At 55.1% G+C, this 57,671-nt stretch carries 50 protein-coding genes (2 of these 50 only partly in view); 33 read left to right on the plus strand and 17 right to left on the minus strand.

Annotation, left to right across the window (positions count from 1 at the left end; genetic code table 11):
- Together QMG90_RS18490 and QMG90_RS18495 are read left to right on the plus strand one after the other, a co-directional pair.
- Positions 1 to 2,538, plus strand: partial view of a hypothetical protein gene (locus tag QMG90_RS18490; RefSeq protein WP_283281114.1) — the 3' portion only. 1,341 nt of this gene lie to the left of the window's left edge; the window shows 2,538 of its 3,879 coding nt (coding positions 1,342-3,879); its start codon lies beyond the left edge, outside the window; the stop codon is at positions 2,536 to 2,538.
- 560 nt (positions 2,539 to 3,098) lie between these two features.
- Complete coding sequence (locus tag QMG90_RS18495; protein WP_283281115.1) at positions 3,099 to 3,374, plus strand: hypothetical protein; 276 nt, start codon at positions 3,099 to 3,101, stop codon at positions 3,372 to 3,374.
- A gap of 14 nt (positions 3,375 to 3,388) precedes the next feature.
- Here the strand turns inward: QMG90_RS18495 and QMG90_RS18500 are convergent, their stop codons facing one another.
- A complete protein-coding gene (locus QMG90_RS18500) occupies positions 3,389 to 4,240 on the minus strand; it encodes a LysR family transcriptional regulator (protein WP_283281116.1) in 852 nt (283 codons plus the stop codon).
- A gap of 375 nt (positions 4,241 to 4,615) precedes the next feature.
- Between QMG90_RS18500 and QMG90_RS18505 the strand changes: the two genes are divergently transcribed.
- The 7 genes from QMG90_RS18505 to mdtM all read left to right on the plus strand — a co-directional run bounded on the left by QMG90_RS18505 (position 4,616) and on the right by mdtM (position 12,159).
- The gene (locus tag QMG90_RS18505; protein WP_283281118.1) at positions 4,616 to 6,769 is read left to right on the plus strand and encodes a carbon starvation CstA family protein; all 2,154 of its coding nucleotides are present in this window, start codon (positions 4,616 to 4,618) and stop codon (positions 6,767 to 6,769) included.
- Positions 6,770 to 6,841: 72 nt separating this feature from the next.
- On the plus strand, positions 6,842 to 7,045 hold the full coding sequence (locus tag QMG90_RS18510) for a YbdD/YjiX family protein (protein WP_283281120.1): 204 nt from the start codon (positions 6,842 to 6,844) through the stop codon (positions 7,043 to 7,045).
- 10 nt (positions 7,046 to 7,055) lie between these two features.
- Positions 7,056 to 8,012 carry a GTPase gene (gene yjiA, locus QMG90_RS18515; protein WP_283281121.1) on the plus strand — a complete coding sequence of 319 codons (957 nt, stop codon included), beginning with the start codon at positions 7,056 to 7,058 and terminating at the stop codon, positions 8,010 to 8,012.
- Between the two features lie 9 nt (positions 8,013 to 8,021).
- Positions 8,022 to 8,831 carry an AraC family transcriptional regulator gene (locus tag QMG90_RS18520; protein ID WP_283281124.1) on the plus strand — a complete coding sequence of 270 codons (810 nt, stop codon included), beginning with the start codon at positions 8,022 to 8,024 and terminating at the stop codon, positions 8,829 to 8,831.
- A gap of 58 nt (positions 8,832 to 8,889) precedes the next feature.
- A complete protein-coding gene (locus tag QMG90_RS18525) occupies positions 8,890 to 9,519 on the plus strand; it encodes a LysE family translocator (protein WP_283284002.1) in 630 nt (209 codons plus the stop codon).
- Between the two features lie 51 nt (positions 9,520 to 9,570).
- Positions 9,571 to 10,851 (plus strand): DUF445 domain-containing protein, encoded by a 1,281-nt coding sequence (locus tag QMG90_RS18530; RefSeq protein ID WP_283281126.1) that lies wholly within the window; start codon positions 9,571 to 9,573, stop codon positions 10,849 to 10,851.
- 66 nt (positions 10,852 to 10,917) lie between these two features.
- Positions 10,918 to 12,159 (plus strand): multidrug efflux MFS transporter MdtM, encoded by a 1,242-nt coding sequence (gene mdtM, locus QMG90_RS18535; protein ID WP_283284003.1) that lies wholly within the window; start codon positions 10,918 to 10,920, stop codon positions 12,157 to 12,159.
- A gap of 636 nt (positions 12,160 to 12,795) precedes the next feature.
- Here mdtM and metC read toward each other — a convergent pair.
- Both metC and QMG90_RS18545 read right to left on the minus strand, forming a co-directional pair.
- Positions 12,796 to 13,986 carry a cystathionine beta-lyase gene (metC, locus tag QMG90_RS18540; protein ID WP_283281127.1) on the minus strand — a complete coding sequence of 397 codons (1,191 nt, stop codon included), beginning with the start codon at positions 13,984 to 13,986 and terminating at the stop codon, positions 12,796 to 12,798.
- 39 nt (positions 13,987 to 14,025) lie between these two features.
- Positions 14,026 to 15,258 carry a dicarboxylate/amino acid:cation symporter gene (locus tag QMG90_RS18545; protein WP_283281128.1) on the minus strand — a complete coding sequence of 411 codons (1,233 nt, stop codon included), beginning with the start codon at positions 15,256 to 15,258 and terminating at the stop codon, positions 14,026 to 14,028.
- Between the two features lie 225 nt (positions 15,259 to 15,483).
- Here QMG90_RS18545 and QMG90_RS18550 point away from each other — a divergent pair, with 225 nt between their 5' ends.
- Positions 15,484 to 16,410, plus strand: coding sequence for a LysR family transcriptional regulator (locus QMG90_RS18550; protein ID WP_283281129.1), 927 nt, complete (start codon positions 15,484 to 15,486; stop codon positions 16,408 to 16,410).
- A gap of 63 nt (positions 16,411 to 16,473) precedes the next feature.
- Here QMG90_RS18550 and QMG90_RS18555 read toward each other — a convergent pair whose 3' ends face one another.
- On the minus strand, positions 16,474 to 16,632 hold the full coding sequence (locus QMG90_RS18555; RefSeq protein WP_283281130.1) for a hypothetical protein: 159 nt from the start codon (positions 16,630 to 16,632) through the stop codon (positions 16,474 to 16,476).
- A gap of 569 nt (positions 16,633 to 17,201) precedes the next feature.
- Between QMG90_RS18555 and QMG90_RS18560 the strand changes: the two genes are divergently transcribed.
- The 3 genes from QMG90_RS18560 to QMG90_RS18570 are packed head-to-tail and all read left to right on the plus strand — an operon-like array spanning position 17,202 to position 19,372.
- Positions 17,202 to 18,353, plus strand: a complete 1,152-nt coding sequence (locus tag QMG90_RS18560) for a double-cubane-cluster-containing anaerobic reductase (protein WP_283281132.1) — start codon at positions 17,202 to 17,204, stop codon at positions 18,351 to 18,353.
- Positions 18,354 to 18,362: 9 nt separating this feature from the next.
- A complete protein-coding gene (gene yjiL, locus QMG90_RS18565; RefSeq protein WP_283281133.1) occupies positions 18,363 to 19,127 on the plus strand; it encodes a putative 2-hydroxyacyl-CoA dehydratase activator YjiL in 765 nt (254 codons plus the stop codon).
- Positions 19,127 to 19,372, plus strand: a complete 246-nt coding sequence (locus QMG90_RS18570) for a putative Se/S carrier protein (protein ID WP_283281134.1) — start codon at positions 19,127 to 19,129, stop codon at positions 19,370 to 19,372. The genes yjiL and QMG90_RS18570 overlap by 1 nt, the downstream gene beginning before the upstream one ends.
- 3 nt (positions 19,373 to 19,375) lie before the next feature.
- On the opposite strand, the gene hpaR is transcribed toward QMG90_RS18570, so the two are convergent.
- On the minus strand, positions 19,376 to 19,819 hold the full coding sequence (gene hpaR, locus QMG90_RS18575) for a homoprotocatechuate degradation operon regulator HpaR (RefSeq protein ID WP_283281136.1): 444 nt from the start codon (positions 19,817 to 19,819) through the stop codon (positions 19,376 to 19,378).
- 272 nt (positions 19,820 to 20,091) lie between these two features.
- Between hpaR and hpaG the strand changes: the two genes are divergently transcribed.
- From hpaG to ygjK, 14 genes are all read left to right on the plus strand, one after another.
- A complete protein-coding gene (hpaG, locus tag QMG90_RS18580; protein WP_283281138.1) occupies positions 20,092 to 21,393 on the plus strand; it encodes a 4-hydroxyphenylacetate degradation bifunctional isomerase/decarboxylase in 1,302 nt (433 codons plus the stop codon).
- Positions 21,390 to 22,856 carry a 5-carboxymethyl-2-hydroxymuconate semialdehyde dehydrogenase gene (gene hpaE / locus QMG90_RS18585; RefSeq protein WP_283281139.1) on the plus strand — a complete coding sequence of 489 codons (1,467 nt, stop codon included), beginning with the start codon at positions 21,390 to 21,392 and terminating at the stop codon, positions 22,854 to 22,856. Before hpaG ends, hpaE begins: the two co-directional genes overlap by 4 nt.
- 1 nt (position 22,857) lies before the next feature.
- Entirely contained in the window at positions 22,858 to 23,709 is an 852-nt protein-coding gene (gene hpaD / locus QMG90_RS18590; protein WP_283281142.1) for a 3,4-dihydroxyphenylacetate 2,3-dioxygenase, read from the plus strand.
- A gap of 9 nt (positions 23,710 to 23,718) precedes the next feature.
- Positions 23,719 to 24,099, plus strand: coding sequence for a 5-carboxymethyl-2-hydroxymuconate Delta-isomerase (locus tag QMG90_RS18595; RefSeq protein WP_283281143.1), 381 nt, complete (start codon positions 23,719 to 23,721; stop codon positions 24,097 to 24,099).
- Positions 24,100 to 24,200: 101 nt separating this feature from the next.
- Positions 24,201 to 25,004 (plus strand): 2-oxo-hept-4-ene-1,7-dioate hydratase, encoded by an 804-nt coding sequence (hpaH, locus tag QMG90_RS18600; protein WP_283281146.1) that lies wholly within the window; start codon positions 24,201 to 24,203, stop codon positions 25,002 to 25,004.
- A 10-nt stretch (positions 25,005 to 25,014) separates the two neighbouring features.
- On the plus strand, positions 25,015 to 25,812 hold the full coding sequence (gene hpaI / locus QMG90_RS18605) for a 4-hydroxy-2-oxoheptanedioate aldolase (protein ID WP_283281148.1): 798 nt from the start codon (positions 25,015 to 25,017) through the stop codon (positions 25,810 to 25,812).
- Positions 25,813 to 25,833: 21 nt separating this feature from the next.
- Complete coding sequence (gene hpaX, locus QMG90_RS18610; protein WP_283281149.1) at positions 25,834 to 27,186, plus strand: 4-hydroxyphenylacetate permease; 1,353 nt, start codon at positions 25,834 to 25,836, stop codon at positions 27,184 to 27,186.
- A 9-nt stretch (positions 27,187 to 27,195) separates the two neighbouring features.
- Positions 27,196 to 28,086, plus strand: a complete 891-nt coding sequence (gene hpaA / locus QMG90_RS18615; protein ID WP_283281150.1) for a 4-hydroxyphenylacetate catabolism regulatory protein HpaA — start codon at positions 27,196 to 27,198, stop codon at positions 28,084 to 28,086.
- Between the two features lie 160 nt (positions 28,087 to 28,246).
- Positions 28,247 to 29,230, plus strand: a complete 984-nt coding sequence (gene ebgR, locus QMG90_RS18620; RefSeq protein ID WP_283281152.1) for a transcriptional regulator EbgR — start codon at positions 28,247 to 28,249, stop codon at positions 29,228 to 29,230.
- A gap of 196 nt (positions 29,231 to 29,426) precedes the next feature.
- Entirely contained in the window at positions 29,427 to 32,519 is a 3,093-nt protein-coding gene (gene ebgA, locus QMG90_RS18625; RefSeq protein WP_283281153.1) for a beta-galactosidase subunit alpha, read from the plus strand.
- A complete protein-coding gene (locus QMG90_RS18630; protein WP_283281154.1) occupies positions 32,516 to 32,965 on the plus strand; it encodes a beta-galactosidase subunit beta in 450 nt (149 codons plus the stop codon). Before ebgA ends, QMG90_RS18630 begins: the two co-directional genes overlap by 4 nt.
- A 60-nt stretch (positions 32,966 to 33,025) precedes the next feature.
- A complete protein-coding gene (locus tag QMG90_RS18635) occupies positions 33,026 to 34,459 on the plus strand; it encodes an amino acid permease (RefSeq protein ID WP_283281155.1) in 1,434 nt (477 codons plus the stop codon).
- A gap of 12 nt (positions 34,460 to 34,471) precedes the next feature.
- Positions 34,472 to 35,533 (plus strand): protein YgjJ, encoded by a 1,062-nt coding sequence (ygjJ, locus tag QMG90_RS18640; protein ID WP_283281156.1) that lies wholly within the window; start codon positions 34,472 to 34,474, stop codon positions 35,531 to 35,533.
- A 17-nt stretch (positions 35,534 to 35,550) separates the two neighbouring features.
- A complete protein-coding gene (ygjK, locus tag QMG90_RS18645; RefSeq protein ID WP_283281157.1) occupies positions 35,551 to 37,794 on the plus strand; it encodes an alpha-glucosidase in 2,244 nt (747 codons plus the stop codon).
- 40 nt (positions 37,795 to 37,834) lie between these two features.
- Here ygjK and lsrG read toward each other — a convergent pair whose 3' ends face one another.
- From lsrG to lsrA, 6 genes are read right to left on the minus strand one after another with little or no spacing between them, the layout of a single operon-like run.
- Positions 37,835 to 38,131 (minus strand): (4S)-4-hydroxy-5-phosphonooxypentane-2,3-dione isomerase, encoded by a 297-nt coding sequence (gene lsrG / locus QMG90_RS18650; protein WP_283281158.1) that lies wholly within the window; start codon positions 38,129 to 38,131, stop codon positions 37,835 to 37,837.
- On the minus strand, positions 38,128 to 39,015 hold the full coding sequence (gene lsrF, locus QMG90_RS18655; RefSeq protein WP_283281159.1) for a 3-hydroxy-5-phosphonooxypentane-2,4-dione thiolase: 888 nt from the start codon (positions 39,013 to 39,015) through the stop codon (positions 38,128 to 38,130). The genes lsrG and lsrF overlap by 4 nt, the downstream gene beginning before the upstream one ends.
- Positions 39,016 to 39,026: 11 nt before the next feature.
- Entirely contained in the window at positions 39,027 to 40,040 is a 1,014-nt protein-coding gene (gene lsrB / locus QMG90_RS18660) for an autoinducer 2 ABC transporter substrate-binding protein LsrB (RefSeq protein WP_283281160.1), read from the minus strand.
- A 1-nt stretch (position 40,041) separates the two neighbouring features.
- Positions 40,042 to 41,034: an autoinducer 2 ABC transporter permease LsrD gene (lsrD, locus tag QMG90_RS18665; protein ID WP_283281161.1), complete on the minus strand. Its 993-nt coding sequence runs from the start codon at positions 41,032 to 41,034 to the stop codon at positions 40,042 to 40,044.
- Complete coding sequence (gene lsrC / locus QMG90_RS18670) at positions 41,035 to 42,069, minus strand: autoinducer 2 ABC transporter permease LsrC (protein ID WP_283281162.1); 1,035 nt, start codon at positions 42,067 to 42,069, stop codon at positions 41,035 to 41,037. It lies immediately after the preceding gene.
- Positions 42,066 to 43,553 carry an autoinducer 2 ABC transporter ATP-binding protein LsrA gene (gene lsrA, locus QMG90_RS18675; RefSeq protein WP_283284004.1) on the minus strand — a complete coding sequence of 496 codons (1,488 nt, stop codon included), beginning with the start codon at positions 43,551 to 43,553 and terminating at the stop codon, positions 42,066 to 42,068. Before lsrA ends, lsrC begins: the two co-directional genes overlap by 4 nt.
- Positions 43,554 to 43,770: 217 nt before the next feature.
- On the opposite strand from lsrA, the gene lsrR reads away from it, so the two are divergent.
- Together lsrR and lsrK are read left to right on the plus strand one after the other, a co-directional pair.
- Positions 43,771 to 44,742 (plus strand): transcriptional regulator LsrR, encoded by a 972-nt coding sequence (lsrR, locus tag QMG90_RS18680; RefSeq protein WP_283281164.1) that lies wholly within the window; start codon positions 43,771 to 43,773, stop codon positions 44,740 to 44,742.
- Between the two features lie 35 nt (positions 44,743 to 44,777).
- A complete protein-coding gene (lsrK, locus tag QMG90_RS18685) occupies positions 44,778 to 46,361 on the plus strand; it encodes an autoinducer-2 kinase (RefSeq protein WP_283281165.1) in 1,584 nt (527 codons plus the stop codon).
- 97 nt (positions 46,362 to 46,458) lie between these two features.
- Here the strand turns inward: lsrK and QMG90_RS18690 are convergent, their stop codons facing one another.
- From QMG90_RS18690 to QMG90_RS18705, 4 genes are all read right to left on the minus strand, one after another.
- Positions 46,459 to 46,947, minus strand: a complete 489-nt coding sequence (locus QMG90_RS18690; RefSeq protein WP_346733125.1) for a DUF943 family protein — start codon at positions 46,945 to 46,947, stop codon at positions 46,459 to 46,461.
- Positions 46,947 to 47,813 carry a YPO3983 family protein gene (locus QMG90_RS18695; protein ID WP_283281166.1) on the minus strand — a complete coding sequence of 289 codons (867 nt, stop codon included), beginning with the start codon at positions 47,811 to 47,813 and terminating at the stop codon, positions 46,947 to 46,949. The genes QMG90_RS18690 and QMG90_RS18695 overlap by 1 nt, the downstream gene beginning before the upstream one ends.
- Before the next feature lie 272 nt (positions 47,814 to 48,085).
- Positions 48,086 to 48,562: a DUF943 family protein gene (locus QMG90_RS18700; RefSeq protein ID WP_283281167.1), complete on the minus strand. Its 477-nt coding sequence runs from the start codon at positions 48,560 to 48,562 to the stop codon at positions 48,086 to 48,088.
- Entirely contained in the window at positions 48,562 to 49,407 is an 846-nt protein-coding gene (locus QMG90_RS18705; RefSeq protein WP_430381665.1) for a YPO3983 family protein, read from the minus strand. The genes QMG90_RS18700 and QMG90_RS18705 overlap by 1 nt, the downstream gene beginning before the upstream one ends.
- Positions 49,408 to 49,642: 235 nt before the next feature.
- On the opposite strand from QMG90_RS18705, the gene QMG90_RS18710 reads away from it, so the two are divergent.
- Positions 49,643 to 51,664, plus strand: a complete 2,022-nt coding sequence (locus QMG90_RS18710; RefSeq protein WP_283281170.1) for an NADPH-dependent 2,4-dienoyl-CoA reductase — start codon at positions 49,643 to 49,645, stop codon at positions 51,662 to 51,664.
- Positions 51,665 to 51,716: 52 nt separating this feature from the next.
- Here the strand turns inward: QMG90_RS18710 and rlmG are convergent, their stop codons facing one another.
- The gene (gene rlmG / locus QMG90_RS18715; RefSeq protein WP_283281171.1) at positions 51,717 to 52,847 is read right to left on the minus strand and encodes a 23S rRNA (guanine(1835)-N(2))-methyltransferase RlmG; all 1,131 of its coding nucleotides are present in this window, start codon (positions 52,845 to 52,847) and stop codon (positions 51,717 to 51,719) included.
- Positions 52,848 to 53,056: 209 nt separating this feature from the next.
- Here rlmG and QMG90_RS18720 point away from each other — a divergent pair, with 209 nt between their 5' ends.
- The 3 genes from QMG90_RS18720 to sstT all read left to right on the plus strand — a co-directional run bounded on the left by QMG90_RS18720 (position 53,057) and on the right by sstT (position 56,795).
- Positions 53,057 to 54,055: a Gfo/Idh/MocA family protein gene (locus tag QMG90_RS18720; RefSeq protein ID WP_283281173.1), complete on the plus strand. Its 999-nt coding sequence runs from the start codon at positions 53,057 to 53,059 to the stop codon at positions 54,053 to 54,055.
- Positions 54,056 to 54,338: 283 nt separating this feature from the next.
- Complete coding sequence (locus QMG90_RS18725; protein ID WP_283281174.1) at positions 54,339 to 55,307, plus strand: TerC family protein; 969 nt, start codon at positions 54,339 to 54,341, stop codon at positions 55,305 to 55,307.
- Between the two features lie 243 nt (positions 55,308 to 55,550).
- Positions 55,551 to 56,795, plus strand: a complete 1,245-nt coding sequence (gene sstT / locus QMG90_RS18730) for a serine/threonine transporter SstT (protein WP_283281175.1) — start codon at positions 55,551 to 55,553, stop codon at positions 56,793 to 56,795.
- 57 nt (positions 56,796 to 56,852) lie between these two features.
- Here the strand turns inward: sstT and QMG90_RS18735 are convergent, their stop codons facing one another.
- Positions 56,853 to 57,671: the 3' portion of a UxaA family hydrolase gene (locus QMG90_RS18735; protein WP_283281176.1), read on the minus strand. 669 nt of this gene lie beyond the right edge of the window; 819 of the gene's 1,488 nt are visible here — the last part of the coding sequence; its start codon lies off the right edge, out of view; its stop codon occupies positions 56,853 to 56,855.

A 57,671-nucleotide genomic window follows, 5' to 3' on the forward strand; every position in this document is an offset into this window, starting at 1 on the left:
TACAGTACCGTGACCACCAGCGAGTACTACAGCGCTCTTGGCGAAAGCACCAGTAGCGATCAGACCACCGGCTGCCCGGCAGATCCTAACGGTTTTGTTCACTGGATGAAACGCCAGGTCGTGAAGCCCCCCGTGATTAACGGCTATTCCGTACCAACGCGTACGACACTGTATCGCTATAAATCAGTCGCTACCCGCAGCGGCATGCCGGTCTCGACGGCAGTGCTGCCAGCACAGGAGACGCATACAGCGTCCGATGTCGCCTCATCATCTCAAAATCTGCTAACCCGCGTGGTGTCGTATGACGAAAACACCGGTTCGGCAAACTTTGGCCGCCCGTTGCAGCAGAAAGCGACGATTTTTGATAATAGTGGCAATGGCTACACGCAGTTGCTTGATTACTCATGGGTATGGGACACCGCCTCAATTACCGAGACACAAAAACTGACCACCCATGACAACCATACTTCCGTCACATCAGAAAGCCGTTCCCGTTTCACCGATCAACTGCTCAGCACTACGGACGAGCTGGGGAATGTGATGAAAATGACCTACGATCGACTCGGTCGTCCGCTGACTCAAACGGCAAATCCGGGAACAGAGTATGAGTCAAAAGAGACATGGCAATACGAACTGGCACTGTCAGGAAGCAGTGTCACCGCCATTGCCACCACTCACACCGATCCCAAAGGTAATTGCCTGAAAACGATGTATGACGGGATGGGCCGACCGTTCCAGCAATGGCGTAACCTGCTGGCCGCCGGAAAACCGACCGACTGGCGTACTGTAGCGCAACTCTTCTGGGATGCCTGGGGCCGTCAGAAAGAGGTCATCGAAAACGATTTCGCCGATCCGAACAAAACGACCGCCAGCTACAGCGTCACGACTCAGGGACAGTTTGATGACTGGGGGCAGAACATTAAGGATAAACTCTCCACCGGTCAGAGCATTTCTGCCGTCTGGGATCCGGTAAAACGTCACAAAATAACTCAGTTGCTCTCATCTGATGGCCGGGTTCAGTTAGGGGCGGCGCGGGTGGATGTTGACAACCGTAACCTGCCGGTGAAAGAAACCCTGCTGGATAAAAACGGCAACGCTTATGCCGCAACCCAGAAGGAATATGACGGTCTGGGGCGCGTACGTAAAGAGATCGATCCGCTTAACCGGGTCACCACCTATACGTACGATCCGTTCGATCGCGTCAGCAGTAAAACCCTGCCGGGTGGTGCGGTACAAGCGTGGACCTTCGCGCCATTCAGTCATGAAGCACTACAGACCACCGTCTCGCTAAATGGTCGCGTCATGGGCTCGCAAACCTTTGACGGTCTGGGCCGTAGAACACAGTTCTCCTGCGGTGGCCGTACGGAAAAAGCGACCTATTCTGGCGTGAACACCGTACCGGATACCACAACCAGCGCGGCAAATCAGCAGCAGCACTACAGCTACATCAAGCAGCTTGGCAACGCGATGAAAACCCTGTCGGGGAGCAAGATCACACAGAACTTCACCTATGAAAACAGCACAGGCCGTCTGTTAACCGCCAGCGAAAACGGTAGTCAGCGCAGCAGCTATACCTGGCTGCCATCGGGTGAACTGCAGCAGGAATCGATGAGCAATGAGGGGACATCCCGTCAGGCGGAATACACCTGGTCGTTACAGGGTAAACCGCTGAGTTACACCGATGTCGCCGGGAATACCACCACGATGGTGTATGACCAGTTTGGCCGAATGACCTCGATTACCGACCCGCAGGTGAGTGTGCATTTCGAACGCGACACCGCAGGCCGTGTGACGAAACAGACGGTCAAGTCACTGCACAGCGCCGATTCGATGACCACCACGTTGACGCTGGATGAGTTTGGCCGCGAAACATCACGCGAGATCGCGCCGAATAGTGGCGACAAAATGACTATTGCGCAGACGTACTACATCAATAACCAGTTGCAAAGCAGAACGGTTCATCTGGGCGCTAAAACGCTGCGGACGGAAAACTTCTACTATGACGAGCGTAACCGACTGGTCAAGCAAACCTGCAGCGGCAGCGAACTCCCGGTAGATGGTTATGAGCAGTTCTATACGCAGCTTGATTTTGTGCTGGATGTCTACAGCAATATCACCTCCTGTGTCACGGTGCTGAGCAACGGTAAGAAGGATACCTGCACTTATCACTATAACAATGCTAACGATCCGTGTCAGTTGACCTCCGTCACGCATACACTGACCGGTGTTTACCCGGCAACAGTCTCGCTGGCGTATGACGCGAATGGCCGAATGACCAAAGACGAGGCGGATCGTACGCTCTCCTACGACGAATCAGGACGTCTGGTGAGCATCAGTGGCAGTGGTGGCAGCAGCACCTACGGTTATGACGCGTTCGATAAGCTGGTGTGGCAAAAGCTTAACAACAACGAAACCCGTCAACTGTACTACCTCAGCAATCGCCTGATGAACGAAGTGTGCCCGGAGAATAACAAGAATACCCGTTATATTCCTGGCGCATGGGGGACATCAGCGGTCAGCGATGAAAAACTGAATTAATGGAATGAACGTAGGCTCCGGTTTCGTACCGGGGCCTTTTTTAAGGAATGGACTGACCCCACAACCTCATTACCCGGTTTTAATGGTAAATTGCTCAGTTTTATCAAATCGAGATAATTAGAATTTTTTAGAAACAAATCGTACTTCCAGCCGGGAATGAATACCTTTACGTATTCATTCCGGCAAAATTTCCTGCTGAGTTTTTATATCCCTTAGTATCTTTTCTTGCAACAATAATCCTTAACAACAACCCTTAATCCTGCACAGATGAGCCGTTGTCAAACCTCTAACCCTGGACTTCAATAAATTATCATTCTCTTCATAGAGTTATGCAAAACGACCATTCCATCGTTTCTCCTTTTTCATGAAGTCACTCACAAACGCATCATTAAGTATTGCTGTTAAATAAAGCACCCATAATACTTAAGTTAATCTAAATAATTTGATCTTTTTCAATGAGTTACACAACCGGAAGTGATAAACACTCAAAAATCGATCATAATCAACAGCTTATGCTACAATTTACCTGCCGTCTCAATAATAATTACTGGATATAAAAGATGATGCTTTCAATTTCAGAATATTATGAAACAAGCGCAATTGCTCTCGCTATAAACAAGAAAACCTTTATTAACAATCGATATTTTGGTCTGTTTCTGGACATTTCTGGCCACGATCTGGACAGGGACGATCTGGCATTTATTTTCAAATCAGAAAATAACCAGATCATCTCCATCCCGGCCTATGACCACAGTATTAACTTTGTCTATGAGTTTGAAAACGGGCAGAAGAGTTATCTGAATCCTCTTCTGCACTGTTTGTTTGTGGGCGAATAACAGGAATTAGTGTATTAAATGAAGGTATTGAGTATGCCTTTGATTTTCTCTTTATCACTGGCATACTCAGGTTTGAGACAGTGATAAGCTCTGATTTTTAAATTCACATTTTTTAGCGGTATAACGTCAACACCATCCACTTTAAATAAGGTCGCGAACTTTTCTGTCATAATGCAGCATCCTTTACCCGAATGGATATTATACAGCATGCTCAGAAATTCCCAGTTATGTTCGATGAATTCAATATGGCTAAATTTATCCGTAAGTAAGTTTTTGAAGATTTCTTTTGAATAGTGCACATTGGCATCTTTCCAGACAAACAACTTCATTGCGCTTTGCGGATCACGCCCTTTTGGCGCCAGCAGTACTAAATTCCCACTGAACCACTCATCCCGCTGCACCGCATAGGATAATGAAATATCGCGCAGCGAGAAAATAATGCAATTCGCATTATAACGAAGATTATCAATGTCCGCCGGGTCAATCACCCCTCTTTCACACCGCGCCTTCAGGCCTGAAGACTCAATGACCATCACGATATGTTTAAAAACCAGTTCCGGAAAGGTGACGTCGAATAAAATCACCAGTTCTTTCGCGGTTTCTTTATTCTGGATCTCACTTTCCAGATCCATTAACTGCGTGTAAACTGAACGAAACTTATTATAATATTCCCACGCCAGCTCAGTTGGTTCTAACTCGTTGTATTTTCTCTTAAACAGAATACCACCGAGGTAATCTTCCAGCTCACAAATCACTTTACTCAGCGGCGACCGCGTAATGCAAAGTGCTTCTGCTGCTTTCGCGAAATTCCTTAACTCCATTGTTACCATAAAGTAGCGCATTTTTTTCGACAGCAGATATCCCATAGGTCGCTCTTTAATTCATGTTTGTATTCTTAATACAATATAAGACACTGATTCACTTTCAACAATGTGCTAAAAAAGAGACAATCTTGTTCACTTTATGAAAAGTTGCGTAATTGATATAAATCAAACATCGAATTTCCTGGCCCTGCCCACATATTCTAAATGCGTGATACTCATCACAAAATAAGCCCATGTTCAGATTTTACTCAACCGCTTATCCATAAACACAACCGCTTAAGCCGCCATACGACCACTGACGCTTTTCCCCACCAGTAACGGCGTTTCTTTCTGGCAAGATCGCCCCTGTATTACCGTCACTACCTCCCCAACAACAAGTACTGATCCAATTTTCATTTATAAAAACCAGGTCTCACTATGGATACGAAAAAATTTCTTAAGCACGTACCCTGGGCCATCCTCGGGATCATCGGCGCTTTCTGTCTGTCCGTCGTGGCGCTGCGCCGCGGTGAGCACGTCAGCGCACTGTGGATAGTCGTTGCCTCGGTATCGGTTTATCTGGTGGCTTACCGCTACTACAGTCTGTACATCGCTCAAAAAGTGATGAAGCTCGACCCTACCCGCTCAACGCCGGCGGTGATTAACAACGACGGCCTGAACTATGTGCCGACTAACCGTTACGTGCTGTTTGGTCACCACTTCGCGGCTATTGCCGGTGCAGGCCCGCTGGTGGGTCCGGTGCTGGCGGCGCAAATGGGCTACCTGCCTGGCACGCTGTGGCTGCTGGCGGGCGTCGTGCTCGCGGGTGCGGTGCAGGACTTTATGGTGCTGTTTATCTCCTCGCGCCGTAACGGTTCGTCCCTCGGCGAAATGGTCAAAGAAGAGATGGGTCGCATCCCGGGCTCGATTGCCCTGTTCGGCTGCTTCCTGATCATGATAATCATCCTCGCGGTGCTGGCGCTGATTGTCGTAAAAGCACTGGCGGAAAGCCCGTGGGGCGTCTTTACCGTCTGCTCGACTGTGCCGATTGCGCTGTTTATGGGCATCTACATGCGCTTTATCCGCCCGGGTCGCGTGGGTGAAGTGTCGGTGATTGGTATTGTGCTGCTGGTCGCGTCCATCTGGTTTGGTGGTGTAATTGCGCACGACCCGTACTGGGGCCCGGCGCTGACCTTTAAAGACACCACCATTACCTTCGCGCTGGTGGGTTATGCTTTTGTCTCCGCGCTGCTGCCGGTATGGCTGATTCTGGCGCCGCGCGACTACCTCGCGACTTTCCTGAAAATCGGCGTGATCGTCGGTCTGGCGCTCGGCATCGTGATCCTCAACCCGGATCTGAAAATGCCCGCGGTAACCCAGTACATCGACGGTACCGGTCCGCTGTGGAAAGGGGCGCTGTTCCCGTTCCTGTTTATCACCATCGCCTGTGGCGCCGTCTCTGGTTTCCACGCGCTGATCGCCTCCGGCACTACGCCGAAACTGCTGGCAAACGAAACCGACGCTCGCTTTATCGGTTACGGTGCCATGCTGATGGAATCTTTCGTGGCGATCATGGCGCTGGTGGCGGCATCGATCATCGAACCGGGTCTCTATTTCGCGATGAACACCCCGCCTGCGGGCCTTGGCATCACCATGCCGAACCTGCATGAAATGGGTGGCGACAACGCCGCGATGATCCTGGCGCAGTTGAAAGACGCCAGTACGCATGCGGCAGCGACCGTCAGTTCATGGGGCTTCGTGATCTCACCTGAGCAGATCATGCAGACCGCGAAGGACATCGGCGAGCCGTCCGTTCTGAACCGTGCGGGTGGTGCACCGACGCTGGCCGTAGGTATCGCTCACGTGTTCCACAAAGTGCTGCCGATGGCGGACATGGGCTTCTGGTACCACTTCGGTATTCTGTTTGAAGCGCTGTTCATCCTGACCGCGCTGGACGCCGGTACCCGTGCGGGCCGCTTTATGTTGCAGGACTTGCTCGGCAACTTCGTACCGTTCCTGAAAAAAACCGACTCACTGGTGGCTGGCGTGCTGGGTACCGCGGGTTGTGTTGGACTGTGGGGTTACCTGTTGTATCAGGGCGTGGTCGATCCGTTGGGCGGCGTGAAGAGCCTGTGGCCGCTGTTCGGTATCTCTAACCAGATGCTGGCCGCCGTCGCGCTGGTGCTCGGCACCGTCGTCCTCGTGAAGATGAAACGCACCAAATACATCTGGGTCACCGTGGTACCGGCGCTGTGGCTGCTGCTCTGCACCTCCTGGGCGTTGGGTCTGAAACTGTTCAGCACCAACCCGTCGCTGGAAGGCTTCTTCTTCATGGCCAACCAGTACAAAGAGAAGATTGCTGCGGGCGGCGCGAACCTCACCGCGCAGGAAGTTGCTAACATGAACCACATTGTGGTGAATAACTACACCAACGCGGGTCTGAGTATTCTGTTCCTGGTGGTGGTGTACAGCATCATCTTCTACGGTATCAAAACCTGGCTGAAGGCACGCGCCATCGACGCACGTACCGACAAAGAAACGCCATACATTGCGGTACCGGAAGGCGGCGTGAAGACCTCTTCACACCATTAATACGGTAATCATCAGTCTCTGTAGGCCCGGTAAGCGTAGCGCCACCGGGCTTTTTCTTATCAGGATGGCAAAATGTTTGGTAACTTAGGTGAAGCCAAAAAATATCTCGGTCAGGCGGCAAAGATGCTGATTGGCATCCCGGATTACGACAACTATGTCGAGCACATGAAGGCCAACCATCCGGACAAGCCGTACATGACCTACACCGAATTTTTCCGCGAGCGTCAGGAAGCGCGCTACGGCGGGAATGGAGAAGGCGGCGTACGCTGTTGCTAAAGGAGAGAACATGACACCTGTTGCAGTTACCCTGCTCACCGGCTTTCTCGGCGCGGGCAAAACCACGCTGTTGCGCCATATCCTCAACGAACAGCACGGCTACAAAATCGCTGTTATCGAAAACGAATTTGGCGAAGTGTCGGTGGATGATCAGCTCATCGGCGATCGCGCCACGCAGATCAAAACCCTGACCAACGGCTGCATCTGTTGCAGTCGCTCTAACGAACTGGAAGACGCGCTGCTGGATCTGCTCGACAGCCTCGATCGCGGCGACATCCACTTCGACAGGCTGGTGATTGAGTGCACCGGCATGGCCGATCCCGGCCCGATCATTCAGACCTTTTTCTCCCATGAAATTCTTTGCCAGCGCTACCTGCTGGACGGCGTGATCGCGCTGGTGGATGCCGTCCACGCGGACGACCAAATGAATCAGTTCACGCTTGCTCAGTCGCAAATCGGCTATGCGGATCGCATTCTGCTGACCAAAACCGACGTCGCCGGCGACAGTGAAAAACTGCGCGAGCGCATTGCACGCATCAATGCCCGTGCGCCGGTCTACACCGTGACGCATGGCGATATCGATCTCGCGCTGCTGTTCGATACCAACGGTTTCATGCTGGAAGAGAATGTGGTGCAGCCGACACCGCGCTTCCACTTTATCGCGGACAAGCAAAACGACATCGCCTCCATCGTGGTCGAACTGGATTACCCGGTCGACATCAGCGACGTATCGCGGGTGATGGAAAATCTGCTGCTGTCGTTTGCCGATAAACTGCTACGTTACAAAGGTATGCTGTGGATTGACGGCGAGCCGAATCGCCTGCTGTTTCAGGGCGTTCAGCGCCTGTACAGCGCCGACTGGGACCGCCCATGGGGTGACGAAACGCCGCACAGCACGCTGGTGTTTATCGGCGTCCAGTTGCCGGAAGCGGAAATTCGCGCCGCCTTTGCCGGGCTAAAAAAATAGGGTGTGGTCATGACCTCCCCTCGTGATATCAACCAGCGTTTTTTGCGCCCCACCCATCTTCCGTGGGTGGAGCTGCGCAGCACTTACCTGAGTCGACAGGCGTACAAACGCCATCAGCACACAGAGCTCTCCATCGGGGCCATCGTCGAAGGAGAAACCTGTTGCGTCTGCGACGGGCATGAATACCGGCTGCAACCTGGCGATATCATCGTCATCCCGCCGCACGTGGCGCATAGCTGTAACCCAGTGGCGTCGCAGCCCCGCAGCTACCACATGCTTTATCTTGATGTGTCGTGGTGCCTGGCGCTGTTCACTCCCACGACCACGCTGCTCACCATCGCTCAACCGGTGATCCGTGATCCCGCGCTGTTCGCGCGTTATCAGGAGATTGTCGCGATGATGGCAACCCCACCGTCTCCGTTGCTGGCATCCCGCTTAGTATCGTTGTTCCAGGCGCTGCCATTGATTCCTGCAATGCCGTCACACACGCACCACGCATCGCAGCAGCTTGGCGATCATCTTTTGTCGAATCTTCAAAGACCGCTGGCACTTGACGCGCTGGCGAACACCTTCGCCCTGCGCAAAGAGACGTTGATCCGCCTGTTCCGCCAGGATACCGGCCTCACACCCGGCGCATTCCTCAATATGGCCCGCATCGAATACGCCAAATCACGTCTGCGCGCGGGTGAGGATATCGCCGACGTCGGCTACCAGAGCGGGTTCGCCGACCAGAGCCATTTTCACAAAACCTTTGTCAGTTACACCGCCGCCACTCCCCGCCAGTACGCCCGCGGCAGATCAATATCAGACAATAATTAATTCACGTCTCGCCTTAAGGTGAACGCAGCTTTTTCGTGCTGAGGTCACCATGGAATCGTTGTCTGTTCTCTTTCCTTCCGCGTTTCTCGCGCTGGCGCTGTCGCATTTTGTCGCCCTGCTCAGTCCTGGTCCGGATTTTTTCCTGCTGACGGGGTATGCCATCCGCTACCGGCTTCGCGGCAGCTTCGGGCTTTGTCTCGGTATCGCCGCCGGAAATGGCCTCTATATTCTGCTCGCCATTATTGGCTGGAGCGCCCTGCGACAGTTCACGCTACTGTTCACTGTTATCGAACTGGCAGGCGCGGCGTATCTGCTGTGGATTGGCATGCAGTTGATTCGTTATGCCACCACTTCGCTGGCGCTGGAGAAGGTGCAGGGAAATTGCCCGTCGTTGCCGCAACAGTTGCTGCTCGGGCTTGGCTCCGCAATGCTGAACCCGAAAAATGCATTGTTCTATCTGTCGCTCATGACCGCCCTGCTCGGCCCGCAGGTGACGCTGTTGCAACAAACCACCTGCGGCGTATGGATGGTCACGGTGGTACTAGGGTGGGATCTGCTGGTCGTTAAGCTCATCTCGCTACCGCATATCCAGCGCTCTTTACAGCATTATATCGGCTGGATTGAGCGTACCGCAGGCATAGTGCTGATGGGGTTTGGCGGCTGGATTTTATGGCGTTTTCTGGTGTAAGCACCGAAGCCGTTACTACAAAAATCCCCTGCGGCGCTCTATGCTTAGCGGATGGATAAATTAGCTGAACTCAAACGCGCCCGACGGCTGGCGCTGTCGCTGCTGTTAGTGGCGGTGGCGATTTTTGTCACGACGTTGTTTCTGCCACCACGCTGGTGGGTGGGTGCGCTCAAGGCGATGTCGGAAGCGGCAATGGTCGGCGCGCTGGCTGACTGGTTCGCGGTAGTGGCGCTGTTTCGCCACATTCCCATCCCGCTTATTTCCCGCCATACGGCGATCATTCCCCGCAATAAAGACCGGATTGGCGACAATCTCGGCCGTTTCGTGCAGGAGGAATTTCTCGATACCCAATCGCTGGTGACGCTGATCCAGCGTCATGAACCGGCGATGATGATCGGCACCTGGTTCAGCCAGCCGCAGAACGCGCAGAAGGTCGGGCATCATCTGATGACCGTGATGGGCGGTTTCCTTGAACTGACCGATGATGCGCGCATTCAGGGGTTACTGAAACGCGCGGTGCATAAGGCGATCGACAAAGTGGATCTCACCGGCACCAGCGCGCTGATGCTCGAAAGCATGACTAAAGACAACCGCCACCAGACGCTGCTGGACGCGCTGATCGCCCAGTTGATGGTGCTGATCCATCGCGACAGCACCCGGCGCTTTATCGCGAAACAGATTGTCCACTGGCTGGAAACCGAGCACCCGCTGAAGGCCAAAGTGTTGCCCACCGAATGGCTTGGCGAGCACAGTGCCGAACTGGTCTCCGAGGCGGTAGACACGCTGTTGGACGACGTCACCGTCGACAGCACGCACCAGATCCGTCAGGCGTTTGACCGCGCGGTACTGAGGCTTATCGAGTCACTGAAAAGCGACCCACAACTGGCGCAGCGCGCCGATGACATCAAACGCTACCTGAAAAACGATGCAGCGTTTAACGGCTATCTCGGCGAATTGTGGGCTGATCTGCGTCGCTGGTTGAAGGATGATCTTAACGCCGAAGATTCCCGCGTCCGGCAGCGCGTCGCCGAAGCCGGGCAGTGGTTTGGCGAAACGCTGGTAGCGGATGGCGCATTGCGCGCCTCGTTGAATGAGCACCTCGAGGAGGCCGCCCGCCGTGCGGCGCCGGATTTCGCCGCCTTCCTCACCCGCCACATCAGCGACACGGTCAAAAGCTGGGACGCGCGTGAAATGTCGCAACAGATCGAGCTCAACATCGGCAAAGATTTGCAGTTTATTCGCATTAACGGGACACTGGTCGGCGGTAGTATCGGGTTGATTCTCTGGCTGGTATCCCAACTTCCGGCACTGTTCGCCACGCCGGTAGGGTAAAAAGCCGCGACGGATTTCGCCCTGGCTGTTTTTCCCCGCACACGGAGTACGTTTTTTATGCAACGGATGTTGTCTTTTTTTCGTCGCCATGCCGCCACGCTGTTCTTTCCGATGGCGTTGATTATTTACGATTTTGCCGCCTACCTGACGACGGATTTAATCCAGCCGGGCATTATCAACGTGGTCCGCGATTTTAACGCCGATGTCAGTCTCGCCCCGGCCTCCGTCAGCCTCTATCTGGCAGGTGGAATGGCGCTGCAATGGCTGCTCGGACCGCTCTCGGACAGGATTGGTCGTCGTCCGGTGCTCATCACTGGCGCACTGATTTTTACCCTCGCCTGCACCGCTACGCTGTTTACCACCTCCATGGAACAGTTTCTGGTGGCGCGGTTCGTGCAGGGTACCAGCATCTGCTTTATCGCTACCGTCGGCTACGTGACCATTCAGGAAGCATTCGGTCAGACGAAGGGCATCAAGCTGATGGCGATCATCACCTCGATCGTGCTGATTGCACCGGTCATCGGCCCGCTCTCCGGCGCGGCGCTGATGCATTTTATGCACTGGAAAGCGCTGTTCGGCATTATCGCTTTCCTCGGCTTTCTCGGCTGGCTCGGCCTGCTGCTGGCGATGCCGGAAACCGTACAACGGGGCGTCGTGCCGTTAAGCGTGACCGGCGTTCTGCGCGATTTCCGCAATGTCTTTCGCAACCGGGTGTTTCAACTTGGCGCGGCGGCGATCACCCTGAGTTACATTCCGATGATGACCTGGGTGGCCGTGTCGCCGGTGATCCTGATCGACGCAGGCGGCATGACGACTGCGGAGTTCGCCTGGGCGCAGGTACCGGTGTTTGGCGCGGTGATTGTCGCCAACATGGTGGTGGCGCGGTTCGTGAAAGATCCCACCGAACCGCGGTTCATCTGGCGGGCGATCCCCATCCAGCTGTTCGGGCTTATGTTGCTCATCGTCGGCAATCTGCTGTGGCCGCATGTCTGGCTGTGGTCAGTCACCGGTACCAGCCTGTACGCGTTCGGCATCGGGCTGATTTTCCCGACGCTGTTCCGCTTTACGCTCTTCTCGAATGCTCTGCCGAAAGGCACGGTGTCGGCCTCGCTGAACATGATTATTCTGACCGGGATGGCAGTGGCTGTTGAGGGCGCACGCTGGCTGTGGTTTAACGGCGGGCGGATCCCGTTCCATCTGCTGGCAGTAGTCGCGGGGATTGCCGTGGTGTTTGCGCTGGCGGGTTTGCTGCGACGCGTCCGGCAGCATAATGCTTCGCTTCCGGCGACGGAGAAAGAGACTATTTGAGTATGTCAAAGGGTTCCGTTCACCTCAATTTTCCTGCCTCTTTGGGGCCATGGCACCTGTGAACGTGTTAAGGATGCTCGTCGCCGCACCCTTAACAATCCCGGCTCCCGGCAGGAAAATTGCCGCTTCGCGGTGCCCTCCGCTTATTCCTCCAGGCGGCCGGGTCGGGCGTGAGCCTGCGTCCCTGCAGGCCACACCCTAAGTCCGCATCCTTGCGGACTTTCCCTGCCCTACGGAAACACGTCGGCAATTTTCGGCCGGACCAGCCACACTTCAGCATCAGTGCGCTCTGTTGTTTTTCTTTCAGCGAAACCTGTCTGCCTGAAATGCAGAACGCGGAAGCGATACTCCGGTCCGGCTTTAAAATCGATGAGATGTTGACGGCTGACCGGGTCTGCCCGCAGGGAGGCGGGCAGAGGGGACGGCCTGCCGGGACGCAGGCTCGGCCCCGACCCGAAAGGCAGACGGAATAAGTCGAATGCACCGCGAAGCGGCGATTTTTCCGCCGGGAGCCTGGGTTGCAAGGGAGGTGGCGACGAGCCTCCCTTGCACGTTCACGGGCGTTACGGTTTCAGAGTAGCACCACACTGGAAGTGAACGGAACCCTGTGCCGTAGTGACATATTCTTACTATCCCCTAACGAATGCGCCCGAACCCGGCATCCAGATCGGCAATCAAATCCTCCACCGCTTCCAGTCCGATATGCACCCGAACCAGCGTGCCGGTGAAATCTACCGCCCCCGCCGGGCGGATCTCGTTCAGTTCTTCCGGCTGGTTTGCCAGAATCAGCGACTCGAAACCACCCCAGGAATAGGCCATGTGGAACAGCGTGAAGTTGTCGAGGAAATGCGCCAGTTGCTCGTCACTCAGACGCTTTTTCAGCACAAAGGAGAACAACCCGGAACTGCCGGAAAAATCACGCTGGAAATACTCATGCCCCGGACACTGCGCCACCGCCGGGTGGTTGACCCGCTCTACTTCCGGTCGGTTCATCAGCCACTGCGCGATTTTGATGCTGCTCTCCTCGTGCTGCCTGAGGCGAATTCCCAGCGTACGCAGACCGCGGCTGCCATTGTAGGCGGTGTCGGCGTCCAGCGTCTGGCCCATCAGGTAAGAGTTTTCCCGCAGACGATCCCAACAGCGGGCATTGGACACCGCCGTACCCAGCATCCCGTCCGAGTGGCCGATGGTGTATTTGGTACCTGCCTGAATCGAAATATCGACACCGAAATCCAGTGCCTTAAAGAGCACGCCCGCCGCCCAGGTATTGTCGATCATAATGACGATCTCCGGGTTAACCGCACGGATCGCTTTTACCATCCCCGGTACATCCTGGACTTCCATGGTGATGGAGCTGGGAGATTCCAGAAACACCACTTTGGTATTGGGGCGGATAAGATCGACAATACCGGTGCCGATCATCGGATCATAATAGGTCGTTTCCACGTTGAACTTGCTGAGGATCTTCGTGCAAAAATCCTGCGTAGGTTCGTACGCTGCACCGGTCACCAGGATATGATCGCCGCTCTCAACGAACGCCAGAATCGCATTGGTTACCGCTGCCGCACCGCACGGATACAGCGCGCATCCGACACCCCCTTCCAGTTCACTCATCGCTTTCTGGAAAGCAAAGTGGGTATAGGTTCCGCGTCGACCGTAAAACAACTCACCGTTCGCCCGGTTGGCGGTGGCAAATTTCTTCTCTTTCACCGAATCGAACACCAGCGAAGAGGCGCGCTGGATCACCGGGTTAACCGCGCCCTGAGTGTAGCGTTTGTCGCGCCCGGCAATCACCAACTGCGTTTCGAGTCTGATGGAATCTTTCATAACGTCTCCTGTGACATCCTTTTAATCCGTTTGGGAAATTTATAACGCTGCGGCCGTCTGAGAGGCTTCAGAAACAGGCTGTTTTTTGCCAGTGAAGCGTTCGATGATTTGCGCCGCATTCAAATCGTGAATGACGTTAATCAGCGTGGCGGGCGCATCAGTAATGGTACCGAGCACTACCAGCATCGGGATGGTCTCCATCGGTAACCCCAACGTGGTGACGATGAAAATCTCACCGAGGAACGCGCCGCCTGGCACGCCGCCAACGATAATCGCGGAGAGGACGGCAATCAGCATGGTGAGGAAGAAGGTCTCCGTGGTGAACTCCATCCCCAGCACCGAGTAGATAAAGACGATTTTCAGTGCCGCAATCATCGCTACGCCGCCCTTGTTCAGGTTCACCAGTAACGGCAGGGAGACATCGACGATTTCCGGGTTGATCCCCATCGCTTTACCGGCGTGAATGGTGACTGGCAACGTTCCGAGCGAAGAACAGGTGCCCAGCGCGGTCACTGAGGGCGGGATCGCATTGCGCCAGAAGGCTTTCACCGCCGGCATGCCGCCGCCAATCCAGGAATAAACAATGGAGCCGAGCACGTAGTAGATCACTGTCGCCGCCATAAACAGAATGATGGCGCGGGCAAAGGTGAGCAGAATACCGGAGTCCTGGCTGGCCATCGTCGCGGCGAAGTAGCAACCCAGACCGATGGGCGCGACCGTCATGATGATAGAGACCACTTTCATAATCACCGTGTTGGCATCTTCCAGTAACGAGGCGATACGTCTGCCAGCGCTGTCAGATTGACCAATGGCGATCCCGGCGATAATCGCCATCACAATCAGCGCCAGAATGTTGGATTTTGAAAACAGCCCCACGAAATCATGCGTGGTGATCATGCTGACAAAATCCATCTTGCCGCTGCCCGCTTCCACAGTTTTCGACAGGTCAATCGTCACGCCCTGCGCCGGGTTGTACCACAATGCAAGTGCGACAATCCCTGCCGCCGGAATAAGCGCCATGGCGATCGAGACAATAAAAATAATCGCCATAATACGACCCAGACGTTTCAGGTCGGTCATTCTGGCGATGGATGACATCACGCTGATACCCACCAGCGGGACGATGATCATAAATAACAGGTTAAGGAAAATTTGCCCCAGGGGTTGTAGTTTTGCGGCAAACGTTGGCGCGTAAATTCCCAGAACGCCGCCAGCAATCAAAGCAAGTAATAAAATAATAGACGATCTGTAGGGTTCGAGTCGTGACCACATAACAGGCACCTTTTTAATTTAAATATTATGAACTGAGATAACATTCACACTTTTATTATCTCTGATGCGACTTCCTTTTATTTTGTGACGCACTTCACTTAAGTTGTCATCTTTTCATTTTGTCAGGAACTCATTTCCTGTGATTCAATAGTTGCATGTTTCAAATGGGATTGTAACGGGCTATTCGTACCGTTTTCGCAAATCACTTGTGAATGGAAGGAAACAATGAGCACCCCCATTTCGCTAAAGCATCTGGAATTTTTCGTCAGGATTGTCGAATGTGGCGGATTATCTGAAGCGGCATCACAATTAAATGTTTCCCCCTCAGCAGTCAGTAAAAGCCTGACCGCAATGGAAGATATTCTCGGTACAACGCTAATTAAACGCACAACAAGAAGCATTACCCTGACCGATGCCGGGCAATATCTTTTTAATCGCGCCAATAAATTACTAAAAGAATTTGATGAAGCGCTAAATACCACCACGGGTTATTATCAGAATCCGCAGGGAGAATTACGAATTACCTGCTCGATTGCCTTCGGTTATGCGCGACTGGTCAATCTGGTGGATAAATTCCGCAACCTGTGTCCGGACGTCAATTTATATATTGATCTGAATGACAATTTTGTGAACCTGAATGAAGCGGATTACGATATCGCCCTGCGAATTTCCATGGCGCCGCCACAAAATTATGCCATGCGCAAACTCGCGCCCATCCGCTGGGCATATTGCGCATCGCCGGGGTATCTGCGAAAAAAAGGCATCCCGCAGCGGCGTGTTGATCTCGTCGAGCACGACTGTCTGGTTTATCCGGGTCTGACGCCAGTACTCAAAGTGCCGGACGATCAGGAGCGGCTGCACCAGTTGAAAGTACGAATGCCCATTCAGGCCAACAGCAGTCTGGTATTGTTGAAGTCAGTACTCGAAGATCAGGGCGTCGCGTATCTGCCCACGTATCTGATTGGCGATCACATTCAGAAAGAGGAGATCACCCCGCTGATGCTTGACGGCAACATCACCTGCGAAACCCATGCGCTCTATGCGCTCTATTTCCCCAGCAAATACAGCAACCCAAAAGTGCGCGCGTTTATCGATTTCCTGGTGGAAGAACTGGCGCCGATCCCCGCCTGGGACAGTTGGATACCGGGGTGAGAAGGGAAGCAAAAACAACGGTAAATATTTCTGATGACGGGGCCTTTCAGCCCCGTCGGTACTTTACTGCTGAGCGCGTGGCACCACACCGTTAACCTGTAACTCGATATGCTGAGCCTCGAAGCAGTCAAACTTAAGGCTGTCAGCCTTAAGCGTAACGCCACCGAGCAGGAGAAGCGCGATAACAACGATAATGACCACATCACGACGTGATATTTTCACTACCCTGCCTCCATGCATCGCCACACTCTACCGCCGTTAATCCGGGCGTTCATGACGGGTGCAATCAAAGATGTGGCTTAGATTGCAAGAGCGGGCGGGGTTATTTGGCTTTCATACCCAGTGGGAGCTACCCCAATGAAAGACCCAAGGCGAGTGCTATCCCGCCAGCCGGGGACTCTCATAGAAAGTACCCGACTGGCAAGATGCGCACCGTTAACCGTACTCGGTACTGTCATCTAATCCACGCACTTATTTTGCCTGCAAACCTTTCGATGAGAACGGATATTTCCAGAATCGACCTCTCAGTTCTTAATGTAAATGGGTTGAAAAACCATCACAGAAGGGTACACTTCACATGTGGCTTAGATTGCAAGAGTAAACGCAACGTCAGGCGCTTGCTACGCCGGGCGGACGGGCCGCTAACCCGTTATGCACACCCTAAAAAGTCGCTGTTTTCAGCGGCTTTTTTGTTTTCTGAATCCCGTCGCAGATCAACATAACCACAAATAATTTACGGTTATAATGCTTGCTCTTTTCATCATCTCCCGTGTTACGGGGAAGGAAAAAGCATGTCACTCATCACCGAATTACCCGCCCTGTTTGATCAATTCTCAGAAGCTCGCCAGAAAGGCTTTCTCACCGTCATGGAACTGAAAGATCGCGGTATTCCGCTGGTCGGCACCTATTGTACGTTTATGCCGCAGGAGATCCCGATGGCGGCGGGCGCCGTGGTGGTTTCACTGTGCTCCACTTCCGATGAAACCATCGAAGAAGCGGAGAAGGATCTGCCGCGCAACCTCTGCCCGTTGATTAAAAGCAGCTACGGCTTTGGCAAAACCGACAAATGCCCCTACTTCTACTTTTCCGATCTGGTGGTCGGCGAAACCACCTGCGACGGTAAGAAAAAAATGTACGAGTACATGGCGGACTTCAAACCGGTTCACGTCATGCAGTTGCCCAACAGTGCCGACGATGCCGCCTCACGCGCCCTGTGGAAAGCGGAAATGCGCCGCCTGCAACAGGCCGTTGAAGCGCGTTTCGGCAAAACGATTGACGAGTCCGCGCTGCGTGACGCCATCGTGCTGAAAAACCGCGAGCGCCGCGCGCTGGCTGATTTCTATCGCCTCGGCCAGCTCAATCCGCCTGCGCTGAGCGGCGTCGATCTGCTGAAAGTGGTCTACGGCGCCACCTTCCGTTTTGACAAGGAAGCACTGATTGCCGAACTGGACGCAATGACCGCCCGGGTGAAAGCCGACTGGCAGGCCGGGAAACGGCTCGACGCCCGTCCGCGCATTCTTATCACCGGTTGCCCGATTGGCGGCGCAGCGGAGAAAGTGGTGCGCGCCATTGAGGACAACGGCGGCTGGGTGGTCGGTTATGAAAACTGCACCGGCGCCAAAGCCACTGAGCGTAACGTGGCGGAAACCGGCGATGTCTGGGAAGCGCTGGCGGATAAATATCTGGCGATCGGCTGCTCGTGCCTGTCGCCCAATACCCAGCGATTAACCCTGCTGAGCCAGATGGTTGAGGAGTATCAGGCAGACGGGGTGATCGACGTGATCCTTCAGGCCTGCCATACCTATGCCGTGGAATCGCTGGCGATCAAACGCCACGTTCGTCAGCAACACAACATTCCCTACATGGCGATCGAGACGGATTACTCCACCGCCGATATCGGCCAGCTCAGCACGCGTGTCGCCGCATTCATTGAAATGTTGTAAGGAGCGGGAATGTCACTGACGGTAGGCATAGATTCCGGTTCCACCGCCACCAAGGGCGTGCTGCTGGAGGGGAATACCCTGCTGCGGCGCTTCCTCTGCCCGACGCCCTTTCGTCCGGCGCAGGCGATAGAACAGGCGTGGCGTGAACTGAGCGACGATCTCGCGGAACGGCCATTTCTGACGCTCACAGGATACGGTCGCCAGCTGGTCGATTTTGCTGACAAGCAGGTGACCGAAATCTCCTGTCACGGTCTCGGCGCCCGTCTGCTGATGGCGAAAACCCGCACGGTGATTGACATCGGCGGCCAGGACAGCAAAGTCATTCAACTGGATGAGGACGGCAATCTCACCGATTTCCTGATGAACGACAAATGCGCCGCCGGTACCGGGCGTTTTCTTGACGTCATTTCCCGCACGCTGGGCGCCAGTGTAGAGGAGCTGGATGCGCTGGTCGCGGGCGTTGAGCCTCACGCCATCACCAGCATGTGCACGGTGTTTGCTGAGTCAGAAGTAATCAGTCTGCGCTCGGCAGGGATTGCACCCGACGCGATTCTGGCGGGCGTCATTAATGCCATGGCACGCCGCAGCGCTAACTTCATCTCCCGCCTGACGTCGCAGGGGCCAGTGCTGTTTACCGGCGGCGTCAGCCATTGTCATGCTTTTACGCGGATGCTTTCCGCGCATCTGGGAGCGGAAGTCAACACCCACCCCGACGCGCAGTTTGCCGGGGCGATAGGGGCGGCATTGATCGGTCAGCGACAGCGGGGGCGATAATGGCGCATTACATTTTGCTGTTTCACTCCACGCTCGGCGTGGTCCAGACTCGCAAAAAACTGCAGGCGGCTGGTGAACCGTTTACGGTGAAGGATATTCCGCGTGGTCTGCGTGGCGGCTGTGGCTTGTGCATTCATCTGCACGGTGAGGATCCCGCACGCTGGGTGATCCCCGGCCTGACGGAGAGTATTTACCGTTGCGACGAGGAGCATTTCCACCCCGTCGCACAGTTCCCGGCATCGTAAGCGTTATTCGTCTTCGTCGCGTTCGGCAGCCTGCGGGTTGCCCAGCGCGATAAACTCTTCCAGCAGCGCAGTCAGTTGCTGCATTTTCTCCGGCGTAAACTCCATTTCTATCTGCCGGTACGCCTCTTCCACTTGCGATTGCGCATGTTCGTATAACGCGTAGCCCGCTTTGGTCAGCGACACGTACAGCTTGCGCTGGTCGGTCACCGGCTTGAGCCGCAACACCAGGCCATCGCGTTCCATGCGCGTCAGAATGCCGGTCAGACTCGGGCGCAAAATACAGGTGCGAAACGCCAGGTCGTGAAAATCTATCGACGGATTTTCCGCCAGCACGCGAACAATGCGCCACTGCTGCTCGGTGAGGTTATGTCGTTTGACGATCGGGCGAAAATAGCCCATCGCCGCTTCCCGCGCCTGTAACAACGCAATGGTTAACGAGTCATGCATTGCTGCCACCCTGTAGATCCCAACAATCATTAATAAATAAATAATTTAGCAACGGCGCTTTTTCCAGCAGCCCGCTTCAGTCCCGGAAGTGTACCAGATTTACGAAAAAAATATTAATCCATTGAAAAATAACGACTACCATTTTCATATGTAAATTTATCGTTAAACAGATCACAAATAATTCACCTTTAGTTGCCAAAAAGATGGCATCGGCATAAAAGATGATCATTAACATATTAATGAATTCACAGAACGGATCTGAGGAGTGGTGAATGAAAGGCACTGTTTTTGCCGTTGCGCTCAACCATCGCAGCCAAATTGACGCCTGGCAGCAGGCATTCCGGCAAGCCCCCTATAACGCGCCGCCGAAAACGGCGGTGTGGTTTATCAAACCGCACAACACGGTGATCCGCGGTGGCGAGGCGATCCCGCATCCCGCGGGTGAAACGGTGCTGAGCGGTGCGACGGTGGCACTGATCGTCGGTAAAACCGCAAGCCAGGTGAGCGTCGCCGAGGCGCCGGACTACATCGCGGGTTATGCGCTGGCTAACGAGGTCAGCCTGCCGGAAGAGAGCTTTTACCGCCCGGCCATCAAAGCGAAATGCCGCGACGGCTTCTGCCCGTTAGGCGAAATGACAGCGCTTAATAATGTCAACAACCTGACCATCATCACCGACATTAACGGCCGCGAAGCTGACCGCTGGAACACCGCCGATTTACAACGCAATGCCGCGGAACTGCTCTGCGCATTGAGCGAGTTCGCCACCCTGCAACCTGGCGACGCCATTCTGCTCGGCACGCCGCAACAGCGTGTTCCATTACAACCAGGCGATCACGTACGCATTCTCGCCGAAGGCTTTCCGCCGCTGGAAAACCACGTAGTGGACGAACGCGACATTATTGACGTTCGCTCTGTGGAGCCGCATCCACACCCTGGCGGCACTCTGTTTGCGCTCGGCCTGAATTATGCCGATCATGCCAGCGAGCTGGATTTTAAGCCGCCGGAAGAGCCGCTGATTTTTATCAAAGCCGCCAACTCGTTTACCAGCGACAAGCAGGTCTCTGTGCGTCCGGACAACGTCGATTACATGCACTACGAAGCCGAACTGGTGGTCGTCATCGGCAAAACCGCCCGCCACGTCAGCCGCGAGACAGCGATGGAGTACGTTGCCGGTTACACCCTTTGCAACGACTATGCCATCCGTGACTACCTGGAAAACTATTACCGTCCGAACCTGCGGGTGAAAAGCCGCGACACACTGACGCCCATCGCCCCGTGGATTGTCGATAAATCCGCGATTCCTGATCCGCATAACCTGACCCTGCGCACCTGGGTTAACGGCGAACTGCGTCAGCAGGGCACCACCGCCGATCTGATTTTCGACATCCCCTTTCTGATTGCTTACCTGAGCGATTTTATGACCCTGCAACCAGGCGACATGATCGCCACCGGCACGCCGAAAGGGCTGTCTGACGTGGTACCGGGCGATGAAGTGGTGGTGGAAGTGGAAGGCGTGGGCCGCCTGGTCAACCGCATTATCAGCCAGCAGACGTATGAGGAGACGCTGAAATGAAAAAGATAAATCACTGGATTAACGGCAAAAACGTCGCCGGGAATGACTATTTCCACTCGACCAACCCGGCCACGGGCGAGGTGCTGGCTGAAGTGGCGTCCGGCGGAGAAGTGGAAATCAACGAGGCGGTGGCAGCAGCAAAAGCGGCGTTCCCGAAATGGGCCAATCTGCCGATGAAAGAGCGCGCACGCCTGATGCGTCGCCTCGGCGAGCTGATCGACGAAAACGTGCCGGACATCGCGGCGATGGAAACTGCCGACACCGGTCTGCCCATCCACCAGACCAAAAACGTACTGATCCCACGCGCGTCGCATAACTTTGAGTTCTTCGCCGAAGTGTGCCAGCAGATGAACGGCAAAACCTACCCGGTCGACGACAAGATGCTGAACTACACGCTGGTGCAACCGGTGGGCGTCTGCGCGCTGGTCTCGCCATGGAACGTGCCGTTTATGACCGCCACCTGGAAAGTCGCGCCGTGCCTGGCACTCGGTAATACCGCGGTGCTGAAAATGTCCGAACTGTCGCCGCTGACCGCCGATCGTCTGGGCGAGCTGGCGCTGGAAGCGGGCATTCCGGCGGGCGTGCTGAATGTGGTGCAGGGCTATGGCGCCACGGCGGGCGATGCGCTGGTACGCCACCACGATGTACGCGCCGTATCGTTCACCGGTGGGACCGCAACGGGTCGCCGCATCATGCAGAACGCCGGGCTGAAAAAATATTCGATGGAGCTGGGCGGTAAATCGCCGGTGCTGGTGTTTGAAGACGCCGACATCGAGCGTGCGCTGGATGCCGCACTGTTCACCATTTTCTCGCTCAATGGCGAACGTTGCACCGCCGGGTCACGCATCTTCATTCAGCAAAGCATCTACCCGGAATTTGTGAAGCGCTTTGCCGAACGCGCCAACCGCCTGCGGGTGGGTGATCCGACCGATCCGAACACCCAGGTTGGGGCGCTTATCAGCCAGCAGCACTGGGATAAAGTCTCCGGCTACATCCGCCTCGGCATCGAAGAAGGTGCGACGCTACTGGCGGGCGGGCCGGACAAACCCACTGATCTGCCTGCGCATCTTAAAGGCGGCAATTTCCTGCGCCCGACGGTACTGGCCGATGTCGACAATCGCATGCGCGTGGCACAGGAAGAGATTTTCGGCCCGGTGGCCTGCCTGCTGCCGTTCAAAGACGAAGCCGAAGGGCTACGGCTGGCGAACGACGTGGAGTACGGCCTCGCCTCTTACATCTGGACCCAGGATGTCAGCAAAGTGCTGCGTCTGGCGCGCGGTATTGAAGCCGGAATGGTGTTCGTCAATACACAAAACGTACGCGACCTGCGCCAGCCGTTCGGTGGCGTGAAAGCGTCCGGTACCGGTCGCGAAGGGGGTGAATACAGCTTTGAAGTGTTCGCTGAAATGAAAAATGTCTGCATTTCCATGGGCGATCACCCGATCCCAAAATGGGGAGTCTGAGATGGGAAAGTTAGCGTTAGCTGCCAAAGTCACTCACGTTCCGTCGATGTATCTTTCTGAGTTGCCGGGGAAAAATCACGGTTGCCGCCAGTCGGCTATCGACGGGCATAAAGAGATCAGCAAGCGTTGCCGCGAAATGGGCGTTGATACCATCATCGTGTTCGACACTCACTGGCTGGTCAACAGCGCCTATCACATCAACTGCGCGGATCATTTCGCCGGGGTCTACACCAGCAACGAGTTACCCCACTTCATCCGCGATCTGACCTATGAATACGACGGCAACCCGGCGCTCGGTCAGCTTATCGCCGACGAAGCCATTGCGCGTGGTGTGCGTGCCAAAGCGCACAACATCCCGAGCCTGAAGCTGGAGTACGGCACGCTGGTGCCGATGCGCTACATGAACAGCGACCGGCATTTCAAGGTGATCTCGATTTCGGCGTTCTGCACGGTTCACGATTTTGCCGACAGCCGTAAGCTCGGCGAGGCCATTCTCAGCGCCATCGAAAAATACGACGGTACCGTGGCGGTGCTCGCCAGCGGTTCGCTGTCGCACCGTTTCATTGACGACCAGCGCGCGGAAGAAGGAATGAACAACTACACCCGTGAATTCGATCGTCAGATGGACGAACGCGTCGTGAAGCTGTGGCGCGAGGGCAAATTCAAGGAGTTCTGCAGCATGCTGCCGGAATACGCCGATTACTGCTACGGCGAAGGCAACATGCACGACACCGTGATGCTGCTTGGCCTGTTGGGCTGGGACAACTACAACGGCAAGGTGGAGTTCATCACCGACCTGTTCCCCAGCTCCGGTACTGGTCAGGTCAATGCCGTTTTCCCGCTGCCTGCGTAAGGATCCCTGATGCCACATTTTATCGCCGAATGTACTGACAACCTCCGTGAGCAGGCCGACTTACCGGGCCTGTTCGCCAAAGTGAACGACGCGCTCGCCGCCACTGGCATCTTCCCGACAGGCGGGATCCGTAGCCGCGCCCACTGGCTGGACACGTGGCAGATGGCCGACGGCAAGCATGACTACGCCTTTGTTCACATGACGCTGAAAATTGGTGCCGGACGCAGCCTGGAGAGCCGCCAGCAGGTTGGTGAACAACTATTCGCGCTGATTAAAGCCCATTTCGCCGCGCTGATGGAGAGCCGCTATCTGGCACTCTCTTTCGAAATCGACGAGTTGCACCCGACGCTGAATTACAAGCAGAACAACGTGCACGCCTTATTTAAGTAGCGCGTGATTTGCCCGGTGGCGCTTCGCTTACCGGGCCTACAACGGCTTCGAACGTAGACCGGGTAAGCAACGCGCCATCCGGCACTGCCACAGGAATCACTATGCTCGATAAACAGACCCGAACCCTGATCGCCCAACGGTTGAATCAGGCCGAAAAACAGCGTGAGCAAATCCGAGCGATCTCGCTCGATTACCCGACCATCACCATTGACGATGCCTACGCCGTACAGCGTGAATGGGTTGACCTCAAAATTGCCGAAGGCCGCGTGTTGAAAGGCCATAAAATCGGCCTGACCTCGAAAGCGATGCAGGCCAGCTCGCAGATCAGCGAACCGGATTACGGCGCGCTGCTCGACGACATGTTTTTTCATGACGGCAGCGACATCCCGACTGATCGTTTTATCGTGCCACGCATCGAAGTCGAACTGGCGTTTGTGCTGGCGAAACCACTGCGCGGCCCAAACTGCACGCTGTTCGACGTTTACAACGCCACCGACTACGTGATCCCCGCGCTGGAACTGATCGACGCCCGCTGTCACAACGTCGATCCCGAAACCCAGCGCCCGCGCAAAGTGTTCGACACCATCTCCGATAACGCCGCTAACGCCGGGGTGATCCTCGGCGGTCGTCCGGTTAAGCCTGACGAACTGGATCTGCGCTGGATCTCCGCCCTGCTCTATCGCAACGGCGTCATTGAAGAGACCGGCGTCGCGGCAGGCGTGCTGAATCACCCGGCCAACGGCGTGGCGTGGCTGGCGAACAAACTGGCGCCGCACGACGTACAGCTGGAAGCCGGGCAGATCATTCTCGGCGGTTCGTTTACCCGCCCGGTACCGGCGCGTAAGGGCGACACCTTCCACGTCGATTACGGCAACATGGGCGCCATCAGTTGCCGTTTTGTGTAAGGAGATGAACATGAATAACGCCTTTAAAGACGCACTGAAAGCGGGTCGCCCGCAAATCGGCCTGTGGCTGGGATTGTGCAGCAGTTACAGCGCCGAACTGTTAGCCGGTAGCGGCTTCGACTGGCTGCTGATCGACGCCGAGCACGCGCCCAACAACGTGCAGACGGTGTTAGGCCAGTTGCAGGCGGTCGCGCCATACCGCAGCCAGCCGGTGGTGCGCCCGTCGTGGAATGATCCGGTGCAGATCAAACAACTGCTGGATGTCGGCGCACAGACACTGCTGGTGCCGATGGTTCAAAACGCTGACGAAGCCCGGCTGGCGGTTCGCGCCACCCGCTATCCACCCGCTGGCATTCGCGGCGTGGGCAGCGCGCTGGCGCGGGCGTCGCGCTGGAACCGCATCCCGGATTATCTGCAACACGCCAACGACGCCATGTGCGTGCTGGTGCAAATCGAAACCCGGGAAGCGCTGAAAAACCTGCCGCAAATTCTGGATGTTGACGGTGTGGATGGGGTGTTTATCGGTCCGGCGGATCTCAGCGCCGACATGGGCTTTGCGGGTAATCCGCAGCATCCGGAAGTGCAGGCCGCCATTGAAACCGCCATCGCACAGATCCGTACGGCAGGCAAAGCGCCGGGCATTTTGATGGCCAACGAAGCGCTTGCTAAACGCTACCTTGAACTCGGCGCGCTGTTTGTCGCCGTCGGTGTGGATACCACACTACTCGCCCGCGCCGCCGAAGCGTTAGCGGCGCGTTTTATCGATACACCGGTTATGTCAGGCAATAACAATAAATCCGTCTACTAACCGTACGATGTGGAGCGCATCATGACGACCTCTACCCTGCAACCTAATGATAATAAAGCTATTGAGCATCGCGTTATTAATAAGCTGTTCCGTCGTTTGATCGTTTTTCTTTTTATTCTGTTTGTTTTTTCGTTTCTCGATCGCATTAACATCGGCTTCGCCGGGCTGACGATGGGCAAAGATCTGGGTCTGACGTCAACCATGTTTGGTCTGGCGGCGACGCTGTTTTACGTCACCTACGTGCTGTGTGGGATCCCGAGCAACATCATGCTGGCCAAAGTCGGCGCACGCCGCTGGATAGCCGGGATCATGGTGGTGTGGGGCATCGCGTCTACCTGCACCATGTTCGCCACCAGCCCGCATACGCTGTACATCCTGCGCATGCTGGTGGGCATTGCGGAAGCCGGTTTTTTACCAGGGATCCTGGTCTACCTGACATGGTGGTTCCCGGCGTATCACCGCGCCCGCGCCAACGCGCTGTTTATGATCGCCATGCCGGTGACGATGATGCTCGGCTCGATCCTCTCCGGCTATATTCTGGCACTCGATGGACTGTGGGATCTGAAAGGCTGGCAGTGGCTGTTCCTGCTGGAAGGATTGCCGTCTGTCGTGCTCGGCGTGGTGACATGGTTCTTTCTCAACGATACGCCGGATCAGGCCACCTGGCTCGATGAGAAGGAAAAACAGACACTCAAAGCAATGATCGCCCGCGAACAGGAAGTGGCGGTTTCGCCAACGTTCGCGTCGCGCTCCACTCTGCGTGAAGTGCTGACCCCCGCCGTGCTGCTCTACACGCTGGCCTATTTTTGCCTGACCAACACGCTCAGCGCCATCAACATCTGGACGCCACAGATCCTGCAAAGCTTTAACACCGGCAGCAGCAATATTGTGATTGGCCTGCTGGCGGCGATCCCACAGTTTTGCACTATCCTCGGCATGATCTGGTGGAGCCGTCGTTCAGACAGGTTAAAAGAGCGAAAAAAGCACACCATCCTGCCCTATCTGTTCGCCGCGGCGGGATGGCTGCTGGCCTCGGCCACCGATCACAGCCTGATCCAGTTGCTGGGTATCATTATGGCCTCAACCGGATCGTTTACCGCCATGGCGATATTCTGGACCACGCCAGACCAGGTGATTAGCCTGTCGTCCCGCGCGGTAGCGCTGGCGGTGATCAACGCCATCGGTAATGTGGGATCCGCCGTCAGTCCGTTGCTGATCGGTATTCTGCGTGATGCTACCGGCAGCTTTAGTTCAGGGTTGTGGTTTGTTGCCGGATTGCTGATTGTGGGAGCGCTGGTGCTGACACGCATTCCGATGACCCGGCGGGAAAGTCGTCAACGCGCAGCAGGCATGGCGCCGCAGAAGATCCACTAAGGAGCCGCCATGTGCCAGCCGACTATCGCCAACATTGATATCAGCAAAGATTACGATGAAAGTCTGGGCAGTGAAGATGTGCATTATCAGTCATTTGCACGCATGGCGGCCTTTTTTGGCCGCGACATGCAGGCACATCGCCACGACCAGTTTTTTCAGATGCACTTTCTGGATACCGGGCAGATCGAGCTGCAACTCGACGACCATCGTTACTCAGTGCAGGCACCGCTGTTTGTGCTGACGCCGCCGTCGGTGCCGCACGCATTTATCACCGAATCGGACAGCGATGGTCATGTGCTGACGGTGCGTGAAGATCTGGTCTGGCCGCTGTTAGAAGTGCTCTACCCCGGCACGCGGGAAACGTTCGGTTTGCCGGGGATCTGCCTGTCGCTCGCGGATAAGCCCGAAGAACTGACGGCGCTGGCACATTACTGGCAACTGATTAAACGGGAATCCACCGCCGGATTGCCGGGGCGTGAGCACACACTGGTGCTGCTGGCGCAGGCGGTGTTCACCCTGCTGCTGCGTAACGCAAAGCTCGACGACCACGCCGCCAGCGGCATGCGTGGTGAATTAAAGCTGTTCCAGCGATTCACCCAGATGATTGATGTGCACTACCATCAGCACTGGACGCTGCCGGATTACGCCCGCGAACTGCATATCACCGAATCGCGGCTGACGGATATCTGCCGCCGTTTCGCCAACCGCCCGCCCAAACGGCTGATTTTCGACCGGCAAATGCGTGAAGCCAAACGACTACTGCTCTTCTCCGACAGCGCGGTGAATGAAATCGCCTGGCAACTGGGGTTTAAAGATCCGGCCTATTTCGCCCGCTTTTTTAATCGCCTGACAGGCTGCTCGCCGAGCGCGTATCGCGCGAAACAGGTGCCGGTGTCGTAGATCGTCCATATCGATGCAGATGGGGTAAATTTTTACTAAAATTAAGCCTAATAGTTGTCCCTGAAAAACCCTCGCTTATTTACTAAAAACAGATGCATGTCCTCCGGCTTCCTTTACAATACACAAGCGCAGACAGTGGTAAGGCAGAACAAGGACAACCATGGCAACACTTAAAGATATCGCCGCTGAGGCGAAGGTTTCCCAGGCGACCGTTTCCCGGGTGCTGAATGACGATCCGACACTGAACGTCAAAGAAGAGACCAAACACCGCATTCTGGAGATCGCCGAAAAGCTGGAATACAAGAGCAGCAGTTCTCGTAAGACGCAGGTCAGTACGGCGGGGCAGCAGCATATTCTGGCGCTCTACAGTTATCATCAAGAACTGGAGATCAACGATCCCTACTATCTTGCTATTCGCCATGGTATCGAGACACAGTGCGATAAGCTCGGCATCGAACTGACCAACTGCTACGCCAGCGCGGCGCTGCCGGAACTTAAACGTATCACCGGCATTTTGATTGTCGGCAAGCCCGGCGCCAGCGTGCGTCAGGCTGCCGCCGCACTGACTGACAATATCTGTTTTATCGACTTTCACGAGGCCGGTAGCGACTATGACGCAGTCGACATCGATCTGGCGCGCATCAGTAAAGAGATCATTGATTTCTTTATCGCGCAGGGAGCGAAGCGCATTGGTTTTATCGGCGGCGAAGACGAGCCCGGCAAAGCGGACATTCGCGAAGCGGCGTTTGTCGACTATGGCCGTCTGAAGGGCGTGGTCTCGGAAAAAGATATCTGGCGAGGCGGTTTTTCCAGCTCATCAGGTTATGCACAGGCAAAAAAAATGCTGAGCGGCGAGACATGGCCGGCGGCGCTGTTTGTGGCGTCGGATTCCATTGCCATCGGCGTGCTGCGCGCCATTCATGAAAAAGGGCTACGCATTCCCGACGACATTTCGCTCATCAGCGTGAACGATATTCCGACAGCCCGTTTCACCTTCCCGCCGCTCTCGACGGTGCGCATCCATTCAGAAATGATGGGCAGCCAGGGCGTTAACCTGTTGATCGAGAAAGCCCGCGACGGCCGCGCCCTGCCGTTGCAGGTGTTTGTCCCCAGCAAACTCAAGCTACGCGGTACTACACGTTAATTCCAGCCGCCAATGCCCGGTAAGCGCCGCGCCGCCGGGTATTGCCGGGCGGATCTTCGTTTGCCCGGCCTACATAATTCCCGCACCTGTTTTTCTTTTTCGTGATCAAGTTAAAGATAATCATTTTTACTGATTTTATTTAGTAAAATATTTACTAAAATCCCGGCAATGATGTTTTACCCCACAGGGAGATGACATGAATCGCTGGGAAAATATTCAACTGACGCACGAAAACCGGCTCCCCCCGCGAGCTTACTTTTTCTCATACCCTTCCGTTGCGCAGGCGCGCACCTTCGTCCGCGAAGCCAGTACGCTTTTTCAGTTACTCAGCGGTCAGTGGAACTTTCGCCTTTTCGACAACCCGTTGCGGGTGCCAGAAACCTTTACTACCGAAATGATGGCCGACTGGAGCACCATCACCGTTCCCGGCATGTGGCAGATGGAAGGTCACGGTAAGTTGCAATACACCGATGAAGGTTTTCCCTTCCCGATCGACGTGCCTTACGTCCCTACGGACAACCCGACCGGCGCCTATCAGCGCACGTTTACCCTTGCTGACGGCTGGCAGGGCAAGCAGACGATCATTAAATTCGACGGTGTTGAGACCTATTTTGAAGTCTACGTGAACGGCCGCTACATCGGTTTCAGCAAGGGCAGTCGCCTGACGGCTGAGTTCGACATTACCGATGCCGTCACAACAGGCGAAAACCTGCTTTGCGTTCGCGTGATGCAATGGGCGGACTCTACCTACATTGAAGATCAGGACATGTGGTGGTCGGCGGGCATTTTCCGTGACGTTTATCTGGTGGGGAAAACGCAAGCGCACGTGCAGGATTTCACCGTCAGAACCGATTTCAGCGACGACTACCAGAGCGCCACGCTCTCCTGCCAACTGGAGCTGGAAAACCTGGCGGCGACGTGCGCAGACCTGACACTGGAATATGCCTTGTTCGATGGCAATGACATTCTGCATCAGGGCATACTGGATACGCTTCGCGTCATACAGCAACACAGCGCGCAATTCGCTATTCCGGTTAAGCACCCGCGTCAGTGGTCAGCGGAAGATCCGTACCTTTACCATCTGGTGATGACACTAAAAGATCATCGCGGTGAGATCCTCGAAGTCATCCCACAGCGTGTCGGCTTTCGCGACATCAAAGTGCGTGATGGCCTGTTCTACGTCAACAATCGCTACCTGATGCTGCATGGCGTCAACCGCCACGATAACGATCATCTGAAGGGCCGTGCGGTGGGGATGGATCGCGTGGAGCGGGATCTTATCCTGATGAAGCAGCACAACATCAACTCGGTACGTACTGCGCATTACCCGAACGATCCGCGCTTTTATGAGCTGTGCGATATCTACGGCCTGTTCGTGATGGCGGAAACCGACGTCGAGTCTCACGGCTTCGCCAACGTTGGCGATCTCAGCCGCATCACCGACGATCCTGAATGGGAACCGGTCTACGTTGAACGTATTGTGCGTCACGTGCAGGCCCAGAAAAACCATCCGTCAATCATCATCTGGTCGCTTGGTAATGAATCCGGCTACGGCTGCAACATTCGCGCAATGGCCCGTGCCACCAAAACGCTCGACGACACTCGGCTGATCCACTACGAAGAAGACCGGGACGCAGAAGTGGTGGACATTATCTCCACCATGTATACCCGCGTACCGTTGATGAACGAATTCGGCGAATACCCGCACGCTAAGCCACGCATTATCTGCGAATACGCCCACGCGATGGGCAACGGCCCCGGCGGTCTTAGCGAGTACCAGAATGTTTTCTATCGTCACGACTGCCTGCAGGGTCATTTCGTCTGGGAGTGGTGCGATCACGGTATTCAGGCGCGGGACGCCAGCGGCGAGGTGTTCTATAAATTCGGCGGCGACTACGGCGACTATCCCAATAACTACAACTTCTGCCTTGATGGACTGATCTATTCCGATCAAACCCCGGGCCCGGGCCTGAAAGAGTACAAACAGGTGATCGCCCCGGTGAAGATCGCGGCGGGAGATCTGTCACGCGGCGAGCTGCGGGTCGAAAACAAATTGTGGTTCACCACACTCGCCGATTACACCCTGCATGTAGAAGTGCGGGCAGAAGGTGAAACGCTGTCCAGCCAGCAGTTGAAAGCCGCTGATCTGGCGCCGAACAGCGGCCGCACAATCACCTTCACCTTGCCCGCGCTCGATGAACGTGAAGCCTTTGTCAATATTCGCGTCACCCGCGACTCGCGCACCCGCTACAGCGAAGCGGGCCATGAAATCGCCATCTACCAGTTCCCACTGAAGGCACGTACCGCCTGTGACGCACCGTGGGTACATCCTGCCGCAACGCCGCTGAAGCTGGACGATCAGCGGCTGGAATGCGTGATTACTGGCCATAATTTCCGCCTCGTTTTTTCGCGCGTGACCGGCAAGCTCATTTCCTGGCAGGTTAACGGCGAGGAACGCATCACCCGCGAACCGAAGATCACTTTCTTCAAGCCAATGATCGATAACCACAAGCAGGAGTACGAAGGGCTGTGGCAGCCAAATCACCTGCAAATTATGCAGGAGCACTTGCGCGATTTTGTAGTGGAAACCCGCGATGACGCGGTGTTCATCACCACCCGCAGCATCATTGCGCCACCGGTATTTGATTTTGGCATGCGTTGTACTTATCGCTGGCGAGTAACTGCCGACGGGCAGTTGAACATTGAACTCTCCGGCGAACGCTACGGTGATTACCCGCACATCATTCCGTGCATCGGCTTCACCCTTGGCATCAACGGCGATTTTGACCAGGTGGCGTATTACGGACGCGGCCCTGGCGAGAATTACCCCGACAGCCAGCAGGCTAACATTATCGACGTCTGGCGCAGTACCGTGGACGACATGTTCGAGAACTACCCGTTCCCGCAGAACAACGGCAACCGTCAGCACGTCCGCTGGGCATCGTTGACCAACCGCCACGGCTGCGGACTGTTGGTGGTGCCACAGGCCCCCATTCACTTCAGCGCCTGGCATTATCACGCCGAAGACCTTCACGCCGCACAGCATTGCAACGAACTGATTCGACGCGACGACATCACGCTCAATCTGGATCACCAGTTGCTGGGGCTTGGCTCCAACTCCTGGGGCAGCGAAGTGCTCGACAGCTGGCGTGTATGGTTCACCCCTTTCCGCTACGGCTTTACCCTGCTGCCGCTGGACGGCGGTACCGCCACCTCGCAGGCATTAGCCAGTCAGGCCTTTGGCGACAGTTTCTTTTCCACGGTTCCGCACAGCGAGGCAGAAAAATGAGAATTCTCGACAACCTTGACCAGTTCCGCGCCCTTTACCCTTCAGGGCGCAAGTGGCAGCGCTGCCTTGAGGCGATTGAAAACATCGACAACATTCAGCCCGGCGTGGCGCATTCCATTGGCGACTCGCTGGCCTATCGCGTGACCACCGACACCACCACCGATGCGCTGTTCGTCGGTCATCGTCGCTATTTCGACGTGCATTACTACCTGCAGGGATCGCAAAAAATCGAAGTGGCGGCGAAAAGCCAGTTGCAGGAGGTGGCGTGCTATCGCGATGAAACCGATCGCGAATACCTGAAAGGCTGCGGTGAAACCGTGCAGGTGCATGAAGGCCAGATAGTGATTTTCGATAACGAAGAAGCTTACCGCTTCATCTGTGATGCCGCCGTGAAGAAAGTCGTACTCAAAGTGACCATCGAAGACGGTTACTTCCATAACAAATAAAAACATCGGGCGGCGTCAATGTAGCGCCGCTATCCTCCCTGTACCTGGAGAACGACCGTTATGTCTGATACGAAGCGCAATACCATCGGCAAATTCGGCCTGCTGTCGCTGACGTTTGCCGCCGTGTTTAGTTTTAACAACGTCATTAATAACAACATCGAACTGGGGCTGGCATCCGCGCCGATGTTCTTTCTGGCGACGATTTTTTACTTTATTCCCTTCTGCTTAATCATCGCGGAATTTGTGTCGCTGAATAAAAACTCGGAAGCCGGTGTTTACGCGTGGGTGAAAAGTTCGCTCGGCGGCCGCTGGGCATTCATCACCGCTTACACCTACTGGTTCGTTAACCTGTTCTTCTTCACCTCATTATTACCGCGCGTTATTGCCTACGCCTCTTATGCGTTTTTGGGCTATGAGTACATTCTGACGCCATTTGCCACCACGGTGCTGAGCATGGTGCTGTTTGCCTTCTCGACGTGGGTATCGACCAACGGCGCGAAAATGCTCGGGCCGATCACTTCCGTAACGTCGACGCTGATGCTGTTGCTGACGCTCTCCTACATTTTACTGGCCGGCACCGCGCTAGTGGGCGGCGTACAGCCAGTAGATCCTATCACTGTCGATGCCATGATCCCGGATTTTAGCTGGGCGTTCCTTGGCATCACCACCTGGATCTTCATGGCGGCGGGCGGCGCTGAATCCGTCGCGGTTTACGTGAATGATGTTAAAGGCGGCTCGAAATCTTTCGTCAAAGTGATCATCCTCGCCGGGATCTTCATCGGCGTGCTTTACTCCATCTCTTCCGTGTTGATTAACGTCTTTATCAGCAGCAAGGAACTGAAATTTACCGGTGGCTCAGTGCAGGTTTTCCACGGGCTGGCGGTTTATTTCGGCCTGCCGGAAGTGCTGATGAACCGCTTCGTCGGGCTGGTCTCTTTCACCGCCATGTTTGGCTCGCTACTGATGTGGACCGCTACGCCCGTTAAAATTTTCTTCTCTGAAATCCCGGCCGGTATTTTTGGTAAAAAGACCGTTGAACTGAACGAGAACGGCGTTCCGGCACGCGCGGCGTGGATCCAGTATTTGATCGTCATTCCGTTGATGATCATCCCGACCATGGGCTCTAACACTGCGCAGGATCTGATGAACACGGTGATCAACATGACTGCCGCCGCATCAATGCTGCCGCCACTGTTCATCATGCTTGCCTATCTGAATCTGCGCCGTAAGCTCGACCACCTGCCGCGCGATTTCAAAATGGGCTCCCGCACGACCGGCATGATCATCGTCTCCATGTTGATTGTGATTTTTACCATCGGTTTTGTAGCCTCCACCTTCCCGACTGGCGGCCATATTCTGACGATCATTTTCTATAACGTTGGCGGCATTGTGATTTTCCTCGGCTTTGCCTGGTGGAAATACAGCAAATACGTCAAAGGACTCACGGCAAAAGAACAAGCCACTGAGGCGGCTCCCGCTTCCACTCTTCAATAAGAACAACAACCCATGAAAATACGCACTTATTTTTACAGGGCGCTCTGTGCCCTGTCCTTCTGCTGCGCTTTCCCGACTACCGCAGAAGAGGTTCGCCCCGCCGAACATGACGACACCCGCACGCCGGAACTGGCACAAGCATCGTATCGTTTTTACGGTGAAATGGGGCTTGGCGGCTATATGGATCTTGAAGGGCCGGACAAACACAAATACAGCGACGGCACCTACATTGAAGGCGGCCTCGAAATGAAATATGGCTCGTGGTTCGGCCTGATTTACGGTGAAGGCTGGACAGTCCAGGCCGACCACCAGGGCAATGCCTGGGTACCGGATCACAGCTGGGGCGGTTTCGAAGGCGGGCTTAACCGCCTGTACGGCGGCTACCGCAGCGACAACGGCACCGAGACGATGCTCAGTCTGCGCCAGGACTCCTCCCTCGACGATCTGCAATGGTGGGGTGATTTCACGCCCGATCTCGGCTACGTGATCCCCAATACCCGCGACATCATGTACGCCCTGAAGGTGCAGAACCTTACCGGCAAACTGCGCTACAGCGTGACGGCCACACCTGCCGGGCATCACGACGAAAGCAAAGCCTGGCTGCATTTCGGCAAATATGATCGCTACGACGACAAGTACACCTATCCGGCAATGATGAACGGCTATGTCCAGTACGATCTCGCCGAAGGTGTGACCTGGATGAACGGTCTGGAAGTGACCGATGGCACCGGGCAGCTGTTTTTAACCGGGCTACTTTCCCCTAACCTCGCCGCCCGCGCCTGGCATCATACCGGGCGCGCTAACGGCCAGGACACGTCCGGCAGTGAAACCGGTTATATGGTCAGTGCGATGGTCGAAGCACTGAAAGGGGTTTACCTCTCCACCGCATACAGCTACGCAAAACACCGGCCGGACAACGCCGCCGACGAAACCACCTCGTTTATGCAGTTCGGCATCTGGTACGAATACGGCGGCGGGCGTTTTGCCACCGCCTTCGACAGCCGGTTTTACATGCAGAACGCGTCGGGCGATCCGAGCGATAAAATTTTTCTGATGCAATATTTCTACTGGTAATAAGGGACGCGATCACCATGAAACTAAAAACCCTGCCGGGGCCGCTGGCCTGCGCGCTGCTGCTGAGCCTTTCCGCCCACGCCGCCACGGCAAATGATTATAAGAACATCATCAACCGCACCGGTGCGCCGCACTATATGCAGGATTTCGATGCTGACGACCACCAGCGATTCAGCCCGTTTTTCGATTTCGGCGCCTGGCATGGTCACCTGTTACCGGACGGCCCGCAAAGCCAGGGCGGTTTTCCCGGCCCGGCGCTGCTGACCGAAGAGTACATCAACTTTATGGCGACCAATTTTGACCGGCTGTCGGTGTACCGTAACGGCAAAAAAGTCGATTTCTCCCTCCAGGCCTGGAGCATTCCTGGCGCACTGATGCAAACGCTGACCGCAAAAGGCGTGCAGGTGAAAATGACGCTGTGCTTCGCCAGTCCCCGCACGTCGCTGCTGGAAACGCACATCAGCAGTGACACGCCGCTGACGCTGGTGTGGGATGGCGAGCTACTTGAAAAATTGCAGGCGAAAGCGGGTAAGTCGCCATCGGATAAAACCATCGATGGCGCATTTCCTGGCTACAAACGGCAAATCGTCGCCACCCCGGATGGCCTGAAAGTGACGTTTGGCAAAGTCCGCGCCTCGTCAGATCTGATGACCTCCGGCGAATCGGAATATCAGGTGCATCGCTCGATACCGGCACAAACCCGTATCGACGGACACCGCTTTACCAGCACCGCTCACATCAGCGGCTCGACCACGCTCTACACGACATATTCCCATCTGCTGACTGCCGCCGACGTCAACCATGAAAAAGCGCAAATCCGCGATATTCTGGCGCGCCCGGCGTTTTATCTGCAGGCGTCAGAGCAGCGCTGGGAAAACTACCTGCAAAAAGGGTTAAGCAACCCCAATGCCACGCCAGAGCAGACGCGCGTGGCAGTCAAAGCCATTGAAACCCTGAATGGCAACTGGCGTTCGCCGGGCGGCGCGGTGAAATACAATACCGTCACGCCGTCGGTGACCGGCCGCTGGTTCTCCGGCAATCAGACCTGGCCGTGGGATACCTGGAAACAGGCCTACGCTATGGCGCACTTTAATCCGCAGATCGCCAAAGAGAATATCCGCGCCGTTTTTTCCTGGCAGATCACGCCTGACGATCCTGTTCGCCCGCAGGATGCCGGGTTTATCCCGGATCTCATCGCCTGGAATCTGAGCCCGGAACGCGGCGGCGACGGCGGCAACTGGAACGAGCGCAACACCAAGCCGAGCCTGGCGGCATGGTCGGTGATGGAGGTTTATAACGTCACGAAAGACAAGGCGTGGCTGGAGGAGATGTATCCGAAGCTGGTGGCCTACCACGACTGGTGGCTGCGTAACCGCGATCACAATGGCAATGGCGTGCCGGAATACGGCGCGACCCACGACAAAGCAAATAATTCTACGGCTGAGATCCTGACCGCCGCCTCCTGGGAATCGGGGCGCGATGATGCCGCCACTTTTGGTTTTATCGACAACGATCAACTGGATAACTACGTGGTAAAAGGCGGTAAACCGGGCGACTGGACGGTGAACGTCAGCGAAAACCGGCATAAAGACGGCACGCTGCTCGGTTACTCGCTGATGCAGGAGTCGGTCGATCAGGCCAGCTACATGTACAGCGATAACCATTATCTGGCGGAAATGGCGACAATACTCGGCAAAACCGCCGATGCCGAACGCTACCGCCAACTGGCGACGCGCCTTGCAGAATACATCAATACCTGCATGTTTGATGCGCAGAGCGGTTTCTATTACGACATTCGTATTGCAGACAAACCGCTGGCTAACGGCTGCGCGGGCAAACCCATTGTGGAACGCGGCAAAGGGCCGGAAGGCTGGTCGCCGCTGTTTAACGGCGCCGCCACGCAGGAACACGCCGATGCGGTGGTGAAGGTGATGCTGGATCCCAACGAATTCAACACGTTCGTTCCACTGGGAACGGCGGCGCTGACCAATCCGGCCTTTGGGGCAGACATCTACTGGCGTGGCCGGGTGTGGGTGGATCAGTTCTGGTTTGGGCTAAAAGGCATGGCGCAATATGGCTATCGTGAGGAGGCGTTGCAGCTTGCCGACAAATTTTTTAAACATGCGAAAGGGCTGACCGCCGACGGCCCAATTCAGGAAAACTACAATCCGCTGACTGGCGATCAGCAGGGCGCACCCAATTTCTCCTGGAGCGCCGCGCATTTATACATGTTGTATAACGATTTTTTCAGAAAATCATAACGCCGCGTTGCCCGGTGGCGCTGCGCCACCGGGCCTGGTTTTACACTTCCGGTAACAATCCAATAAAACTCCGTTTTTTACGCGGTTCGGACATCAACGCTTCCAGTTTTTCCACGCAGGCCAGATAGTGCGGGGTTTTCTTGTGCGCCAGCACGGCCGCATCATCTTTGTAGGCCTCGTAGATGAAAAAGCGCGTTTTGACTTCAGGATCCTGCAACACGTCGAAACGCAGGTTGCCCGGCTCCGTTAGCGCGCCTTCATGGTTGGCGCGAAATACCGCAAGAAATTCGTCCACCCGCTCCGGTTTAATGTTGATTTCCACCAGCGTTACATTCATTTGCCTTCTCCCTGTTTTTCCTCCTGCCAGAACTGGAACGCTTCACGGGCGCTCATGTTCTCGTGAACCACCTTTTTCACCGCTTTCAGCATCGACAGCGGCGCACTGGACTGGAAGATGTTGCGCCCCATATCCACGCCGGAAGCGCCCTGGTCGATCGCCCGCCAGCACATGTCCAGCGCCTCGTGTTCCGGCAGTTTTTTGCCGCCAGCAATCACAATCGGCACCGGGCAACTGGCGGTAACTTTTTCAAAGCCCTCTTCCACAAAATAGGTTTTCACGAACTGCGCGCCCATTTCCGCAGCAATACGGCTGGCGAGGGAGAAATAGCGGGCGTCGCGCGCCATCTCCTTGCCGACACCGGTGACCGCGAGTACCGGCATACCGTAACGGTTACCGGCATCCACCAGTTTGATGATGTTGTTGATCGACTGATGCTCGTGTTCGCTGCCGATATAGACCTGCGCCGCCACCGCACACACGTTGAGGCGCAACGCATCTTCCATCGCCACCGCCACGCACTCGTTGGACAGCTCGGTCAGGATCGAGTTGCCGCCTGACGCGCGCAGCACGACCGGTTTGTTGGTCGCCGCTGGCACCTGGCTGCGCAGAATACCGCGCGTACACATCAGCACGTCGGTTTCCTGGAACAGCGGCGCAATGGAGAGATCGATACGCTCAAGCCCGGTGGTTGCCCCCTGAAAATAGCCATGATCGAACGCCAGCATCGCGGTTCGGTTGCTTTTCGGGTTAAAAATACGCGCCAGTCGCGACTGCATACCCCAGTCCAGCGAACCGCAGCCTTTCAGGGTGTAGAGCGCGTTTTTCTGCGGCGTACCAATGCCAAAATCTTTCCCGTCTTTGATGTCGTCTAAATCAGCCATCTTCTCCCCCATCAGAAATCGTAGTTATTGATGTTCTCTTTGGTGAACACCACCCGCTCCGGCAGCAGCACAATGCCGTTGCCTTTCGCTTCATACTGATAACCCTGTACGCTGTTTGGCTCGACTTTCAGCATGCCGATATCTTTCACCTCAACGCTGTCGCCAGGGTTAAGATCGCCCTTTTTCAGCAGATGATCGGCGACGTTAACCGCAATTTTGCCTTGCTGTACCACGTCCCACAGGCCGAAGGCTTTCACCGTACCGCGCTCAACATACGGACGCATGACATTCGGGGTACTGAAACCGACAATCGCCACCCCTTCACGCTTCAGGTTTTCTGCCGCCTGCGCGGCAGCGGGCAGCGCGTTAGCATCCGGGGCGATGATGGCGTCCAGATCCGGATACGCTTTCAGGATCCCTTCAGCGGTCTGCAACGATTTCGTGGCGTCGTTATAGCCAAACTGCGTTGCTACGACCTGCCACTGCGGATGATCTTTGGCGATTTTGGCTTTCGCCTCTTTCACCCACTGGTTCTGGTCAGTCACGGTCGGGCTTGAGTAGAAAAACGCCACTTTGGCATCCGGTTTGGTGACCTGTTTTGAGGCCATATCGACCAGCAAGCCGCCCAGCTGTTCCGGGGTGCCCTGGTTGATGTAAATGCTGCGGCATTCCGGTTTGGTGTCTGAGTCCCAGGTCAGCACTTTCACCCCACGCTGCATGGCACGTTTGAGCGCCGGGCAGAGACCATCAGGCGACACGGCGGAGACGATAATCGCGTTGTAGCCCTGGTTGACGAAGTTGTTGATTAGCTGCACCTGACCGGACACGCTCGGTTCGGTCGGTCCGTCGTAGGTCACGTCAGCGCCCAACGCTTTACCCGCCTCTTTCGCGCCGTTGCCGCCGCTGGTAAAGAACCCTACGCCCACCAGCTTCGGAATAAAGGCGATACGATCTGCGGCCTGAGCGGTTGCCACGCTCATGGCCAGCGCCAGCGCACTCAGTTGCACCATCAGTTTTGCTTTCATCTCATGCTCCAATTGTTATTCGCGAGAGAACCCGACGCCATGCCGTACGCACCCATTCACGGTGCAGACTCAGCGAGCGTCCCATCACCACCACCACCAACAGCGCACCTGACAACGCGCTCGACACCTGGTTGGGGATGCCGACCATTTGTAAACCCTGTTGCAGATACCCCACCAGCAACGCCGCCAGCGCAGTACCCAGCACCGAACCTGAACCACCGTAGATATTGGCCCCGCCCAACACAGCGGCTGTCAGCGCGGGCATCAGCAGGTCACGACCGAGATCCGAACGCGCCGAGCCGAAATAAGAGACCATCACCAGCGCGGCAATCGCCGACGCCACCCCCACCATGCCGTACAGCGCGTAGGGCATGCCGTTCACAGACAGCGCGGCATAGCGCGCCGCCCGCGGGTTCTGGCCGATGAGAAACAGGTGGCGGCCAAAACGACCGCGGTGGGTGATCACCCAGAAAAAGAGGGTGATCAGCGCGAACATCACCAGCGGTACCGGCAGCCCCAGCACGGTCAGGTTGGCGAACGCGGTGAAGCTGTCCGGGAAACCGCCAATGCCTTCATACCCGGTCGCGCCGGCCATGCCGGAAAGCAGCAACGCGCCGCCGCCGTAGAGATAAAGTGTGCCGAGGGTGATCACCAGCGGGTTGATGCCGGTGTAGTGGATCAGCGCCGCGTTAAACAAGCCGCACGCCAGCCCCAGCAGCAGTGTCAGCGGTATGGCGAGACTCATCGGCAGCCCCGACTGCATCATTACACCCAGTGCAATGGCGCACAGGCCAATTGTCGAGCCAAGCGAAATGTCGATCCCGCCGCTGATGATCACCAGGGTCAGCGGCAGCGCGACAATGCCGATGCAGATGAAATCGCTGGTGCTGAACAGCAGCATATTGATGTCGAGCATGCGTGGGTTGATGGCGCCGAACAACAGGATCTCCAGCACCAGCAGGATCAGTAGCGCGCTTTCCCAGTTAAGCTTCATTTACGCCACCTCTCTGTTTTTACGCTTTGGAAAGGGGGAAACCTTTTTCCCGCCTTTGTTGCCCGGCTGAAAACGGCTGTATTTCAGCGCCCGCTGATGTCGCGTCAGTGCCTGACGTAAACGGCCATCGAGCACCAGCACGCCCAGCAGCACCAGTCCGGCGATGAAATCGTTCCACCAGGCCGGTAAGCGGAACAGCACCAGCACGGTGTCGATTTGCGTCAGGAAGAACGCGCCGAGAAACGCACCAATCAGCGTACCGGTGCCGCCGAGCAGGGAAATCCCGCCGAGCACGCAGGCGGCGATGGCTTTCATCTCCAGCCCGCTGCCGGTCTGGTTGGGGACGAAACCGATTTGTGCGGCGAAGACGATCCCGGCGCAGGCCGCCAGCATACCGTTGAAGGTAAAGGCAAGCATGCGCGTACGGTTGACCGCCACACCGAGCTGGCGGGCAGCGGCGAGGTTATCGCCAACAGCATAAAAATCACGGCCAGAGGCGGTGCGCGACAGTACCCACGCGCCAATCGCCAGCAGGCACAGCACCAGGTAGCCGAGCGGGGAAATCCCCAGCGCCACCGGCTCCGACAGTGATTTCAGGCTGGCCGGTAACCCTTCAATCCATTTGCCGCCAGTCCACAGCAACATGGCGCCGCGATACAAACCCAGCGTGCCGAGGGTGGCGACAATCGCAGGCACCCGCAATCCGACCACCAGCAGACCGTTAAACGCCCCCGCTACCGCGCCAATCGCCAGAGCAAAGCCCATCGCCAGTGGCAGGCTGTAACCACTGTTCAGCGCTACCCCGACGGCAATCGCGCACAGGCCGACGGTGGAGCCGACCGACACGTCGATATTGCGCGTCAGCATCACCATCGTGGCGCCCAGCGCCAGCAGCACCAGGATTTGGCTGCTGGCGAAAATCATGCCCAACGTCTGCAAACTGAAGTACGCCGGGTTCAGCGCCACCAGCACGGCGAACAGCGCCAGAATGGCGAGAAATGCGCTCAGTTCGCGGTTTTTAAACAACGTTTTCATGCGTGACCTCCAAACGCGAGCGCCATCATGCGATCGACGCTGATCGCCTGCTGCGACAGTTCGCCGTTCAGCACGCCCTGATGCATCACCAGTACCCGATCCGCCAGCCCCGGGAACTCATCCAGATCCGAGGAAATCATCAGCACAGCGACATTTTGCGCCGCCACGCTTTTCAGCAACTGGTAGATATCGGCGCGGGCGGAGACGTCCACGCCGCGCGTTGGTTCATCAACAATCAGCAGCAACGGGTTCGCCTCCAGACAGCGCGCCAGCAGCACTTTTTGCTGATTGCCGCCGGAGAGCGTCCGTAGCGGTTGTTCGGTGCTGTTGAGCTTGATCCCCAGCGCCCGGTGATAACGTTCCACCACCGCCGATTCGCGCTGGCGCTGCTGCCAGACGGAGGGTTCGTTCAGCGCCACGGTGTTCCAGCGGACCGGCGCATCAAGAAACAGCCCGGAGACCTGGCGGTCTTCGGGAAGATAAATCAGACCGCGCGCCAGACGCGCCGCCGTGGATTCGCGGTTGATCTCCTGATTTTCCAACCAGATCCGCCCCGCCCGCACCGGACGCAGTCCGTAGAGCGTTTCGGCAAACTCGGTACGGCCGGAGCCAACCAGCCCGGCAAGACCGACGATCTCCCCGGCGTACACCTCGAGATTGAGATCGATAAACCCTTCGCCGGTCAGATCTTCCACCCGCAATACCGGAAAATCCTGCGCCTGCGTGCGACGGTTGCCGGGCAACGACAGCCACAGTTTTTGCGTGTCGCTGAGCGCATGCTCACGGCTGGCCGGGGTCATGGCGGCGATCAGCGCATTATTGTCGAATTGCGCCGTCTCGCCGCTCAGCACCACCGCTCCATCGCGCATCACCGAAACGTGGCTGGCGAGCAGGCGGATTTCCGGCAACTTGTGGGAGATAAATACAATACCCACGCCCAGCCCCTGCAATGCGCGGATCTGGCTGAACAAGCGATCCGTTTCCCCTGGTGTCAGCGACGCGGTAGGCTCGTCAAGGATCAGGATCTGCGCCTCACGCATCAGTCCGCGGAGGATCTCAACCATCTGCTGATCAGCCACCTCAAGCGTGCTGGCCGCAGCCTGCAGATTGAGCTGGCAGTTAAGCTGTTGCAGCTTTTCAGCGAGCAACGTGTCGGTGTTGGCGGTACGGGGCAGACGGAAGAGAATATTTTCCCGCACGGTCAGATTGGGAAAGAGCATCGGCTCCTGCGGCACCAGATAGATCCCCAACTGGTGCGCCTGACCGGGTTTCAGGCGGGAAAAAGCTTTGCCATTAATGCTGAGCTCACCGCTGTCTGGTGTTTCGACACCGGCGATGATCTTCATCAGTGTTGATTTCCCGGCGCCGTTGCCGCCCATCAGCGCATGCACCTGTCCAGAAAGCAATGTGAAATCAATGCCCTTCAGGACCGGCACACCTGAAAACGCCTTTCGGATAGCTTTCGCTTCTATCAGTGGGGTCATCATCGCTCCGCATTTGAACAAATGATTTTTTAATTTAATAATGTTCAAAATCGTAGTCGGGGATCTATAATTATTATCGTGCGGCGATCACACTTTTAGCCATTAGCTTCTCAGGAATGGTTAACTTCTCGCCAAAAGTTCACTTTTGCCACGCGCTTCACACTTTCTGCGCGCACAATGATGAACATATGATCTAAATTTTTATAAGAGTTCAGTTATGAGCGAAAAAAGAGCAATGGATGAGGGACGTTTCGCTGGTCTGGCGCTGGCCGAAGAAGAGCTGGTGGCGCGAGTGGCGTGGTGTTACTACCACGATGGCTTAACGCAGAATGACATCGGTGAACGTCTCGGACTGCCGCGACTGAAAATCTCGCGCCTGCTGGAAAAAGGCCGCCAGTCCGGGGTGATCCGCGTACAGATCAACTCCCGCTATGAGGGTTGTCTGTCGCTGGAAACCGAACTTCAACAACGGTTTGGCCTGAAGATCACGCGCGTTCTTCCGGCGCTGAACACACCGGCAATGAACGTGCGTCTGGGCATTGGCGCCGCACAATCGCTGATGGGCGTCCTGCAACCGGACCAGTTGCTCGCCGTCGGCTTTGGCGAAGCGACCATGAGCTGCCTGCAACATTTGAGTGGGTTTATCGGCTCGCAACAGGTGCGCCTGGTGACGCTCTCCGGGGGTGTTGGTCCGTATATGACTGGCATCGGCCAGCTCGACGCAGCCTGTAACGTCAGCATGATCCCCGCCCCGCTGCGCGTGTCATCAGCAGAGGTGGCGAACATCCTCAAGCACGAATCGAGCGTTCAGGATGTGATCCTCGCCGCCACCGCCGCGGACGTTGCCGTCGTCGGCATCGGTTCGGTGAATCAGCGTCGTGACGCCACTATTTTGCGCTCCGGGTATATCAGCGAAGGCGAACAACTGATGTATGCCCGCAAAGGCGCGGTGGGCGACATCCTCGGTTATTTCATTAATGCCGAAGGGGAAAAGGTGGAAGAGCTGGAGATCCACCGTGAATTACTGGGCGTGACCCTCGATGAGCTGGCGCAGTTACCCACTATCCTGGGCGTCGCCGGAGGCGAAGAAAAAGCAGAAGCGATTTATGCCGCACTGAAGGGTCGCCGTATTAATGGCCTGGTGACGGAAGAGATGACAGCCCGCGCGGTACTGGCTCTGGCGCAATAGCTGCGCCGCCGCGCAAACATAGCGAGGCGTTGGTCATGAGTTACCTTTTAGCGTTAGATGCAGGGACAGGCAGCATTCGTGCCGTGATCTTCGACCTGAACGGTCGGCAGATTGCCGTTGGACAGGCCGAGTGGAAGCACCTGAGCGTGGAGAATGTCCCCGGCTCGATGGAGTTCGATCTTGATACCAACTGGCAGTTGGCCTGTCAGTGCGTTCGCCAGGCGCTGGAGCGCGCCGGGCTGACGGCGGCAGATATTCAGTCCGTCGCCTGCTGCTCGATGCGTGAAGGGATTGTGCTCTATGATCGTAACGGAGACGCCATCTGGGCCTGCGCGAACGTCGATGCCCGCGCCAGCCGTGAAGTGGCGGAGCTAAAAGAAATCCATGACTCTCGTTTTGAATCTGAAGTGTATGACGTCTCCGGCCAGACGCTGGCGCTAAGCGCGATGCCGCGCCTGCTGTGGCTGGCGCACCATCGCCCCGATATTTACCGCAAGGCGGCGACGATGACGATGATCAGCGACTGGCTGGCGGCGAAACTGTCCGGCGAGCTGGCGGTGGATCCTTCTAATGCGGGTACCACCGGCATGCTCGATCTCTTCACTCGCGACTGGCGTCCGGCGTTGCTGGATATGGCCGGGCTGCGCGCGGATATTCTCTCGCCAGTGAAAGAGACCGGCACCGTCCTCGGCGCCGTGACCAAAGCGGCGGCGCAACAGTGTGGTCTGCGTGAAGGCACACCGGTGGTGATGGGTGGTGGCGATGTGCAGCTGGGTTGTCTGGGGTTGGGCGTGGTGCGCGCCGGGCAAACGGCCGTCCTCGGCGGCACTTTCTGGCAGCAGGTGGTGAACCTGCCGCAGGTGCGTACCGATCCCGAGATGAATATTCGCGTCAATCCGCACGTGATCCCCGGCATGGTGCAGGCGGAATCGATCAGCTTTTTCACCGGGTTAACCATGCGCTGGTTCCGCGACGCGTTCTGCGCGGAAGAAAAACTGATTGCCGAACGGCTCGGCGTCGACACTTATTCGCTGCTGGAAGAGATGGCCAGCCGGGTTCCGGCAGGCTCCCATGGCGTGATGCCGATTTTCTCCGATGCGATGCATTTTAAGCAGTGGTACCACGCGGCACCCTCGTTCATCAACCTCTCCATCGACCCGGAAAAGTGCAACAAAGCGACGCTGTTCCGCGCGCTGGAGGAGAATGCGGCCATCGTCTCCGCCTGCAACCTGGCGCAGATCGCCCGCTTCTCCGGTGTGCAGTTTGACAGCCTCGTCTTCGCCGGTGGCGGTGCCAAAGGCGCATTATGGAGCCAGATTTTGAGTGACGTCACCGGTTTGCCGGTGCGCGTACCGGAAGTAAAAGAAGCCACCGCGCTGGGCTGCGCGATAGCCGCAGGCGCGGGTGCCGGTCTGTTCAACGATATGGCCTCCACCGGCGAAAGGCTGGTAAGCTGGAGCCGCGAATTCACGCCCAACCCCACCCACCGCGAACTGTATGACGGCATGATGCAGAAATGGCAGGCGGTCTACACCGAACAACTGGGTCTGGTGGACAGCGGGCTGACAACGTCGATGTGGCAGGCTCCGGGGCTTAAGGAACGGACAGTCAGCCCGTAAAAATAATATCCACAGAGGGAAAGATTTTTTCCCTCTGTAAATCTTGCTTACTGATACTGCATACTCAAACATCATTTTGCCGTATTCTCCCTCATCGTTAATCACTCATATTTGGCCATTCCTGTATTTCGGGTTGAATATTTCCCTTTTCATCCAATGAATAGAGCGGTCCCCCATAGCCCATTTGAAAATGAACGAGACTTTGTGCCAAAATATTAACAATAAGGACAGTATTTTTGATAACACATTTTTTATCCGAAGGAATATCATCAAAACAGCGTAAATCCTCATGAGGGTTTTCCTTGGCGCTGACTAACCCACCATTGGCATCTATTATGATCACTTTCGTTGTAAAAGGTTTTATTGTTTCATAACGTGTTTTAAGCTCTTCCTCATGTTCTAAATACCATTGAACCTTGTTTCTGTCAGTCATAGGGAAATGATCAACGACAACGACCGTTGTTTTACCCCAGAAAAAATCAGTGTAGAGAATTTTCACATCCCGAAGTGTCCAGAAATTATAACCTGCCAGGCATAGAAATATGATTAGCAATAACAATCGCATTTTTCTATATTTTTGATTCATTAATATTCACTCACTCTTACTGCAGCCATGAAGTTAGTGAAAAACGGTTTAAAAGCGAAATCTCTATGCCGCTGTAGAAAAAACCAGATACGGAAAAATCGAAACTTATTAAATACAGAATTGGTAATATCTGTAGTATCAAGGCCAAAATGATCCTGAGCCTGAAAGCGTAACCACGCTTCCCAGCCTATTGCAAATTTTTGGAATCTAATAAGATCAATTTGTTGAGCATGTATATCATGCACAGTGATACCTAATCCATTATAGTTATCTTCTTTTCGATCAAATTTAGACAATCTGGAGTCATGCAAATCCAATTTAATTTGCTGTAAAAGATTTAACTGCACTCCGATATTATTGTTATTTCCATAGACACTATTAATAGTGTCTTTTATTACGACAAGCGGAGATTTATAACCACGATCAATAATACGTTGTTCATAAGCGTCATTTAGGGACAGACTATAAAAAGGGCTACCTTTGCCATATCTGAAATGATCAATCATTTCAGTGATAAGATATGAATACTTACCCCATCCAAACAAAGTAAACTCTGAAGAACACGCTTTCAATTCTTCAAATAAAATCTCAACACATTCCTGATGACTAATCGGTCTGCCTTTAACCTCTAATGGATACATCTCTCCGTATAATCGGTTATAGTTATTTGATAACGGAACATCATAACGAATTAAACGGTAGGGATCCACCTTAGCTGAAACATTATCAAGACCCAGAGACAACAATTGCCGCTCATCTAAATCGCCACATTTCATATCATCTGATGATGAGTCATCGAAACGTCTTATCGTTGTTATGAAGATAGTCTCTGGCAAACTCATAGATAATTCAAAATCGTTATTCATTAATATTCACCACATGGATTATTACCGATGAAAAAAGAGATTTGCGACGCTGAAATTATATTTAATTAAAAATGTCAGTGTGGGCGTATGACAAAAGATGCTTTCCCGGTCTCTATGTATAAAAAATCTGATCACAAAAACATAGCCTCAGCAGGCGGGCACCTATCAGTTGGGCCTGGTATGAACAGAACGCTTGACTACACGGTAAACAAATGCCGGATGGCGCTGCGCTTATCCGGCCTACAGACTTACACCCCGGGATGCCACATTGTTTATTCCTGCAAAGCTTCAGGTCGTGGAATAAATTCTAGTTTATGCTCTGACGTCATTTGATATTCGACTTCACCATCTGAAACATAAAATTGCGTATTTTCATTAACATTCTCATCAACGATTAAAAAATAGTCTTTTATGACGCAATTTTTTTTGCTATCGATAGCCGGGAAACACCGAAGATCTTCATGTGGGCTGATCTCATGATTGGTAAATCCTTCCCCAACATTCGTTACATAGTAGCGATGACAGATTTCAGGAAACAGCGGATATGTTGACTGAATGTCTTCCCGATGCGCCAGATACCAGCCAATCTTACCTCTGTCAGTCAACGGCATGTGATCAACCACCAGATTAACAATCCCATAGCCATCAGAATAAACATATAAAATACGGACAGGTCTTAGCGTCCAGAAATTATAAATTGCACCAATCATAAAAAGACATAGCAACATTACCGGGAATTTGTTTTTCATCAATACTGTCCAATATTCTCTACTGAGTTAAACCTCGTAAAAAAAGGTTTAAACGCAAAATCCTTATGTCGTTGCAAAAGAAACCATATGCGGAAAAACCGAAACTGGCTGTAAACTTTGCTCTTAATATCGGTAACATCCAGACCAAAATGATCTTGTGCCTCAAAAAATATTTTAGCATTCCACCCCATAGCGTATCTCTGAAGATTTACAAGCGTTATTTTCTGGGCCGCAATATCATGCACACTGATACCCAAACCATTAATTCTGTCTATCCTTGAATCGAATTTTGATAGCTTTGATTCTAACAAACTTCTCTTTATGGAATTTAAAAGCGATGGGAAATGGATTGAATTTGGCTTAGAATTAAATTCATCCCGAATGATCCCTTCGATAATCAGGCGTGGGTTATCAACGAAATAACTATTTATCCTGTCATGAAAAGCCAAATTCAGCCGATGGCTATAAAACTCACTACCATTCCCATATCTGAAATGGTCAATCAACTCTCCAATAACCATTTTATATTCACCTTGAAAAGAAAATAATTGCGAAAGCGCTTTCATTTCGGCAAATAAAATATCGATACATTCTTCATAGGAGATTTTTGTCCCCCGTACAGTGGCCCATGAAATCCCATCGACAGGGGTGGTGTCGGGAATGTCGTAGCGAATCAGACGGTAAGGATCCACTTTTGCTGAGATATCTCTCAGGCCAAGCGAAAACAGATCCTGATCGCTCATATCACCACACTTCATGTCGTTGGCAGAGGAATCATTGAAGCTTTTCACCGTTTCGAAGACAGTTTCAGGCAGATATATTGATGCGCTGAAATCATTTACCATTTCCATTTACCTTATTAATAATCAATAAGTTACGGATAGTCAGCGCAAAACAGTAGAATAAAAACCCCGCAAAAAACACGTACACAATCACATTCTTCAGGACGTTACCCTAATGGATCCGATCTTTGATTCCCATCACAATCACAACCTCCCCCATTTTCCCTTTTGCCGTCTACTGGCTAAATTAGTAACTCATCCGACCACATAACAATAATTTTACATACTGGAAACGTTTATGAGCCGCTATTCGTCGCTATTCGCCCCGCTTGACCTGGGCTTTACGGTGCTTAAAAACCGCGTGTTAATGGGCTCGATGCATACGGGTCTGGAAGAACGCCCGGACGGGGCGGAGCGGCTGGCGGCATTTTATGGCGAACGCGCGCGTCACGGTGTGGCATTGATTGTGACTGGCGGTATTGCACCGACACTTTCCGGGGTGACGATGGAGGGCGCGGCGGTGCTCAACGATGCCAGCCAGTTGCCGCATCACCGTCTTATTACTGACGCGGTGCATCAGGAAGGCGGCAAAATCGCCCTGCAAATCCTGCACTCCGGGCGCTACAGCTACCAGCCGCATCCGGTCGCGCCTTCTGCGATTCAGGCACCGATAAACCGCTTTAAACCTCACGAACTCACCCACGATGAAATCCTGACCCTGATTGAAGACTTTGCACATTGCGCGCAACTTGCCCGCGAGGCGGGGTATGACGGTGTTGAGGTGATGGGCTCGGAAGGCTATTTGATTAACGAATTTCTTGCCGCCCGCACTAACCAGCGTACTGACGAATGGGGCGGTGATTATCCGCGCCGGATGCGTTTTGCCGTGGAGGTGGTGCGCGCGGTTCGCCAGCGGGTGGGTGAGGATTTCATCATTATCTACCGCCTGTCGATGCTCGATCTTGTCGAGGGCGGCGGCACTTTTGCCGAAGCCGTCGAACTGGCGCGCGCGGTGGAAGCGGCGGGTGCCACACTCATTAATACCGGCATTGGCTGGCACGAAGCCCGCATTCCCACCATTGCCACGCCAGTGCCGCGCGGAGCGTTCAGTTGGGTAACACGCAAGCTGAAAGGCAGTGTGTCGATCCCGCTTATCACCACCAACCGAATTAACGACCCGCAGGTGGCGGACGATATTCTGACGCGAGGCGATGCCGATATGGTGTCGATGGCGCGCCCGTTCCTGGCGGATGCCGAGCTGCTGAGCAAAGCGCAGCAGGATCGCGCCGATGAAATTAACACCTGTATCGGCTGCAACCAGGCCTGTCTCGATCAGATCTTCGCCGGAAAAGTCACTTCCTGTCTGGTGAATCCGCGCGCCTGCCACGAAACGAAAATGCCTGTCCACCCGGCGGTGCGTCGCAAGCTACTCGCTGTGGTCGGCGCAGGTCCTGCTGGGCTGGCGTTTGCGGTGAATGCTGCCGCGCGCGGCCATCAGGTGACACTGTTTGACGCGGCTGCCGAAATCGGCGGTCAGTTTAATATCGCCAAACAGATCCCCGGCAAAGAAGAGTTTTACGAAACGCTGCGCTATTACCGTCGGATGCTCGACATCACCAGTGTGGATGTGCAGCTCAACCGGACCGTTTTGCCCGAACAACTGGGGATGTTTGATGAGGTGATCCTTGCGACCGGCATCGAACCACGGGTCCCGGAGATTGATGGCATTGATCATCCGAAAGTATTGAATTACCTCGATGTGTTGCGCGATAAAACTCCGGTCGGGCAGCGCGTGGCGATTATCGGCTGCGGCGGGATCGGCTTCGATACGGCGATGTATTTAAGCCAGCCAGGCGAGCCCACCAGCCAGAACATTGCCGAATTCTGCGTGGAGTGGGGAATCGATACCAGCCTGAACACCGCAGGGGGATTGCGCCCGGAAGGGCCGCAGTTGCCAAAAAGCCCGCGACAGATCGTGATGCTGCAACGTAAAGCCGGTAAACCGGGTGAGGGTCTGGGCAAAACCACCGGCTGGATCCACCGCTCCACCCTGCTGTCTCGTGGGGTAAAAATGATCCCGGCGGTCAGTTATCAGAAGATCGACGACGACGGGCTGCATGTGCTGATCGGTGGCGAATCGCAACTGCTGACCGTCGATCACGTGGTGATCTGCGCCGGGCAGGAGCCGCGACGCCAGTTAGCGCAGCCGCTGCGGGAAACGGGAAAAACAGTGCATCTGATTGGCGGTTGTGATGTGGCAATGGAGCTGGACGCGCGCCGGGCAATTGCACAGGGAACGAAACTGGCGCTGGAGATTTAAGGAAGTTACGCCCGGTGGCGCTTCGCTTACCGGGCCTGGGGGAGGCGCAATCTTACCGCGTCTTGCGCACTTTTACCGCTTTCAGCACCACAAATTTGTTGTTGGTGTCGATGGTGGTGCAGTTGCCAAACACGCGCTTCAGCTTGCGGAAATAGTCCAGATGACGGTTGCCGACGATGTACAGCGCCCCGCCATATTTCAGCGCGCGGCGTGCATCGTTGAACATCTGCCAGGCGATGTGATCGGTAATCGCGTGTTGCTGATGAAACGGCGGATTACAGAACACCGCGTCGAAACGATCCGGTTCAATGCCCGCCAGCGCGTTGTTGACCATAAATTCGCTGCGCGCCACCGCTTCCGGCAGATTGCGCTCAACGTTCAACTGGCTCGACGCCACCGCCATGTGGGATTCGTCGACAAACAGCACGCGCCCCTGCGGGTTCTTCGCCAGCAATTGCAGGCCAATCACGCCGTTGCCACAACCGAGATCCACCATCTCCCCGTCAATCCCTTCCGGCAGATGCTGGAGAAACAGCCGCGCGCCGATATCCAGTCCGCTGCGGGAAAAAACGTTGGCATGGTTATGAATCGTGAAATCCGTGCCATCGAGCGGCCAGCTGAAAATGTCTGAAGCCTCATTAAGCACAGGCGCACTGAATGTGCAGTGGATCAGCCGGGCTTTTTTCCACGCCAGTGATGTGGTGGTCGGGCCGAGGATCTTTTCGAACAGCGCCATCGTGGAATTATGGATATCGCGCGTTTTCGCCCCGGCGATAATGCGGGTTTCCGGCGTCGCCACCTCGCGCAGCGCGCGCAGTTGTTGCTCGAGCAGCGCCAGCTGTTTCGGTATTTTAATCAGCACCAGCGCCGGGGCTGACGGCAGCGGCGACAGGCTGTCCTGAAACGTCACGCTGGACTCGTCAATGCCGTTCATCCGCAGATTATGGCCGGTCGCCAGTTCGGCGATGTAAGAATCGCCAATGCTGACCGGATGGCGTTCCGCCAGTGCACAGGCCAGCGCGCCAAAACTGTCGTTAAAGATAAGCGTCAGGCCCCCGGTGTCGCCCACTTGCTGGAGCAGATACTCATCGGCGGCGTCCCACGCCTGTAACGATGGATCCTCCACATTGGGTGGAAAACGATCTAACGTGAAAAACTCACCGTTTAACTCTGCCTGGCTCATCGCCCCTCCGGGATGCTAAAATTCGCGCGTTTTATCGCTTAATTACCCACATATGTAAACCTTTTTTATGCTGACTTATTTGCAGGGCTACCCTGAAACCCTGCTGAGGCACCTTTCATTAAATCGTTCTGCGTGATAGCGCACTCGTTTTGTCATCATTGCATGCTACAGTGACGAAAGATCCCCAGCTACGGAGTACGTGAACGTTTATGATACGTTTTGCTGTCATTGGAACGAACTGGATCACCCGACAGTTCGTCGATGCCGCCCATGAAACCGGCAAATACAAGCTCACCGCCGTCTATTCCCGCAGCCTTGAACAGGCGCAGACTTTCGCCAACGATTACCTTGTTGAACATCTGTTCACCTCGCTTGAGGAGATGGCGCAAAGTGATGCGATTGACGCGGTATATATTGCCAGTCCGAACTCGCTGCACTACCCCCAGACGCGCCTGTTTCTGCGCCATAAAAAACATGTGATCTGCGAGAAGCCGCTGGCCTCGAATCTGCGTGAAGTCGAAAGCGCCATCGCTCTCGCGCGTGAAAACCAGGTGGTGCTGTTCGAAGCCTTCAAAACCGCCAGTCAGCCGAATTTCCTGACGTTACAGCAGTCCCTCAGTAAAGTGGGCAAGCTGCGCAAAGCGTTTCTGAATTACTGCCAGTATTCCTCGCGCTATCAGCGTTATCTGGACGGTGAAAACCCGAACACCTTCAATCCGGCGTTTTCCAACGGCTCGATTATGGATATCGGTTTCTACTGCCTCGCCTCCGCCGTCGCGTTATGGGGTGAACCACATGGCGTTCAGGCCAGCGCGACGCTACTGGAGAGCGGTGTGGATGCCCACGGCACCGTGGTGCTCGATTATGGCGATTTCGACGTCACCCTGCACCACTCGAAAGTCAGCGATTCCGTTCAGCCAAGCGAAATCCAGGGCGAAGCAGGCTCGCTGGTGATCGAGAAAATTTCTGAATGTCAGAAGCTGAGCTTTATTCCGCGCGGCGGAAAAGCGCAGGAACTGACCCAGCCGCAGCACATTAATACGATGCTGTACGAGGCAGAAACCTTTGCCCGACTGGTCGAAACCGGTGAAGTGAACCACCCGGGACTCGCCGTCAGCCGTACCACCGCGAAGCTGTTAACGGAAATCCGTCGTCAGACCGGCGTCAAATTCCCGGCGGACGATCTGAGCGTCGACGCGCTGGCGTAAAGCTGAGTAAATGAGTTGTTACAGGCCATTGACGGAATCAATGGCCTGTAATATTTTGTCACGAGCAAAGGGGAGTAACTTCCTTGCCGGTGGATCGTCATTACGGTGTGAGCAAAACCACACCCGGTTGCCGGGCAATAAGAAAACCGCAGCGCAATAGCCGGTTTTCTTGTTGTAAGTGAGACCTTGCCGAAAGGCGAGGTCCGTGCAAATAATTAGCAACGGCTATCGTCTTTCGACGGTAGCCGTTTTTTTTGTACGTACGTCAGAGAAAGGAAAGTTTATGAATAGTGTCGGCACACCGATGTTATGGGGCGGATTCGCCGCGGTTGTGGTGGTAATGCTGGCTATCGACCTGCTGCTTCAGGGGCGCCGTGGCGCGCACGCCATGTCAATGAAGCAGGCGGCAGGCTGGTCAATATTGTGGGTCACGCTGTCGATGCTGTTTAATGCCGCCTTCTGGTGGTATCTGGCGACGACACAAGGGCGCGAGGTCGCTGACCCGCAGGCGCTGGCCTTCCTGACCGGCTATCTGATTGAAAAAGCGCTGGCGGTGGATAACGTCTTTGTCTGGCTGATGCTGTTCAGCTACTTCGCCGTTCCTGCGGCGTTGCAGCGACGCGTGCTGGTATATGGCGTCCTGGGCGCGATCGTGCTGCGAACCATCATGATCTTCGCCGGTAGCTGGCTGATCTCGCAGTTCTCATGGCTGCTGTATGTCTTTGGCGCCTTCCTGCTGTTTACGGGTGTAAAAATGGCGCTGGCGAAAGAGGACAACGAGGGGATTGGCGATAAACCGCTGGTGCGCTGGCTGCGCGGGCATCTGCGTCTGACCGATAAGATTGAGAATGAGCACTTCTTTGTGCGTAAAAACGGTCTGTTGTACGCCACACCGCTGATGCTGGTACTGATTCTGGTGGAGCTGAGCGACGTGATTTTTGCGGTCGACAGCATCCCGGCTATTTTCGCCGTCACCACTGATCCGTTCATTGTGCTGACCTCAAACCTGTTCGCGATCCTCGGCCTGCGTGCGATGTACTTCCTGCTGGCAGGCGTGGCGGAGCGGTTCTCCATGCTGAAATATGGCCTGTCGGTGATCCTGGTGTTTATCGGCATCAAGATGCTGATCGTCGATTTCTTCCACATCCCAATTGCCGTTTCGCTGGGCGTGGTTGGCGGCATTCTCATCGGCACGCTGGCAATTAACGCGGTGGTTAACCGATTGAATGATAAAAAGAAGGCGTTGAGATAAGCACCGAATGGCCCGGCAGCGCAATGCCGCCGGGCCAACAGATGCCCCTGCATGCATCGCGCGCGATGGCAATCCCGCAGTTTTAAAAATTAGACATAAGCAGTAAATCCAGAATTTCTCGCTTTCAGCGCTGAAATCTTTCTCTATACTCGACCAGGCAAACACCTTTGTTTACATCCGGACATAAACGTAACAGCAGAGTACGTACCGTGATGGAACGCAACATCTTTCAAGGAACAATTCATGACGCAATCCGCTCCCCAGGGTCTGCTGCAGCGCCTCGCGCAAGGCAGCCTGGTCAAACAAATCCTCGTTGGTCTGGTGCTCGGTATTCTGCTGGCCTTGATCTCTAAACCTGCCGCAGAAGCGACAGGCCTGTTGGGTACGCTCTTCGTCGGCGCCCTGAAAGCCGTTGCACCGGTATTGGTGCTGATGCTGGTCATGGCGTCCATCGCTAACCACCAGCAGGGCCAGAAAACCAGTATTCGCCCGATCCTCTTTCTTTATCTGCTGGGGACGTTCTCCGCGGCGCTGACCGCCGTGCTGTTCAGTTTCCTGTTCCCGTCAGAGCTGCATCTCTCCACCGGTGCAGGCGATATCACGCCGCCGTCAGGCATTGTGGAAGTCCTGCGTGACCTGCTGATGAGCACCGTAGCAAACCCGATCAACGCGCTGTTGAACGCCAACTATATTGGGATCCTGGTGTGGGCCGTTGGCCTGGGCTTTGCGCTGCGCCACGGTAACGAGACCACGAAAAACCTGGTGAATGACGTGTCAAACGCCGTCACCTTTATCGTGAAACTGGTGATTCGCTTCGCGCCGATTGGTATCTTCGGGCTGGTGTCATCGACCCTGGCAACCACCGGTTTCGATGCGCTGTGGGGCTACGCGCAACTGCTGCTGGTACTGGTAAGCTGCATGCTGCTGGTGGCGCTGGTGATCAACCCGCTGCTGGTGTTCTGGCGCATTCGTCGCAACCCGTATCCGCTGGTTTTGACCTGTCTGCGTGAAAGCGGCGTGTATGCCTTCTTCACCCGCAGTTCCGCGGCCAACATTCCGGTCAACATGGCGCTGGCGGAAAAGCTGAATCTGGACCGCGATACCTACTCTGTTTCCATTCCGCTGGGTGCAACCATCAACATGGCGGGGGCCGCCATCACCATCACCGTGCTGACGCTGGCGGCGGTGCATACGCTGAATATTCCGGTGGATATCCCGACCGCGCTGCTGTTGAGCGTGGTGGCCTCGCTGTGTGCCTGTGGCGCGTCCGGCGTGGCGGGCGGTTCGCTGCTGCTGATCCCGCTGGCCTGTAACATGTTCGGCATTCCGAACGATGTTGCCATGCAGGTGGTCGCAGTTGGCTTTATCATCGGTGTATTGCAGGATTCCTGCGAAACGGCGCTGAACTCGTCCACTGACGTGCTGTTCACCGCGGCGGCCTGTATGGCGGAAGATGAGCGTCTGGCGAAGAACGCATTACATAGCTAAGAATAAAAGCCGGGTGGCGCTAACGCTTACCCGGCCTACATTTTCCCGGCAACAGATTTACAGTGTTACACCACTTTTAAAGATCGCCAGCTCGCGGAAGTCATTCCGCTCATTGCAGGTTGGTTTGCCGTTGGCAAAATCAACGATCGTATCGACAAACTCCTCCAGCAGTTGCGCCATCGGTTTACCGTGGATCAGCTGTCCGGCATCAAAATCGATCCAGTGCTTTTTCTTCGTTGCCAGCTCGCTGTTGGTGGCGATTTTCACCGTCGGCACAAAACCGCCGTACGGCGTGCCGCGACCGGTACTGAACAGCACCATGTGGCAGCCAGCTCCCGCTAATGCGCTGGTTGCCACCGCATCGTTGCCCGGCGCACTCAACAGGTTCAGACCACGCGTTTTCAGGCGTTCGCCATAGCGCAGCACGTCAACCACTTCGCTTGATCCCGCTTTCTGCGTGCAGCCGAGGGATTTCTCCTCAAGCGTCGTGATACCGCCCGCTTTGTTACCCGGCGACGGGTTTTCGTAAATCGGCTGATTATGGGCGATGAAATACTGTTTGAAGTCATTCACCATGGTGACCGTTTTTTCAAACGTGGATTCATCACGGCAATGGCTCATCAGAATACGTTCGGCACCAAACATCTCCGGCACTTCAGTCAGCACCGTGGTGCCGCCGTTAGCGATCAGATAATCGGAGAAACGACCGAGCATTGGGTTAGCGGTGATGCCAGACAACCCGTCAGAACCGCCGCATTCGAGGCCAAACTTCAGCTCGCTGAGTTTCCCCGGTTCGCGCACGTCATGACGCATCACGTCATATAGCTGGTGCAGATGCTCCAGCCCCGCTTCCACTTCGTCGTCCTGATGCTGGCA

This window comes from Trabulsiella odontotermitis, assembly GCF_030053895.1.
In the GTDB taxonomy this organism is placed as follows: Bacteria; Pseudomonadota; Gammaproteobacteria; order Enterobacterales; family Enterobacteriaceae; genus Trabulsiella; species Trabulsiella odontotermitis_C.

Bases quoted from the DNA above. Each gene is read 5' to 3' on its own strand.
- QMG90_RS18495 (WP_283281115.1), top strand. From the start codon at position 3,099: ATGATGCTTTCAATTTCAGAATATTATGAAACAAGCGCAATTGCTCTC.
- QMG90_RS18500 (WP_283281116.1), bottom strand. From the start codon at position 4,240: ATGGGATATCTGCTGTCGAAAAAAATGCGCTACTTTATGGTAACAATG.
- QMG90_RS18505 (WP_283281118.1), top strand. From the start codon at position 4,616: ATGGATACGAAAAAATTTCTTAAGCACGTACCCTGGGCCATCCTCGGG.
- QMG90_RS18510 (WP_283281120.1), top strand. From the start codon at position 6,842: ATGTTTGGTAACTTAGGTGAAGCCAAAAAATATCTCGGTCAGGCGGCA.
- yjiA (WP_283281121.1), top strand. From the start codon at position 7,056: ATGACACCTGTTGCAGTTACCCTGCTCACCGGCTTTCTCGGCGCGGGC.
- QMG90_RS18520 (WP_283281124.1), top strand. From the start codon at position 8,022: ATGACCTCCCCTCGTGATATCAACCAGCGTTTTTTGCGCCCCACCCAT.
- QMG90_RS18530 (WP_283281126.1), top strand. From the start codon at position 9,571: ATGGATAAATTAGCTGAACTCAAACGCGCCCGACGGCTGGCGCTGTCG.
- mdtM (WP_283284003.1), top strand. From the start codon at position 10,918: ATGTTGTCTTTTTTTCGTCGCCATGCCGCCACGCTGTTCTTTCCGATG.
- metC (WP_283281127.1), bottom strand. From the start codon at position 13,986: ATGAAAGATTCCATCAGACTCGAAACGCAGTTGGTGATTGCCGGGCGC.
- QMG90_RS18545 (WP_283281128.1), bottom strand. From the start codon at position 15,258: ATGTGGTCACGACTCGAACCCTACAGATCGTCTATTATTTTATTACTT.
- QMG90_RS18550 (WP_283281129.1), top strand. From the start codon at position 15,484: ATGAGCACCCCCATTTCGCTAAAGCATCTGGAATTTTTCGTCAGGATT.
- QMG90_RS18560 (WP_283281132.1), top strand. From the start codon at position 17,202: ATGTCACTCATCACCGAATTACCCGCCCTGTTTGATCAATTCTCAGAA.
- yjiL (WP_283281133.1), top strand. From the start codon at position 18,363: ATGTCACTGACGGTAGGCATAGATTCCGGTTCCACCGCCACCAAGGGC.
- QMG90_RS18570 (WP_283281134.1), top strand. From the start codon at position 19,127: ATGGCGCATTACATTTTGCTGTTTCACTCCACGCTCGGCGTGGTCCAG.
- hpaR (WP_283281136.1), bottom strand. From the start codon at position 19,819: ATGCATGACTCGTTAACCATTGCGTTGTTACAGGCGCGGGAAGCGGCG.
- hpaG (WP_283281138.1), top strand. From the start codon at position 20,092: ATGAAAGGCACTGTTTTTGCCGTTGCGCTCAACCATCGCAGCCAAATT.
- hpaE (WP_283281139.1), top strand. From the start codon at position 21,390: ATGAAAAAGATAAATCACTGGATTAACGGCAAAAACGTCGCCGGGAAT.
- hpaD (WP_283281142.1), top strand. From the start codon at position 22,858: ATGGGAAAGTTAGCGTTAGCTGCCAAAGTCACTCACGTTCCGTCGATG.
- QMG90_RS18595 (WP_283281143.1), top strand. From the start codon at position 23,719: ATGCCACATTTTATCGCCGAATGTACTGACAACCTCCGTGAGCAGGCC.
- hpaH (WP_283281146.1), top strand. From the start codon at position 24,201: ATGCTCGATAAACAGACCCGAACCCTGATCGCCCAACGGTTGAATCAG.
- hpaI (WP_283281148.1), top strand. From the start codon at position 25,015: ATGAATAACGCCTTTAAAGACGCACTGAAAGCGGGTCGCCCGCAAATC.
- hpaX (WP_283281149.1), top strand. From the start codon at position 25,834: ATGACGACCTCTACCCTGCAACCTAATGATAATAAAGCTATTGAGCAT.
- hpaA (WP_283281150.1), top strand. From the start codon at position 27,196: ATGTGCCAGCCGACTATCGCCAACATTGATATCAGCAAAGATTACGAT.
- ebgR (WP_283281152.1), top strand. From the start codon at position 28,247: ATGGCAACACTTAAAGATATCGCCGCTGAGGCGAAGGTTTCCCAGGCG.
- ebgA (WP_283281153.1), top strand. From the start codon at position 29,427: ATGAATCGCTGGGAAAATATTCAACTGACGCACGAAAACCGGCTCCCC.
- QMG90_RS18630 (WP_283281154.1), top strand. From the start codon at position 32,516: ATGAGAATTCTCGACAACCTTGACCAGTTCCGCGCCCTTTACCCTTCA.
- QMG90_RS18635 (WP_283281155.1), top strand. From the start codon at position 33,026: ATGTCTGATACGAAGCGCAATACCATCGGCAAATTCGGCCTGCTGTCG.
- ygjJ (WP_283281156.1), top strand. From the start codon at position 34,472: ATGAAAATACGCACTTATTTTTACAGGGCGCTCTGTGCCCTGTCCTTC.
- ygjK (WP_283281157.1), top strand. From the start codon at position 35,551: ATGAAACTAAAAACCCTGCCGGGGCCGCTGGCCTGCGCGCTGCTGCTG.
- lsrG (WP_283281158.1), bottom strand. From the start codon at position 38,131: ATGAATGTAACGCTGGTGGAAATCAACATTAAACCGGAGCGGGTGGAC.
- lsrF (WP_283281159.1), bottom strand. From the start codon at position 39,015: ATGGCTGATTTAGACGACATCAAAGACGGGAAAGATTTTGGCATTGGT.
- lsrB (WP_283281160.1), bottom strand. From the start codon at position 40,040: ATGAAAGCAAAACTGATGGTGCAACTGAGTGCGCTGGCGCTGGCCATG.
- lsrD (WP_283281161.1), bottom strand. From the start codon at position 41,034: ATGAAGCTTAACTGGGAAAGCGCGCTACTGATCCTGCTGGTGCTGGAG.
- lsrC (WP_283281162.1), bottom strand. From the start codon at position 42,069: ATGAAAACGTTGTTTAAAAACCGCGAACTGAGCGCATTTCTCGCCATT.
- lsrA (WP_283284004.1), bottom strand. From the start codon at position 43,553: ATGACCCCACTGATAGAAGCGAAAGCTATCCGAAAGGCGTTTTCAGGT.
- lsrR (WP_283281164.1), top strand. From the start codon at position 43,771: ATGAGCGAAAAAAGAGCAATGGATGAGGGACGTTTCGCTGGTCTGGCG.
- lsrK (WP_283281165.1), top strand. From the start codon at position 44,778: ATGAGTTACCTTTTAGCGTTAGATGCAGGGACAGGCAGCATTCGTGCC.
- QMG90_RS18690 (WP_346733125.1), bottom strand. From the start codon at position 46,947: ATGAATCAAAAATATAGAAAAATGCGATTGTTATTGCTAATCATATTT.
- QMG90_RS18695 (WP_283281166.1), bottom strand. From the start codon at position 47,813: ATGAATAACGATTTTGAATTATCTATGAGTTTGCCAGAGACTATCTTC.
- QMG90_RS18700 (WP_283281167.1), bottom strand. From the start codon at position 48,562: ATGAAAAACAAATTCCCGGTAATGTTGCTATGTCTTTTTATGATTGGT.
- QMG90_RS18705 (WP_430381665.1), bottom strand. From the start codon at position 49,407: ATGGTAAATGATTTCAGCGCATCAATATATCTGCCTGAAACTGTCTTC.
- QMG90_RS18710 (WP_283281170.1), top strand. From the start codon at position 49,643: ATGAGCCGCTATTCGTCGCTATTCGCCCCGCTTGACCTGGGCTTTACG.
- rlmG (WP_283281171.1), bottom strand. From the start codon at position 52,847: ATGAGCCAGGCAGAGTTAAACGGTGAGTTTTTCACGTTAGATCGTTTT.
- QMG90_RS18720 (WP_283281173.1), top strand. From the start codon at position 53,057: ATGATACGTTTTGCTGTCATTGGAACGAACTGGATCACCCGACAGTTC.
- QMG90_RS18725 (WP_283281174.1), top strand. From the start codon at position 54,339: ATGAATAGTGTCGGCACACCGATGTTATGGGGCGGATTCGCCGCGGTT.
- sstT (WP_283281175.1), top strand. From the start codon at position 55,551: ATGACGCAATCCGCTCCCCAGGGTCTGCTGCAGCGCCTCGCGCAAGGC.